The sequence below is a fragment of the Streptomyces sp. GL_148 genome, assembly GCF_057834205.1.
The window spans coordinates 4,304,591-4,359,522 of sequence record NZ_CM174396.1 but is presented as its reverse complement, the minus strand read 5'-3'; the positions used below and the strand labels follow the sequence as shown (position 1 = coordinate 4,359,522).

Below are 54,932 nucleotides of genomic sequence, written 5' to 3'. Positions count from 1 at the left end.
CCGCCGGGCTGACCGCCGCCGTCGAGGACGTCGGCCTGCTCGGACTGGTGCTCCTGCTGGAGGAACAGGGCCGCACGACCGCGCAGGTCCCGTACGCCGTCACGTGCGTGTACGGGATCCTCGCCCTGACCCGGCACGGCAGCGACGAGCAGCGCGCCCGGCTGCTCCCCGCGCTCGGCTCCGGCGACGCGGTCGCCACCGGAGCCTTCCCGGACCGGGGCCGGATCACCGCTTCGCCGGACGGCCGGCTCACCGGCAGCGCCCCCGCCGTGCCCTGGCTGCGCGAGGCCACGCACGTCCTGGTCCCGGACGCGGCGGGAGCCCTGTGGCTCGTATGGACGGACGCGCCCGGGGTGCACGCGGAGCCGGTGGAGACCACCGCTCCCTGGTCGGCCGGAGCCCTGACGCTGGTCGCCGCCGAGGCGGAACGGGTCGGCGGGGAGGGTGCCTACGCGGACGTGCTGGCCGTCGCCCGTACCGCCTTCGCCGGCCTCCAGGCGGGGGTCTGCGCGGGCTCGCTCGCCCGCGCCGTGGAGTACACCTCCACCCGCGAGCAGTTCGGCCGGCCGCTCTCCACCAACCAGGGGGTCATGCTGCGCGCGGCCGACGCCTACATGGACACCGAGGCGATACGGGTCACCGCGTACGAGGCGGCCTGGCGCATGGACGAGGGGTTCCCGGCGGGCGAGCACGCGCTGACGGCGGCCTGGTGGGCCTCGGAAGCGGGCAAACGGGTCGTCCACGCGGGCCAGCACCTGCACGGCGGCATGGGCGCCGACCTCGACCACCCCGTGCACCGGCACTTCCTGTGGGGACGCCAGCTCGACGCGTACCTGGGCTGCGGCAGCGAACTGCTGGCCGAGCTCGGCGCGGTCCTGTCCGAAGACACGCCCGAATGCACGCCCGAATCCACGCCCGAGGGGGACGAGGCATGAACATCGGCGACACACTGCCGCCGCTGGAGATACCGGTCAGCCGCACCCTGATCGTCGCGGGCGCGATCGCCTCCCGCGACTACCAGGACGTGCACCACGACGCGGTGCTCGCGCGGGAGAAGGGCTCCCCGGACATCTTCATGAACATCCTGACGACCAACGGCCTGGTCGGCCGGTACATCACCGACCACCTCGGCCCGCGCGCGGTCCTGCGCAAGGTCGCGATCCGCCTCGGTGCCCCGAACTACCCCGGCGACACCATGACGCTGACCGGCACCGTCACCGCCCTCGACGGGGACACCGCCGAGATCCGCGTGGTCGGCGCCAACGGCATCGGCCACCACGTCACGGGCACCGTCACCGTCACGCTGGACGGCGTGCCGTCCGGCCCGGGTCCCGCGCAGGACACCCTCGGCACCCCGGAGGGCACGGCATGAGCGTCCGCACCCGTGACCAGCTCGGCGGCCGCGCCGCCATCGCCGGCATCGGCGCGACCGAGTTCTCCAAGGACTCCGGCCGCAGTGAGCTCAAGCTGGCCGTCGAAGCCGTGCACGCGGCCCTCGACGACGCCGGGCTCACCCCCGCCGACGTGGACGGCATGGTCACCTTCACGATGGACACGAGCCCCGAGATCACGGTCGCCCAGGCGGCCGGCATCGGGGACCTCTCCTTCTTCTCCCGCATCCACTACGGCGGCGGCGCCGCCTGCGCCACCGTCCAGCAGGCCGCCCTCGCCGTCGCCACCGGGGTCGCGGAGGTGGTGGTCTGCTACCGCGCCTTCAACGAACGCTCCGGCCGCCGCTTCGGCTCCGGCGTCCAGCAGCGCGAACCCTCGGCGGAGGGCGCGGCGCTCGGCTGGTCGCTGCCCTGGGGGCTGCTCACCCCGGCCTCCTGGGTGGCCATGACGGCCCAGCGCTACCTGCACGCCTACAACCTGACCCCGGAGGCCTTCGGCCACGTCGCGGTCACCGACCGCCGGCACGCCGCGAACAATCCGGCCGCCTACTTCTACGGCAAGCCCATCACCCTCGCCGACCACGCCGCCTCGCGCTGGATCGTCGAGCCGCTGCGGCTGCTCGACTGCTGCCAGGAGACGGACGGCGGCCAGGCCATCGTCGTCACCACCCCGGAGCGGGCCCGCGACCTGCGGCAGAAGCCCGCCGTGATCACGGCGGCGGCGCAGGGTGCGGGCCGCCGACAGGAGGCCATGTCCTCCTTCTACCGGGACGGCCTCACGGGGCTGCCGGAAATGGACGTGGTCGCCCGCCAGCTGTGGCGGACCAGTGGGCTGCGACCCTCGGACATCGACGTCGGCATCCTCTACGACCACTTCACGCCCTTCGTGCTGATGCAGCTGGAGGAGTTCGGCTTCTGCGCGCCGGGGGAGGCGGTCGATTTCGTGGCCGCGGACGCGCTGCCGCTCAACACCCACGGAGGCCAGCTCGGAGAGGCGTACCTGCACGGCATGAACGGCATCGCCGAGGCGGTCCGCCAGCTGCGCGGAACCTCCGTCAACCAGGTGCCCGGCGCCGTCCACGCCCTGGTCACCGCCGGTACCGGGGTCCCGACCTCCGGGCTGATCCTGGGCGCGGACGGCTGACCCCACCCGCCGCGGACGACTGACCCCACCCGCCGCGGACGACTGACCGGCCGGCCGTGGACGGCTACTGAGCCTGCCGGCCCCCTCGGGCGGAAGCCCCGCCTCCTCCACCTTCAGGAGGTGGGGCGGGCCCCACCCCTACAACCTGAGGGGGATCCCGCTTCGGCACCTGCGGCCGATCCGGTGGGGCCGCGCCGCTCCTAGCGTGGAGGCATGACCACGCCTGTGTGCACGCTCGCCTCGAATCCGACGCCGTACCCGTCGTTCTCGGCGTACGTCCGGACCCGCGGCACGGTCCTGATGCGCACCGCGCGCTCGCTCACCGCCAACCCCTGCGACGCCGAGGACCTCCTCCAGACGGCGCTGGCCAAGACCTACGTCGCGTGGGACCGCATCGAGGACCACCGCGCCCTGGACGGGTACGTCCGCCGGGCCCTCGTCAACACCCGCACCAGCCAGTGGCGCAAGCGCAAGGTCGACGAGTTCGTCTGCGACGAGCTCCCCGAAGCCGACGAGCCGCCGGCCGCCGACCCCGCCGAGGCACAGGCGCTGCGCGACGCGATGTGGCGCGCGGTGACCCGGCTGCCCGACCGGCAGCGGGCGATGGTGGTCCTGCGCTACTACGAGGACCTGAGCGAGGCCCAGACCGCCGAGCTGCTCGGCGTCTCCGTGGGCACCGTCAAGAGCGCCGTCTCCCGGGCGCTGGTCAAGCTCCGCGAGGACCCGGAACTGACACCCGTCCGCTGAGTCCGGCCCCGCCCGGCCGATGTTTCACGTGAAACAACGCCCGCGTTTCTACTCTTGGGTAGTGACATGCCGACCGGTACGTGCGCAGAATCGCAGCATCCGTAGCCGCCGCAGCGCCGCAGCGCTCACCGGGAGGACGCTTTGCTGAGCACCATGCAGGACGTACCACTCCTCGTCACCCGCATACTGCAGCACGGGATGACGATCCACGGGAAGTCCCAGGTCACGACCTGGACCGGGGAGGCCGAGCCGCACCGTCGCAGCTTCGCCGAGATCGGGACCCGTGCCACGCGCCTGGCCAACGCCCTGCGCGACGAGCTGGGCGTCCAGCAGGACGACCGCGTCGCGACCCTGATGTGGAACAACGCCGAGCACGTCGAGGCGTACTTCGCGATCCCCTCCATGGGTGCCGTCCTGCACACGCTGAACCTGCGGCTCCCTCCCGAGCAGCTGGTCTTCATCGTCAACCACGCGGCCGACAAGGTCGTCCTGGTCAACGGCACCCTGCTGCCGTTGCTCGTCCCGCTGCTGCCGCACCTGCCGACCATCGAGCACGTCGTGGTCGCGGGCATCGGCGACCGCTCCGCGCTGGAGGGCCTCGGCGTGCGCGTGCACGAGTACGAGGAGCTCCTGGCGGGCCGCCCGGACACCTACGACTGGCCCGAGCTGGACGAGCGCCAGGCCGCGGCCATGTGCTACACCTCCGGCACCACCGGGGACCCGAAGGGCGTCGTCTACTCCCACCGGTCCATCTACCTGCACTCCATGCAGGTGAACATGGCCGAGTCGATGGGCCTGACCGACAAGGACACCTCCCTCGTCGTCGTCCCGCAGTTCCACGTCAATGCCTGGGGCCTGCCGCACGCCACCTTCATGACCGGCATCAACATGCTGATGCCGGACCGCTTCCTGCAGCCCGCCCCGCTCGCCGACATGATCGAGCGGGAGAAGCCCACGCACGCCGCGGCCGTCCCCACCCTCTGGCAGGGGCTGCTCGCCGAGGTCACCGCCAACCCGCGCGACCTGACCTCGATGAAGCAGGTCACCATCGGCGGCGCGGCCTGTCCGCCGGCCCTGATGGAGGCCTACGACAAGCTCGGCGTGCGCCTCTTCCACGCCTGGGGGATGACCGAGACCTCTCCGCTGGGCACCATGGCCCACCCGCCTGCCGGTCTGACCGCCGACGAGGAGTGGCCGTACCGCATCACGCAGGGCCGCTTCCCGGCGGGCGTCGAGGCCCGCCTGGTCGGCCCCGGCGGCGGCCTCCTGCCCTGGGACGGCGAGTCGGCGGGCGAGCTCGAGGTCCGCGGCAGCTGGATCGCGAGCTCCTACTACGGCGGCGTGGGCGGCGAGCCGACCCGCCCCGAGGACAAGTTCAGCGCGGACGGCTGGCTCAAGACCGGAGACGTCGGCGTGATCAGCCCCGACGGCTACCTCACCCTCACCGACCGCGCCAAGGACGTCATCAAGTCCGGCGGGGAGTGGATCTCCAGCGTGGAGCTGGAGAACGCGTTGATGGCCCACCCCGAGGTCGCCGAGGCGGCGGTCGTCGCCGTCCCGGACGACAAGTGGGACGAGCGCCCGCTGGCCACCGTCGTCCTGAAGGAGGGGGCCACCGTGGACTACGCGGGCCTGCGCGCCTTCCTCGGCCGGTCGATCGCCAAGTGGCAGCTGCCGGAGCGCTGGGCGTTCGTCGAGGCGGTGCCGAAGACGAGCGTCGGCAAGTTCGACAAGAAGGTGATCCGCAAGCAGTACGCGGACGGCGTCCTCGACGTCACCAAGCTCGACTGATACCCGTGGGGCCGGCGGTCCCTACTGCCCGCGCGTGAGCCAGGGCCGCAGCAGCTTGCTGATCGCGGGCATGGCCACGTAGGTCATCAGGGTGCTGAAGACGACGGCGAACGCGGCCGTCCGCAGCACGAAGTGCAGATTCACCAGGTACGGCCCGAGCAGCGCGTTGCCCGCGAGCGAGATCGGGAAGATGGCCAGCCCCGAGCTGATCGCCATCTTCCACCGCGGCGGCGCGGGCCGGGCCGTACCCGGCTTCGCGAACCAGGTCTCCATGCCGTGCAGTTCGCGCCGGGCTATCTCGGTGTGGTGGTGCCCGAGGCAGTTCGAGAACCAGGCGGCGCGCTCGGCGGAGTCCTGCCACCGCTGGAAGGCCGCCTGGTTGCGGAACCGGTGCACCAGGAACCAGGGCCCGCCCTCGACGGCCGGGCGGAACAGCCCGTACCCCAGGTGGTCGGGGAAGGCCGCGGCCGTCTCCAGGATCCCGTGGGCCCAGGCCTCGAAGTTCTCCTCGTGGCCCGGATCGACCTGTCGCGCGATGAGCAGGCTGACCTCCCCGTTGTCGGCGGGGACGGTCTGCTCGCTCGTGTCGATGATGGCCATGCGGCCAGAATGACTAGTTGGTGCCGATCTTGGCCAGCAGGTCCACGATGCGACCCTGCACGTCGGCAGAGGTGGACCGCTCGGCGAGGAACAGCACGCTCTCGCCCGAGGCCAGCCGCGGCAGTTCGGACGGCTCGATCCCGGTGGCCGTGTAGACGACCAGCGGGGTGTGGTTCAACTGCCCGTTGGCGCGCAGCCAGTCCACGATCCCGGCCCGGCGGCGGCGCACCTGCATCAGGTCCATCACCACCAGGTTCGGCCGCATCCGGGTCGCCAGCTCCACGGCGTCCGTATCGGCGTCGGCCCGCGCGACCTGCATGCCGCGCCGCTCCAGGGCGGTGGTCAGCGCGGTGGCGATCTCGTCGTGCTCCTCGATCAGCAGCACCCGGGAAGGGTGTTGCTCGCTGTCGCGCGGCGCGAGCGCCTTCAGGAGCACGGCCGGATCGGCGCCGTACGCGGCCTCGCGCGTGGCGTGCCCCAGCCCGGCCGTGACCAGTACGGGCACCTCGGCGGCCACCGCGGCCTGGCGCAGCGACTGCAGGGCGGTCCGGGTGATCGGTCCCGTCAGCGGGTCCACGAACAGCGCGGCGGGGAACGCGGCGATCTGCGCGTCGACCTCCTCACGGGAGTGCACGATCACCGGGCGGTAGCCGCGGTCGCTGAGTGCGGCCTGCGTCTGCGCGTCCGGAGCCGGCCAGACCAGGAGCCGGCGCGGGTTGTCCAGCGGCTCGGGCGGCAGCTCGTCGTCCACGGGACGGGGCACGGTCCGGTTGACCACCTCGACGGCGCCACCGGGCCCGTCCAGCGGCTCGGGGCCCTCGGCCGAGCCCGCCTCGGGGGCTCCTATGGCGAAGGCCCGGCCCTCGGGCGCGGGCTCCGCGAGCCGGCGCCGCCGGCCGGAGCCGTTCGTGTCGGTGGACCCGCCGCCCTGGCCGAGGCTGCCCAGCGCGCGGACGCTGATCGGCGCCCCGGCGGCCTCCGCGGGGGTGTCCTGCGGCTGCCGGGCTCCGGGTACGGCGATCTGCCCGCTGCCGTCCGAGTCCTCGGGGGCGGTACGGGCCGCCGGAACCGGCCAGGCCGGAGTGGCGGGCAGCGCACGCCGCCGCCCGGTGGGATGCGTCTCGGGGCCTACGGGGCCCTGCGCGCCCGCGTCCGGCCGCCCGGCGGCGGCTTCGGCGCCCTCGGAGTCGGTGCCGGGCGCGCTGAGCACCCGGCGCCCGCGCCGCCCGCCCGCGGCGTCGGCGTCGGCGTCGGAGGGGGCCTGCGGCGGCTGCGGCGGCGTCGGCCCGGCGGGCAGCGCGAAGCCGCCCTCCGGGGCGATGGGCCGTACGGGAGCGGGACCGGGACCGGGAGCGGGGGAGGACACAGGCGCCGGCATCGGAGTGGGCATCGGAGCAGGCATCGGCGCGGGCGTCGGCCCGAGCCCGGTCGCCGGCACCGGGCCGCCCGGTTGCGCCGGTCCCGCCGCGCCCAGGGCACGCCGCCGCCCGGCGGGGTGCTCCGTCAGCGGAACGGGGAGCCCCGGGAACGGCGGCACCGGTACGGGAGCCACCGGCACGGGCGGGAGCGCGGGCATGGCGGTCCCCTGCGGGGGCACGGGCCGCCCGGGGCCGCCCGGGCGGTCGTTGCCGCCACCGGAGTCGCCGCTGCCGTCGCTGCCGTCGCCGTTCTGGCCGCGGCGCCGCCCCGTGCCGCTACTGCCACCGAGGCCCGCCGGGTTCACGGGGGACTGGGCCAGTTCCGCGGGAGCGCCGTCGCCGGGCCGGGCAACCGCCCCGGCCTCGCCGCCCCGGCGCCGACCGGAGGGCAGCGCGAGCGCGCTCCCGCCGTCGGAGTCCTGGCCCGCCTTCGCCACGCCGGTGCCGGAACGGCTGCCGGAGCCGCCTTCGGCTCCCGTGCCGGCGGCAGCGTCGTCGTCGAGGAACGCGTCCACACCGCGCCGGGCCCGCCGGCCGCCGGAGACCTGCCCCGGGCCGCCCTCGGTCCCGGGAGCGGCCGGCGGAGCCTCCACCGGCTCGGGCAGGGTGACCGTCCCGGCTCCGGCGCCCAGCGGCAGTTCCAGTACGTACGCCCCGCCGGGAGCGCCCGGTACCTCCACCGTCTGCAGCACACCGCCGTGCGCTTCCACGATGCCCCGCACGATCGGCTCGTGCACCGGGTTGCCGCCCTCGTACGGGCCGCGCACCTCGATCCGTACGACCTCTCCGCGCTGCGCGGCGGCCACCACGATCGTCGAGTCCATGTACCCGCTGCCCTGGCGGGTCTTGCCGGTGGCGTCCACCCCGGCGACGTCCGCGACCAGGTGCGCGAGGGCGGTCGCGATCCGCTCCGCGTCCACCTCGGCCTCGATGGTCGGGGCGTGCACGGCGAACTGCGCGCGCCCGGGGCCGATGAGCTCGACCGCGCCGTCGACACCGGCCGCGACGACCCCGTCGATCAGCACCTTCTTCTTGTCGAGCTTCTCGCCACCCGCGTCCAGGCGCTGGAAGGCGAGCACGTTGTCGACCAGCGTGGTCATCCGGGAGTAGCCGGCGGCCAGATGGTGCAGGAGCTGGTTGGCCTCGGGCCAGAGCTGTCCCGCGTCGTCTGCGGCCAGCGTGGCCAGCTCCCCGCGCAGCTCCTCCAGCGGCCCGCGCAGGGAGTCTTCGAGGACGGACAGCAGCTGGGCGTGGCGCGCGGCCAGCGCGTCGTAGGAGCGCCGGTCGGTGAAGGTCATGACGGCGCCGACGAGCTGCTCCCCGTCGCGTACGGGAGAGGTGGTCAGGTCCACGGCGACGGGCTGCCCGGTCTTGTTCCACAGCACCTGGCCGCGGACCCGGTGCTTGCGTCCGCTGCGCAGGGTGTCGGCGAGCGGGGACTCCTCGAAGGGGAACGGCGAACCGTCGGCGCGCGAGTGCTGGACCAGCCCGTGCAGTTCGCGGTTGCCGAGGTCGGTGGCGCGGTAGCCGAGGATCTGGGCGGCGGCCGGATTGACCAGCACGACCCTGCCGTCGGTGTCCGTGCCGACGACGCCCTCGGCGGCGGCGCGCAGGATCATCTCGGTCTGGCGCTGGGAGCGGGCCAGCTCGGCCTCGGTGTCCACCGTCTGCGAGAGGTCCCGTACGACGAGCATCAGCAGCTCGTCGCCGGTGTACGAGGGCTGCGGCTCGCGGTAGGCGTCACTGCCGTCGAGATGGGCTGCGGTGACCTCGACGGGGAACTCGCTGCCGTCGGTGCGGCGGGCGACCATCCGTTTCGGGCGGGCGCGGCCACCCTCGTCCTCGCCGGGCCGGCGCATGGAGCCGGGGATCAGCTTGGAGTCGAACTCGGGCAGGAGGTCGAGCACGCCCCGGCCGACGAGCCCGGTACCGGGGCTCTCCATGACCTCGAGGGCGATCGAATTCGCGTTGACGACCGTGCCGTTGGCGTTGACGAGCAACAGCGCGTCCGGAAGAGCGTCGAGTATTGCTGCGAGGCGAGCAGCGCCTCGGGATGGCCTGCTGCTCACGACGAGCTTCCTCCCTGACCACAACTACCGGCATGTCACGGGAGGAGTCTAAGCGCACGGGCTCCCGGTGAGGGGGCGGATGCCCGGCGCATATCGCCCGACCCGGGCATCCTCCCAGGTCAGGAACGCCCACGTGGAAGCACAGGTTCCAAGTCGTTCCACCGGCGGATCTCGCATCCGTTCGTCCGGCGGAACCGGGACTCCACCCTGTGGCCATGCCACGTTCCGGTGATCCGGGCCGTGGCGCGGCCGCCGTCCTGCATGGTGCAGAGCTGATTCTCGGGCTCGGGAGCGAAGGGATCCTTCCCCTCGCGCGTGAGGGCTTCGAGGCGGGCGCAGGCGTCCTCGGCCCGCGGGTGGTTCCCGCCGGGCGGATCGCACTCCAGCCGGTACTCGCCGTCGGCCAGCGGGTTGCCCGTGTCGGCCACGAGGATGGTGAGCCGGTCGGGTGAGGCCAGCAGCCGGCTCAGGGGCGGCAGCGGGGGCAAGGGGCCCGCCGTTCCTGCGGCCAGAGCGGAGGCGACGGCGAAAGCGGCGAGACGCAGCATGGGGAACTCCAGGTCGTCCGTACGTCGTACGACAGACCAACGACGAGCCGGCGCCGACGTTCCGCACACGGGGGTGCTTAAGGCTTTGCTCTGCGGGCCGCCCTCCTTGTACCGTGGGAGCGGATTGGTGACCGGCCCCTGGCCTGTGTCATCATCTGCACGCACCTTCGTACGCGGGGGTGTGCTGGAGGCGTCGCCTAGTCCGGTCTATGGCGCCGCACTGCTAATGCGGTTTGGGGCTTACCCCCCATCGAGGGTTCAAATCCCTCCGCCTCCGCACTTCACGAAGCCCCGGTCCTTGCGGACCGGGGCTTCGGTGCGTTCGGGGTCCGGGAGGTGGCGGGATCTGCCCGCACGGACGCGCACCGGGGACGCCCCGGCACCCAACCGGATGATCTTCTTCCAGGCCATTTCTGCAGGTCAGAGCGGGTGGGGCTAATGGATTTCGCGTCCCGGCGAGGTCCATGTATTGTTGTTCTCGCAAGGCCAACGGGGCGCAAAACCCCGGCCAGCCAAGCACTCGTAGCTTAACGGATAGAGCATCTGACTACGGATCAGAAGGTTGCAGGTTCGAATCCTGCCGAGTGCACAGCCCAAGAGGCCCCCCGGTTCACCGGGGGGCCTCTTGTGTTGTCGTTCTCCTTTTCTCTTCCTCCTCGGCTCCCTCCCCGTCGCCTCCTTCCTCCTCCTCAGTGATGAGGCCTGGCTCCGGGGGGTTACCGGGTGAGGTGGCTCTGCCGGGTGACGCGGGGTGACGCGCGGCCCGGATACGGTTTCTTGGAGATCGACTCAACGGGGGATCTCGCCGGGGAATCTCACCGGGAGATCTCGCCGGGAAAACAGGGGGAACTCACATGGGACTGTTCGGGAACGCGCACGCCGTGGATCCGGCGTCGGCACACCGCGAGTACGCGCGGCTGCTGGGGCAGGGGGAGCAGGTGCACGCCGCGTATCTGCTGATCCGCGACACGATCCTGTTCACCGACCGGCGGCTCGTGCTCATCGACAAGCAGGGGCTCACGGGGAAGAAGGTGGAGTACCACTCGATTCCGTACCGGAGCATCACGCACTTCTCCGTGGAGACCGCCGGCCACTTCGACCTGGACGCGGAGCTGAAGATATGGCTCTCCGGGAGCTCGGCGCCGATAGCGAAGACCTTTACGAAGGGCGTCGACATCTATGAGGTCCAGGCGATCCTGACGCAGTTCGTCGCCCGCTAGCCGGGCCGGGGAGGAGAGGGAGGGGCCGGGCCGAACCCTGTTCGGTCACGGGGGGTGATTCCAGGATCGGGTAGCGTCTCCGCGAGGGTGTGCGGGGACGCAGGAGGAAGTTCGGTGGACGACATCGACCGGGCGCTGATCCAGCGCCTCCAGGAGGACGCGGGCCAGCCGTACGCGGCGCTGGCGGCGTCCGTCGGGCTCGCCGCGGCCATCGGCGGTGTCAGCGGGACCCAGGTCACCGTCGTCCCGGAGATCTTCTTCGAGCGGCCGCTCCCCCTGTGACCTGGTGGTGCACCGGCCTCCGGTGGAATGACGGCCGGCCCGCCATGGGCTGGTACGGGCGGGGACCGGGACGGGGAGAGCGCACCAGCCTCCTCGCGTACGGGCAGCCGCTCGCCTTCGCCGCCAGGGGAGAGCGGCACTGCCTCGGCATCCGAAGGGCCGGACGGCGGACGCCCTGCCCGACGGAGCGGACCGTTCCCGGCCGGACGGGGAACGCCCAGTGCCCCGAGTGCGCCGGCCTGGACCGTTCCTTCTCGGTGGCGGCCGACACCAACGCCGGTGATCCGCGTACCTACCGGGTGTACCTCGCCTGGTTCGGGACCGGGCTGGTCAAGGTCGGCATCACCGCCGAGGAGCGCGGGTCCGTCCGGCTGCTGGAGCAAGGGGCGGTGGCCTGGGCCTGGCTGGGGCGCGGGCCGCTGATGGCGACCCGCCGGACCGAGGAGCTGCTGCGTTCCGCGCTCGGAGTGCCAGACCGGATCGGTTATGCCCGTAAGCGGTCCGTGCGGGGAGAGCTGCCGCCGGTGCCCGAGCGGGCGGCGGAGGTCGCGGCCCTGCACGCACGGGCGGCCGCGCTGGAGGGGTGGCCGGAGTCGCTGGAGAGGCTGGAGTGCGAGGTGACCGACCACGCCGGGGCGTTCGGGCTCGCCGCGCTGCCCGGCCCTGCCCGGGTGATCACCGAGATGGTGCCCGGCGGGACCGTCGCGGGCCGGCTCGTCGGGGCCGCGGGGCCCGATCTCCACTTCGCCGACGGGCTGGTCGTGGACACCCGGCTGCTCGCGGGCTGGGAACTGGTGGCGCCCGGGGAGGGCGATGTCACCGATGTGCCCGTGGCAGGGATCCCCAGCACCGGGCGGGACACCGCCGCCGCGCAGGACGGGCTGTTCTGACCCGACCGACCGACCGACCGACCGACCTGACCGACCTGACTGCCCCGACCGACCGACCGACTGCCCGCCCGACCCGGTGAGGAGTGGGGCAAGGTCAAAACTTGGATCCCTTTGGCCGTCCGGGCCGCTTTCCGGTGGACATACCACGTACCGGCCGCAGAGGGTGGTGGGCATGACCATTCAGCCCGTGCAGGCTTTCGAACCGCCCTATGTCATCAGTGTGTTCACCAGCGTCCGGACCCCCGAGGACAGCGGCTACCCCGAGACGCTCGAGCGGATGACCGAGCTCGTCAGCGGGAACCCGGGTTTCCTCGGCTACGAGTCCGCGCGGACGCCCGGCGGGCTCGGGATCACCGTCGCCTACTTCCGCGACCACGAGTCCCTTGGCCTCTGGCGCCAGGAGATGGAGCACCAGGCGGCGATGAAGCAGGGTCGCGCCGACTGGTACGAGAGCTACACGCTGCACATCGCCACGGTCGAGCGGAGCCACGGCTTTGTCCGCGAAGACGGCTGAGGCCGTCCGGGTGTTCCGGGAGCGGCTCGGGGTGCCCGGGCTGGTCGACGTACACACCCACTTCATGCCCGAGCCGGTCCTGGACAAGGTGTGGGACTACTTCGACGCGGTCGGCCCGCTGACCGGCGTCGAATGGCCCATCACCTACCGGCACGAGGAGGAGCAGCGGGTCGCGCTGCTCCGGGAGTTCGGCGTTCGGGCCTTCACCGCCATGCTCTACCCGCACAAGCCGGCCATGGCCGCCTGGCTCAACTCCTGGTCCGCCGATTTCGCCGCCCGCACCCCCGACTGCCTGCACACCGCGACCTTCTTCCCGGAGGACGGGGTGCGGGAGTACGTCGGCCAGGCCGTCGCGGCGGGGGCCCGGGTCTTCAAGGCCCACCTCCAGGTGGGCGGGTACGACCCCACCGACGACCGGCTCGACCCGGTCTGGGGTCTCCTCGCCGAGGCCGGGATCCCGACGGTCGTGCACTGCGGTTCGGGGCCCGTCCCGGGGAAGCACACCGGACCGGAGCCGATCGCCCGGCTACTGGCCCGCCACCCCCGGCTGCCGCTGATCGTCGCGCACATGGGGATGCCGGAGTACGCGGACTTCCTCGACCTCGCCGACCGGTACCCCGAGGTCCGCCTCGACACCACCATGGCCTTCACCGACTTCTCGGAGCAGTTCAGCGGCTTCCCGCCGCAGGACCGCGGCCGGCTCGCCGACCTCGGCGACCGGATCCTGCTGGGCACCGACTTCCCGAACATCCCCTACCCCTACGAGCACCAGCTCGATGCCCTCGAACGGCTCGGCCTCGGCGACGCCTGGCTGCGCGCCGTCTGCCACGACAACGGAGCCCGGCTCTTCCACCTGGCCTGAGGGGCGGGAGGGGTTTCTCAGGGAATTCACAGGTTCAGGCAAGAGCGCTCTCACCGGCGGCGGCCAGCGTGTACGCATGACTGCGACGACCACTTCCCACGCGTCCACGTCCACCGCCAGCCACACGGCCCTCGTCCGGCCCGATGGCAGCCCCTGCCGGGTCCTCGTCGTGGACGACGAGGCCGCCCTCTCCGAGCTGCTCTCGATGGCCCTGCGCTACGAGGGCTGCGAGGTCCGCAGCGCGGGCGACGGTGCGGGCGCGGTGCGCGCGGCGCGGGAGTTCCGGCCCGACGTCGTCCTGCTCGACATCATGCTCCCCGACATGGACGGGCTGGCCGTCCTGGGCCGCCTTCGGCGGGAGCTCCCGCACGTCCCGGTGCTGTTCCTGACAGCGAAGGACTCGGTCGAGGACCGCATCGCGGGTCTGACGGCGGGCGGCGACGACTACGTCACCAAGCCCTTCAGCCTGGAGGAGGTCGTCGCCCGGCTGCGCGGCCTGGTCCGGCGCTCCGGTGCGGCGCAGGCCGCGCGCGGCGGGTCGGTGCTGGAGGTCGGTGACCTGCGGCTCGACGAGGACAGCCACGAGGTGACTCGGGGCGGTCAGGACGTCCACCTGACCGCGACCGAGTTCGAGCTGCTGCGCTACCTGATGCGCAACCCGCGCCGGGTGCTGAGCAAGGCGCAGATCCTGGACCGCGTGTGGTCGTACGACTTCGGCGGCCAGGCCAACGTGGTCGAGCTGTACATCTCCTACCTGCGGCGCAAGCTGGAGAGCGGAACCGGCCTCCCGCCGATGATCCACACCCGCCGCGGCGCCGGCTACCTGATCAAGCCGGCCGACTAGTGGCGGCCGCGCGGTCCCGCCGTCCCCGCCGGCCGGGCCGCCCCGCGCGTCCCTCCGGCCCCCGCCGCCCCCGCCGGAGCCGGCGGCCCTGGTCGCTGCGGACCCGGCTCGTCGTCTCGGCGGTGGCCCTCATCGCCGTCGTCGGCGCGGCCATCAGCACCGTCACCACCGTCGCGCTGCGCTCGTACCTGGTCGACAAGGTCGACCAACAGTTGCGCGTCTCCGTCGAGATGGCGAGCCGCCCGGGCGCGGGCAAGCCGAACCGGGGGAACAACGCCCTCGGCATCGTCCTGGCCCCCGGATCCCCGCTGGGCGCCGTCGGGGTCCGCCTGGACACCGCGGGCAAGACCGTCGAGAGCGTCCGCAGCCAGCGCAGCGCCGCCGTCGGCGGATCCGGGCCCGGCGGCCACCCGCCGCTCACCGCGGAGCAGGCCTCCGCCCTCGCCGAGGCCGCCCGCAAGGCCTCCCTCAAGACGGCCGGCGGCCCTCCCGGCGACCCGGTCGAACTGCACCTGCCCGGCCTCGGTGGCTACCGGGTCCTGACCGCGCCCGACGGCGGCGTCGGCAGCGACGGCAGTGTCGGCGCCCTCGGCAGCGACGGCGGCGTCGGCAGCATCGTGGTCGGCTTCCCGCTCGCCGAGGTCGACTCCACCGTGCACACCCTGATCGCCGTGGAAGTCTTCGTCACCCTCGCCGGGCTGATCGCGGCCTCCCTCGCCGGACAGGTCCTGGTCGGTGTCGCCCTGCGCCCGCTGCGACGGGTCGCCGCCACCGCCACCCGGGTCTCCGAACTCACCCTGCACAGCGGCGAGCCCGCCCTCCACGAGCGGGTCCCCGACGCCGAGGCCGACCCCCGTACCGAGGTCGGGCAGGTCGGCGCCGCCCTGAACCGGATGCTGGGCCACGTCTCCTCGGCCCTGACCGCACGCCAGCAGAGCGAGACCCGGGTCCGCCAGTTCGTCGCCGACGCCAGCCACGAGCTGCGCACCCCGCTGGCCTCGATCCGCGGCTACGCCGAACTGACCCGCCGGGGCCGCGAGGAGCCGGGCCCCGACACCCGGCACGCCCTCGGGCGGATCGAGTCCGAAGCCACCCGGATGACCGGTCTGGTGGAGGACCTGCTGCTGCTGGCCCGGCTCGACGCGGGCCGCCCGCTGTCCACCTGCGACACCGATCTGGCCCCGCTGGTCGTGGACGCCGTCAGTGACGCCAGGGCCGCCGGCCAGGACCACCACTGGCGCCTGGAACTCCCCGAGGAGCCGGCGCCCGTCCACGCCGACCCGGCCCGGATCCAGCAAGTGCTGGTGAACCTGCTGGCCAACGCCCGGACCCACACCCCGCCCGGCACCACCGTCACGGCGCATGTTTCACGTGAAACATCCGCCGTCCGGCTCCGGATCGAGGACGACGGCCCCGGCATCCCGCCCGAACTGCTGCCCCACGTCTTCGAGCGCTTCGCCCGGGGCGACGCCTCCCGCTCCCGCTCGGCGGGCTCCACCGGCCTCGGCCTGGCCATCGTGGCCGCCGTGGTCTCGGCCCACGGCGGCCACGTCGACGTCCGCAGCACCCCCGGCCACACCTCCTTCGAGGTCCTACTCCCCCTGGCCGACCCCGTTGCTCCCACTCCGGCGCAGCCGAACTCACAGACGGGCCACAGGGTCAGCACACAGCGGTGACAGCCCGGCCGGGGAGGGTCGGGGCATGCCTACCGACACCTCTCCCGGGGCGCTCCCGGTACGGGCGCCCCTCGCGCCGGTACCGGGCGAGCCCGTCCTCGACGTGGTGATCCCGGTCTTCAACGAGGAGACGGACCTCGGCCCCTGCGTGCGCAGGCTGCACGAGCACCTCACCCGGACCTTCCCGTACCCGTTCCGCATCACCATCGCCGACAACGCGAGCACCGACCGCACCCCCGAGGTCGCGGCCGCCCTCGCCGCCTCCGTGGCCGGGGTACGCAGCACTCGGCTGGAGCAGAAGGGCCGCGGCCGGGCCCTGCGCACGGTGTGGGGGGAGTCGGACGCGCCCGTCCTGGCCTACATGGACGTGGACCTCTCCACCGACCTCAACGCCCTGCTGCCGCTGGTCGCCCCGCTGATCTCCGGCCATTCCGACCTCGCCATCGGCACCCGCCTGGCCCGCTCCTCGCGGGTGGTCAGGGGAGCGAAGCGGGAGTTCATCTCCCGCGCCTACAACCTGCTCCTGCGCTCCTCGCTCTCCGCCCGCTTCAGCGACGCCCAGTGCGGCTTCAAGGCGATCCGCCGGGAGGTCGCGACCCGGCTGCTGCCGCTCGTGGAGGACTCCGGCTGGTTCTTCGACACCGAGCTGCTGGTCCTCGCCGAGCGGGCCGGGCTGCGGATCCACGAGGTCCCGGTGGACTGGGTCGACGACCCCGATTCCACCGTCCACATCGCCCGCACCGCCGCCGAGGACCTCAAGGGCGTCTGGCGGGTCGGCAGGGCGCTGGCCGTCGGCGCGCTCCCGCTGGACCGCCTCGCCCGCCCCTTCGGAGACGACCCGCGCGACCGCACCGCCCTGCCCGGGGTACCGCGCGGGCTGGCCCGCCAGTTGCTGGGATTCTGCGTGGTCGGAGCCCTGTCCACGCTCCTCTACCTGCTCCTCTACTCCGCGGCCCGGACCGCCGCCGGCCCCCAGCTCGCCAACGCCGCCGCGCTGCTGCTCTCCGCCGTCGCCAACACCGCCGCCAACCGCCGGCTCACCTTCGGCGTCCGTGGCCGGGCCCGCGCCGTGCGCCACCAGGCCCAGGGGCTCGTGGTGTTCGCCATCGGACTGGCCCTGACCAGCGGCTCGCTCGCCGCCCTCGGGGCCGCCACCGCCACGCCGGGGCACAGCACCGAGCTGGCCGTCCTGGTCACCGCCAACCTCGCCGCCACCGTGCTGCGGTTCCTGCTCTTCCGCGCCTGGGTCTTCCCCGAACGGCGCGCCACTTCCGCGAAGGACCACTCCTGATGACCACGGCAGCGCTACCGCTCCACCCGCCCTCCCCCGCCGCCCCGTCCCACAGGGCTGCCCGGACGCACGCCGCCCGGCCCGGCTGGGAACGCCCCGCCTTCCTCGGGCTGCTCCTCGCCACCGCCGTCCTGCTGCTGTGGGACCTGGGGGCCTCCGGCTACGCCAACTCCTTCTACTCCGCCGCCGTCCAGGCGGGCAGCGAGAGCTGGAAGGCCTTCTTCTTCGGCTCCTCCGACGCTGGGAACTCCATCACCGTGGACAAGCCGCCGGCCGCGCTGTGGCCGATGATGCTGTCCGTCCGGCTCTTCGGGCTCGGTGCGTGGCAGATCCTGGTCCCGCAGGCCCTCATGGGCGTCGGCACGACCGCCGTGCTCTACGCCGCCGTACGCCGCCAGTTCGGCCCGGTGGCGGCCCTGATCAGCGGAGCGGTCTTCGCGCTCACGCCCGTGGCCGCGCTGATGTTCCGCTTCAACAACCCCGACGCGCTGCTGACCCTGCTGATGACCGTCACCGTGTACTGCGTGCTCCGGGCCCTCGACGGGGCGCACACCACGTGGCTCGTCTGGGCCGGGGTCGCGGTCGGCTTCGCCTTCCTGACCAAGACCCTGCAGGCCTTCGTTATCCTTCCGCCCCTCGCCCTGCTGTACGCGGTCTGCGCGCCGACCCGGCTGCGCAGGCGCCTGGGCCAACTGCTGCTCTCCACGCTCGCGATGGTGGTGGCCGGCGGCTGGTGGGTGGCGGTCGTCGAACTGTGGCCCGCCTCCTCCCGCCCGTACATCGGGGGCTCGCAGACCAACTCCTTCCTGGAGCTGACCCTCGGCTACAACGGCCTCGGCCGGATCAACGGCGAGGAGACCGGCAGCGTCGGCGGCGGGGCCCGCACGGCCGCCGAGGGCATGACCGGCGGCCCCGGTGGCGGCCCCGGTGGGGGCGGCGGGATGAGCTGGGGAGAGACCGGCATCGACCGGCTGTTCTCCTCCAACATCGGCGGTCAGATCGGCTGGCTGCTGCCCGCCGCGCTGATCCTGCTCGTCGCGGGCCTCGTGGTCACCTGGCGGGCCCGCCGGGCCACCGACTCCCTGGAGGGCATGGCCCGCGCGGCGTTCCTGGCCTGGGGCGGGGCGCTGCTGATCACCGCGGTGGTCTTCAGCTTCATGCAGGGCATCTTCCACGAGTACTACACCGTCGCGCTGGCGCCCTACATCGCCGCCCTGGTCGGCATGGGCATCGCCGTCCTGTGGGAGGAGCGGGGCAGCCGGGCCGCCTCCCTCACGCTCTCCGGGACCCTCGCTCTCACGTCGTACTGGGCCTTCGTGTTGCTCGGCCGCTCCGCGGAGTACGTGCCGTGGTTGCGCTGGTTGGTCCTCGCTGCCGGACTCGGCACGGCCCTGCTGCTGCCGTTCGCCGCGCGGCTGGGCCGCCGCAGCGCACTCGGTGTGGTGGCAGTCGGCCTGGGCGTGGCCCTGGCCGGACCCCTGGCGTACTGCCTGAGCACGGTGACCACCCCGCACACGGGCTCGATCGTCACGGCGGGCCCCGCGGTCGCGGGCGGCCGTGGCGGCCCCGGCGGCGGGATGCGCGGCTTCGAGATGGCGGGCGGCGGCGGCACGCCCGCAGGCGGAGCCGCCCCGCAGGGCATGCCCCCGGGCGGAACCGCCGCGGGCGGCCAGGCACCCGGCGGCCAGGCACCCGGCGGCCAGGCCCAGGGCGGCCAGGCTCCCGACGGCAACCAGCCCGCCGACGGCGGCCGGAACACCCGGACCGGCGGCGGCCCCGGCGGCGGCATGGGCGGCCTGCTCGGCGGGACGAAGACCAGCGCCGAGGCCACGGCCGCGCTGCGCGCCGACGCGGACCGGTATACGTGGGCGGCGGCCGCCATCGGCTCGCAGAACGCGGCGAGTTACCAGCTCGCTTCGCAGCAGCCGGTGATGTCCATCGGCGGCTTCAACGGCAGCGACCCCTCTCCGACCCTGGAGCAGTTCAAGGAGTACGTGAGCGCCGGGAAGATCCACTACTTCATCGGCCAGAGCGGCACGGCAGCCGATGGTGCCGCGGCCACCGGCGAAACCGGGGGCGCCGAGACCGGCACCGCGACCCGTGGCGGGGGCGGCCCCGGCGGGGGCGTGAGCAGTTCCATCGAGACCTGGGTCAAGGCCAACTTCAAGGCCACCACCATCGGCGGAGCCACCTTCTACGACCTCACGTCCACCCCCTAGCATCAAGGGGGCGGACCGGGCATTCCGGGCTGGTCCCGTGCGTGCGAGGAGGATGCCTCCATGGTCACCCCGGCCGATCCCGGCACGGTCCGGACCAGCGTCTGGCTGGCCGTCCGGCCGGCCGCACCCGCCCGGCGGCGCAGCGAGGCCCCCGCCGGCCTCGACCGGGAGCGGATCACGGCGGCGGCCGTACGGCTGTTGGACGCCGAGGGGCTGGCCCGGTTCTCCATGAGGCGGCTCGCCGCCGGGCTCGGGGTCACCGCGATGTCCCTGTACTGGTACGTGGACACCAAGCACGATCTGCTCGAGCTCGCCCTGGACAGCGCCCTGGGCGAGCTCGGCGAACAGCAGGAGCCGGCCGGGCCGCCCGCGGAGGGCTGGCCCGGCCGGCTCCGTTCGCTGGCCCGGGGCTACCGCAGGCTGCTCGTGGACCACCCGTGGGTGGCCCCGCTCACCGCCGCGTACCCGAACATCGGCCCGCACGCCCGGGCCTTCGACGCCGCCCTGCACCGGCTGCTGGACGCCACGGGCCTGCCGGACGCCACCCGCACCGGGGCCCGGTTGGCCGTCTCCCAGTTCCTGCACGGCTGTGGGGGAACGGTCCGGCGGCCGCCCGACGGGGAGTTCTGCCTCGCGCTCGACGTCCTCATCGCCGGCATCCAGGCCCACACCGCCCCCGGCGCCCCCGCCGCCCCTGCCGAGCCCGCAGCCCCGTAGACCGCCCGGCTACTCCGCCGGGGCGGCGGCCGGCTCGTGGGCCGACGGCTTCGACTTCAGGGCGACCTCCTTGATGAACACCACCAGCACCAGCGCGAGCAGCGCGGTGGGGGCGGCGTAGAGGAAGACGTCGCCGACGCCGTGCCCGTACGCGGACTCGATGACCGTGCGGAAGGGCTCGGGCAGCTCGTCGAGATCGGGGATCGCGCCCCCGCCGGTGCCGCCGTGGCCCATGGCCGCCGCCTTCGGTCCGAGCGCGGCCAGGCCGTCCTGGACGTAGTGGGTGACCCGGTTGGCCATGACCGCGCCGAGGGCGGAGACACCCATCGCGCCGCCGAGCGAGCGGAAGAAGGTGACGACCGAGCTGGCGGCGCCGAGGTCCTCGCTGGCCACCTGGTTCTGGGAGGTGAGGACCAGGTTCTGCATCGTCATGCCGAGGCCGAGGCCGGTCAGCGCCATGAAGATCGCGATGTGCCAGTACGGGGTGTCGTACCGCAGGGTGCCCAGCAGGCCGAGTCCGGCCGTCAGGAGCACTCCGCCGGAGACGAGCCAGGCCTTCCACTTGCCGGTCTTGGTGATCACCTGCCCGGAAACGGTGGAGGAGACGAAGAGCCCGCCGATCATCGGAATCGTGAGGATTCCGGACATCGTGGGGGACTCGCCGCGGGCCAACTGGAAGAACTGGCTGAAAAACACGGTGCCCGAGAACATCGCGATGCCGACGAAGAACGAGGCCGCCGAGGCGAGGCTGATGGTCTTGTTGCGGAACAGGCGCAGCGGAATGATCGGGTCGCTCGCCCTGGACTCGACGAGGACGAAGAGCAGGCCGAGGGCGAGCGCGCCGCCGGTCATCGTCCAGGTCTGCCAGGAGATCCAGTCGTACGAGCTGCCGGCCTGGGTCACCCAGATCAGCAGGAGCGAGACGGCGCCGCTGATCAGGAAGGCGCCGAGCCAGTCGACCTTGACGTCGCGGCGGACGACGGGCAGGTGCAGGGTGCGCTGGAGCACGATCAGGGCGATGACGGCGAACGGGATGCCGACGTAGAAGCACCAGCGCCAGCCGAGCCAGCTCGTGTCGGTGATGACCCCGCCGAGCAGCGGGCCGCCGACGGTGGCGACGGCGAAGACCGCGCCGAGGTAGCCGCTGTACCGGCCGCGCTCGCGCGGGGAGATCATCGCGGCCATCACGATCTGGGCGAGGGCGGAGAGCCCGCCGACACCGATGCCCTGGACGACGCGGCAGGCGATGAGCATGCCGGTGTTCTGGGACATGCCCGCGACCATCGAGCCGAGGACGTAGATCACCAGGGATATCTGGACCAGCAGCTTCTTGCTGAAGAGGTCGGAGAGCTTGCCCCACAGCGGGGTCGACGCCGTCATCGAGAGCAGGGCCGCCGTGACCACCCAGGTGTACGAGGACTGGGTGCCGCCGAGGTCGCCGATGATCTGGGGCAGGGCGTTGGAGACGATCGTGGAGGACAGGATCGCCACGAACATGCCGAGCATCAGCCCGGAGAGCGCCTTCATGATCTGCGGGTGGGTCATGGGCGCGCTGTCGGACGTGGTCTCCGGCCGGCCGCCTCCCCGCACACCGGTGGGTGTGGTCGTAGCCATGTGTTTCCTTCGGTCTAGCTGTCTGGAAGCGTGAAGCCCGATCGGAGCCGGGCCAGCAGGATGTTGAGGTGGTCGACGTCCGCGTCGGACCAGTCGGCCAGGGCCTTCTCCAGCGCGCTGGTGTGGCGGGCGGCGAGCTCGGCGAGGAGGGCGCGGCCGGCCGGGGTCGGGCGCAGGATCCGGCAGCGGGCGTCGCCCGGGTCGGTGTCGCGGGTGATCCAGCCGCGGTCGGCGGTGTGCGCGACGTGCCGGCTGGTCACGGAGATGTCGACGGCCAGGTACTCGGAGAGGCGGCTGAGCCGCATCTCGCCGTGGCGGTCGAGCACCGTGAGCACGGCCGCCGAACCGGGAGGGCAGTCGGAGGGCAGGAGACGGGCGAGGTCGCGCTTGACGGCGCCGATGCCGGTGAGCTGACGGGCCAGTTCGGCGTAACGCGTGGCAGACGTGGCAGGCGTGGCAGCTGTGGTCGCCACGGGCGTTGCGGTCACCGGGACCCCCCTCCGAATGTCGTTGCTTCGGGCAACCATAAGAGCAGATGGTTGTTACAGGCAAATGAATCGGAGGGCTGGGCGGTAAAGGAATCGGAAAACCGGCTAGGGTCCTGCGCATGGCTGCGAATCACGACTCGAACCACAACTCACCGGCTCCCGAGGGTGACTACGACCCCGCGGGCAGCACCCAGATGTTCCGGGCGTTCGTCGACGAGCCGGTACCGGCTCCCGCCGTCCCGGGCTCGCGCATGCAGAACCGGGCCGCGCGCAAGTCGGGGCCGGGCGCGGGCCTGTGGATCGGCGTGGCCGTCGCCGCGGTGGTCCTGATCGCCGTGGTGGCCTGGCTCGCGCTCTGAGGCCCGGCCGCCGGCTCAGCTCCAGGTGGCCGTGACCTTCTGGGTCTCCACGCGCATGCCGAGGGTGACGCGCCAGGATTCGACGCAGATCCGGTAGGTCTGCGTCTTCGTCGTGCCGCCCGCGATCGGGGCGGGCAGCGGCTGGGTCGAGTTGATGGTGGCCCAGTCGACGCCCAGGGCGCCGATGATGTGCGTCGCGAAGCTGACCGTGCCCGACCGTGCCGCCGTGCTGCCGGTGTTGGTGAAGGCCACCGTGACCTGCTCGCACCAGCGTTCCGCCGTGGCGCTACGGGTGGGCGCGCCGATGCTCAGCTTCGCCGGCGTGGCCGGAGGCGGCGCGGGCGCGGACGGTATCGGCTTCGGGGGCGGGCTGGACGGCGTCCCGGGCTTGCCCCCCGGGGCGGTGGGGGGCGTCGTGCCGGGTGCGGTGCCGGGCGGGCTCCCGGAGCCGCCGGGGGGCGTGGCTGCGCCCCCGCCCGATGCGGAGCCGCCGGGGGGCCGGGACCCCGGGGCGCCGGGCTGCGTACCGCCAGGGGTCTCACCGGGGGTCTCGCCCGGGACCCCGCCCGGAGTGCCGGTCGGGACACCGGCCGGCGGGATGTCCGCCGAGGTGCTGCCCGACGTACCGCCGGCGGTCGCGGAGGATCCGGGCGACGCCCCGGGGAGCGACTGGAACTCGACCCGGGCCTTGGGCGCGACGTTCTCCCCGACGCCCCGCTCCGGGCCCGGAGCGGCCGCGCCCACGGCCACGTAACCCTCGCGTGCCGGGCTGCCGCAGCCGGTCAGGGCGGCGGCGGCAGCCGTGGCGCACAGGACGAGCAGGGCGGCTGGCCGGGATACCTTTCGCATCCCGGCAGTTTTCCTGACGCGCCGTCAATTGGGAAGCGGGTGCGATGGATTGCCCGAGCGCACCCGCACCCGGTGACCGTGGCGGCTACTCGCCGATCAGGCCGACGCGGAGCTGCGCGAGCGTGCGCGTGAGCAGCCGGGAGACGTGCATCTGGGAGATGCCGACCTCCTCGCCGATCTGCGACTGAGTCATGTTCGCGAAGAACCGCAGCATGATGATCTGCCGTTCCCGGGGCGGGAGCTTGGCCAGCAGCGGCTTGAGCGACTCGCGGTACTCGACGCCCTCCAGCGCGGTGTCCTCGTACCCGAGCCGGTCCGCGAGCGAGCCCTCGCCGCCCTCGTCCTCGGGAGAGGGCGAGTCGAGCGAGGAGGCGGTGTACGCGTTGCCCACGGCGAGGCCGTCGACGACGTCCTCCTCCGAGACTCCGAGCACGGCCGCGAGCTCCGGCACGGTCGGCGAGCGGTCGAGCTTCTGGGCGAGTTCGTCGCTGGCCTTGGTGAGGGCGAGGCGCAGCTCCTGGAGCCGGCGCGGGACGCGCACGGACCAGGAGGTGTCCCGGAAGAACCGTTTGATCTCACCGACGACCGTCGGCATGGCGAAGGTCGGGAACTCCACCCCGCGTTCGCAGTCGAACCGGTCGATGGCCTTGATCAGCCCGATCGTGCCGACCTGAACGATGTCCTCCATCGGCTCGTTGCGGCTGCGGAAGCGGGCCGCGGCGTAGCGCACGAGGGGGAGGTTCAGCTCGATCAGGGTGTCGCGCACGTACGTCCGCTCGGGACTGTCCGCGTCGAGGCCGGCGAGCCGCTTGAAGAGGGAGCGGGAGAGGGTGCGGGTGTCGATCCGGGTGTCGATGGCTTCCGAGCGGTGGGACACTGCCGGCACTTCACGCTGCTTGACGAGCGTGAGCACCTGTGAGCTGCCCTGGTCTACGGACATGCCACCCCCTTGAGGTCGCGGACGGTCGCGCTTCATCTGCGCGCCCGTCGGAGGAACGCAGCCTCCACCTGAATACCGGAGGCGGGGCTGCGGCAAACGCGGTTCCAGCAGAATGTCACATGTCGGCAACACGCTGTAGCGCCATGTCGACAAGTATCTCCAGCGACAGAACACGATAGGCCTGCTCTAGGGCGGGAATCTGCCGGTGTGTCAGGAAACGCGGAGAATGATCTCCACTCGATCCGGTTAGGCCTCGATCCTGTTTGCGGATCTCAGCCGGGCGAAGCTCCGGGCGAGGAGTCGGGAGACGTGCATCTGGGAGACGCCGAGCTCGGCGCTGATCTGCGACTGGGTCAGATTGTTGTAGTACCGCAGGAGGAGGATCCGCTGCTCGCGCTCGGGCAGTTGTACGAGGAGGTGGCGGACCAGGTCGCGGTGTTCCACGCCGGCCAGCTCGGGGTCCTCGTAGCCGAGGCGGTCGAGCAGGCCGGGGAGCCCGTCGCCCTCCTGGGCGGCCTCCAGGGAGGTCGCGTGGTAGCTGCGGCCGGCCTCGATGCAGGAGAGCACCTCGTCCTCGCTGATGCGCAGCCGCTCGGCGATCTCGGGGGTGGTCGGGGTCCGGCCGTGCAGGGTGGTGAGGTCCTCGGTGGCGGCGTTGACCTGGACCCACAGCTCGTGGAGGCGGCGCGGGACGTGGACGGTGCGGACGTTGTCGCGGAAGTACCGCTTGATCTCGCCCACGACGGTCGGCATCGCGAAGGTCGGGAACTGCACCCCGCGCTCGGGGTCGAACCGGTCGATCGCGTTGATCAGCCCGATCGTGCCGACCTGGATCACGTCCTCCATCGGCTCGTTGCGGCTGCGGAAGCGGGCTGCCGCGTACCGGACGAGCGGGATGTTGGCCTCGATGAGGGCCCCGCGGACCCGGGAGTGCTCGCTCGTGCCCGGCTGCAGGTCCTTCAGCTGCCCGAACAGGACCTGGGTGAGGGCCCGGGTGTCGGCGCCCCGGCTCTGCGGCCTGGGGGCGACCGGGGGCTCCTCGGGGGCCTCCTGCTGGGGCGGTACGTGGGACTCCTGCGGGGAGGCCTGCGGGGAGCCGGGGGGCGGGCCCTGGTGCGGGGTCTGGTGTGGGGTCTGCGGGGAGGCGAGGTGGGCCTGCAGGGCGGCCGGGTGGGGGCCCTGGTGCAGGGCCTGTGGGGTCTGCGGGGCGGCCGGGTGCGGGCCCTGGTGCAGGGCCTGCGGGGAGGCCTGGTGCGGAGCCTGGGCGGAGTCCCGGTGCGGTTCCTGTGGGTGCTCCTGCTGCGGGTCCTGCTGGGGCGGCACCTCGGGCGCAGTACTGGCCGGCACGGTCACGCCACCCCTTCACTTCACGTCATCAACTCATCCGTCAAAAGCGGTCATAGCATCACAAGACATGTGCGCTGTGTGCAAGCACCGTATATCGCCGTGTTGGGAGCAAATTGGGCATAACAGGGCATCTTGCCCCGTGTGCGGGAACGCAAAAGCCCCCCACCCGTCGGAGTGGGGGGCCGGGAAGTCCGGAAGCCGCTTCAGCGTACGGGTTCAGCGCACCAGTTCGGTCATGAACTCGCCGATCGCCGTTGCGGCATCCGAGATTCCTTGGAAGCCTATTTGCACCATATCGGCGGCTTTTACGGGCTGAGTGATGATGACGAAGAGGACGAAGACGACGAGGGCGCCCGAGATCAGCTTCTTGGTTTCCACGTGCGCTGTCGGCCTCCCCAACCGGTCCTGCAAGGTCGGGAGAGTCTAGCCCGTCGTGTTCGAACACTCACCCGGCCTTTAAGGACCAATGGCCCGGCGGCATAGGCCCTTTGCCGGTGTGCCTACGGCCTCGGCAGGCGCAGTATTGAACACGAGCCCACCGGTTCTGGCAGGAAATCGGTGAGCGAGGGACAGGACCTCACTGCGGGGTCCGAGCCGCAAGCTTCCCCCCTGACTGCGGCTTGGACTGGCAGGTTCCGTCCTCATCGGGGGAAGTGGCTTGTCCCCCCGATGCCACTTCCCCCGTCCCAACCGTTGAAGGTCCCGACTCAGGTCGGGGCCTTCTTCGCGTTGTCCGCCGAATGGCCGTGGGATCCGGGTCCGGTCCGCCTACTCCAGCCCGCCGGCCAGGTCGGCGATCGGCTGGACCGGGGCGATCACGGGCGCGAGCTGGTTCGGCAGCTCCATCAGCTGGTTGAGCTGGTTCAGGCCGCCGCTGACCTGCCCGCCGATCTCCTGCACGGAGGACGGGCTCGCCCCCTCCGGCATGCCCTGCGGCGCCGGCAGGTCCGGGAGGGTGAGCGGGGCGACGGGGGCGGCGGAGGCGGCGGGAGCCGCGAGGCCCGCGGCGGCCCCCGCGAGGGCGATGGCGGCGAGGATGCGCTGGGTCTTGGTCATGCCGTGACAACGGCCGAGGGCGCGGGCGGTCACGCGGATGTCCCTCGGACGCCCGTAGCGCCTTGCACGGCGGGAAACGCCGAGAGCCCCGACCCTTGCGGGGCGGGGCTCTCGGTGAAGAGCGGTAGCGGTGGGATTTGAACCCACGGATAGCTTGCACCATCACACGCTTTCGAGGCGTGCTCCTTCGGCCGCTCGGACACGCTACCGAGAGAGAGCTTAGCCCAAGGAGACCCGTGCTCTGAAATCCATTCGCCCGGAGCCCTCAGAGCTCGCGGAAGAAGTCCGTCAGCTGCCGCGCGCACTCCCCCGCGAGCACGCCCGCGATGACCTCGGGCCGGTGGTTGAGCCGGCGGTCCCGTACGAGGTCCCAGAGCGACCCGGCCGCGCCCGCCTTCTCGTCGGACGCCCCGTAGACGACCCGGGCCACCCGTGACTGCACGAGCGCGCCCGCGCACATCACGCACGGCTCCAGGGTCACCACGAGGGTGCACCCCGGGAGCCGCCATTCCCCGAGGGCGGCGGCGGCCCGGCGCAGCGCCAGTACCTCGGCGTGCGCCGTCGGGTCGCCGGTCGCCTCCCGCTCGTTGTGCCCGGTGGCGAGGAGCTTCCCGTCCGGGCCGAGCACCACGGCGCCGACCGGCACGTCGCCGGCCGGCACCGCCCGGGCGGCCTCCCGGAGCGCCAGGCGCATGGAGTCCGCCCACGGGTCCCGTACGGGATCGGGTGCGTACGGGGTGGGCTGCGGGGTGTGGTGGTGCGCGGGGATCACTAGCGGACGGCCTCCAGGACCTCGGTGGCGCCGAGTGAATCGGCGATCTCCGAGAGCGCGTCCCCGTCCAGGGTCATCAGTTGTTTGTGGCTGACCCCGAGGTCGTCGAGCAGCCTGGGGTCGCCGAGCGGGCCGGCGGGTGCCGGTGCGGATCCGGCCCGTACGTCGTGGCTGTCGTCCGCGTCCGTGTCGTCCGTGTCGTCAACGTGTTCGTTGTCTACCCCGTCTCTGTCGGCGGGTCCGCCGTCCGGATAGGAGGCGATGACCTCGTCCTCGCCGTCCTCGGTGCCGTCGAGGTCCAGCTCGTCGAGTTCGTCGTCCTCCTCGTCCTTGCCGAGCAGCTCGTCGGTCAGCATCGAGCCGTAGGAGCTGCGGGAGGCGGCGGAGGCGTTGGACACGTAGTAGCGCGGGTCCTCCTCGCCGTCCACCCGGACGACCCCGAACCAGGTGTCCTCCTGTTCGATGAGGGCTACCACCGTGTCGTCGTCGACAGAGGCGGAGCGGGCGAGATCGATCAGATCACTCAGAGACTCGACATCGTCGAGTTCCATGTCGCTCGCTTCCCACCCGTCTTCGGTGCGCGCGAGCAGTGCGGCGAAATACACCGTGACTCTCCCACTGGTCATAGGCGTGCCGGTTGGAGTTCCCCCCGGCCGGAGGTGGGTGGGGGTGGAACGGCCCCCTGCTCGCCGTTTCGTACCCCGCCCAGTCGGCATCGTGGCAGAAACGGAGCCATTGCGAGAGGTCTTCCGCGCCGTGGCGCTGGCCGCGCGTGTTGTACGGGGCCTCGTGACGGGGGCGGAACGGCGCCCGGGCGGCGGCCCGGCGGCGGGCGTACGGGTGCCCGGCGGGACCTCGCCGGGGCCCGCGGCGGGGCCTCACCAGCGGAAGGTGCGCATGCGCATCTGCTGGCGCATGCGGGCGGCGCGGGCACGTCTGGGCTGGACCCGGTCGCGCAGTTCCCGGGCCTCGTGCAGGTCACGGAGGAACTGCGCGCGCCGGGCTCTGCGCTGCGCCGTCGTCTCCAGTGGCTCGTGATCGTCGTCGGGCATGGGTCACCGCCCCTGGCTGGTCCGGTCCGGTCCGTCCCCCCGAACCCCCACCTTCCCTCGGACCGGCCGTTTGATGCCACCTTCCGTCACGACTCGGAAGGAACTCAGTCGGATTCCGACAATCCCGGCTATGCGGACTCCTCCGGTGACTCCGGCAGGGTCGGGACGATCGCCACCGGACCGTGCGCGTGCTGCAGCACGGCGTTCGCGACCGAACCGATCATCAGCGACCGGATGTGGTGGCGCGGGTGGTGGCGGCCCACGACGACCAGCGCCGCCGAGTTCGAGGTGGCGACGAGGCGCCCGGCCGCGTCCCCGGGCACCGCCGCCTGCTCGACGGGCACGGTCGGGTACTTCGCCCGGAACGGTGCGAGCCGCTCCGTCTGGGAGCGGAGCATCTCCCGCTCGGCCGGCACCGCGTCCTCGTCCTCCGCCGCCAGCGCCTCCGGCGGGATCACCGCGAACGGGCTGTCGACCACCATCGTCGGCGACGGCGGGATGCTGTATGCCGACACCACCTGCAGGGTGGTGGCCCGCGCGGCGGCCTCCGCGAACGCGAAGTCCAGTACGTTGTCGGGCGTCTCCGCGGCGTGCAGTCCCAGCACCACGCGCCCGGCCGAGGCCTGGGCGGCCACGCCCACTCCGCGCGCCTCGTGCGCGACCACCACCACGGGGCAGGCGGCGCTGGTGGCCACGGCGCGGCTGTTCGAGCCGAGCAGCAGCGCGGCGAAGCCGCCGCGGCCCCGGGAGCCCATCACCAGCATCCGGGCCCCTTCCCCGATGTCCCGCAGGGCCTCCGGGACGGAGCCTTCCAGGGACTCGTAGCGGACTTCGGAGGGGAGCGGGCCCCCCGCGGCCAGGTGGGCCCGTATCCGCCCGCTGACGGGATCCTCGGTTTCTTCGGGCTCGGCGCGGTCGTGGAGGGAGGAGCGGCGTGCCGCGTACAGCTGGGCGCTGTCGGACAGCACGTGGGCGACGATGAGCCCGGTGCCGTGGCGCACTGCCGCAGCCCTTGCCCACTCCAGGGCCTTGAGGCTGTGTTCGGATCCGTCGACTGCGGCGATCACCATTGCGTGGGTCATCAGTCCAGCGTGCTGGGGGTCCGGGCGGGGCGCATCTCCAGGTGTTTCCGGGCGTGGCCGCCGCTTCGGGCGCGAAGGGGTGGACGCAGCGCGTAGCCTTTTGCGTGTGGGTCGCGCGTTTGCGGCCGTTTTCGCAGGTAGCGGCGTCGCAGGTCGCAGCTTTCGCTGCGGCAGCCGAGTCTTGGAGGATGTTGTGCGTTTGCAGGTCGTGGATCACCCGTTGGTGGCGCACAAACTCACCACCCTGCGCGACAAGCGCACCGACTCCCCCACCTTCCGGCGCCTCGCCGACGAGCTGGTGACCCTGCTCGCGTACGAGGCCACCCGGGACGTGCGCACCGAGCAGGCCGACATCGTCACCCCGGTCGGTCCGACCACCGGCGTGAAGCTCTCCCACCCGCGGCCGCTGGTCGTACCGATCCTGCGCGCCGGTCTCGGCATGCTCGACGGCATGGTGCGGCTGCTGCCGACCGCCGAGGTCGGCTTCCTCGGCATGGTCCGCAACGAGGAGACCCTCGAGGCCTCCACGTACGCGACGCGCATGCCGGAGGACCTCTCGGGCCGCCAGGTGTACGTGGTGGACCCGATGCTCGCCACCGGCGGGACGCTCGTCGCGGCGATCAAGGAGCTCATCAAGCGCGGGGCGGACGATGTGACCGCGGTGGTGCTGCTGGCCGCGCCCGAGGGCGTCGAGATCATGGAGCGCGAGCTGGCGGGCACGCCGGTGACGGTGGTGACGGCCGCGGTGGACGAGCGGCTCAACGAGCACGGCTACATCGTGCCGGGGCTGGGCGACGCGGGCGACCGCATGTACGGCTCGGCGGAGTAGCGCCACGGTCCGCTGAAGAAGCCCGGCCTCCCCTTCGGGAGGCCGGGCTTCTTCGTGCGGGCTTCTTCATGCGGTCAGCAGGCGGTCAGCAGGCGGTCAGCACTTCGTGGCGGGTGCGGGCTGGGGGTTGGCCAGGGCGGCCAGGGCCTTGTCCGCGTCGGCCTTCGGCGTGAGCTCCTTGAAGGCGTCGCCCAGGATCAGGTCGATGTCCGCGGTCTCGCGGGTGTCGGTCTGCTGGGTGGCGCCGGCGAGGTTGGTGCCGAGGACGGAGAAGGCGGCCTTGTCCGTCTGCGGCGAGCCGACCAGTATCCCGGCGCCCGGCACCTTCTTGTCGAAGTCGGCGGGGGCGTTGCCGACCTTGCCGATGACGAAGCCGCGGCTCTTGAGCTCATCGCCCACGGCCTTGGCGAGGCCCGCGCGCGGGGTCGCGTTGTAGACGTTGACCGTGATCCCGCCGGGCGGCGGGAGCACGACCTGCGGCGCGGCGGCGGCCGGTGCAGCGGAGGCCGGTGCGGCGGAGGCCGTGGAGCCCGCCTTGGGGGCGGGGGTGGCGCAGCCCTTGGCGGCGGCGGTCTTGCGTTTGTCCGCGTCGCCGCCGAACACATCGATGAGCTGCACGGCCCCGTAAGCGATCAGGGCGAGCCCGATGATCGATCCGAGCACCAGGAGGACGATCCGGCGGCGGCGTCGAGGCCGGGACATGCGGGGGTAAGCCGCTCCCGTGACCTTGTACTTTCCGCCCATGCCAGGGGGAGTGAGCATGCTCATGTGCGCAGCGTAATGCCGTCCGGTGCCGATGCCCACTGAATCATCTGTTGATAGGGCAAGGCTGACCCGAAAGGCGCAACCGGGACCTATCCGACACCCGGGAAGGGCGGGTCAGCCCAGTTCGAGGACGCGCGCGTGCAGGACCTGGCGCTGCTGGAGCGCGGCGCGGACGGCACGGTGCAGACCGTCCTCCAGGTACAGGTCGCCCTGCCACTTCACGACGTGGGCGAAGAGGTCCCCGTAGAAGGTCGAATCCTCGGCGAGCAGCGTTTCGAGGTCGAGCTGGCCCTTGGTGGTCACAAGCTGGTCGAGCCGGACCGGGCGCGGGGCGACATCCGCCCACTGCCGGGTGGTTTCCCTGCCGTGGTCGGGGTACGGCCGCCTGTTTCCGATGCGCTTGAAGATCACACGGAAAGCCTACCGGGCAGGGGCCTGCGGGCGCAGCCTTGCGATGACGGTGCAAAGGTGGCAAACAGCGCTATTTCGGGAGTGATATATGAGCCAGAGCACCGCCCCCGCTTCCCCTGCCGGCCAGATCGCCGCGGGGTACGCCTTCACCGGACCCGCGCTCGATCTGGGTGCTCTGCTCTGGGACGGGGCCTGCCTGCCGGAGCACCAGATCCGCATCCCGCTGTCGATGCTCAACCGGCACGGCCTGGTCGCCGGCGCCACCGGAACCGGCAAGACCAAGACGCTGCAGCTCATCGCCGAGCAGCTCTCGGCCAACGGCGTTCCGGTCTTCCTGGCGGACATCAAGGGCGATGTCTCGGGGATCTCCGCGCCCGGCACGGCCAACGAGAAGATCGAGGAACGCGCCAAGGACGTGGCCCAGGAATGGGAGGCCACCGGATGCCCCAGCGAGTTCTACTCGCTGGGCGGCATCGGCCCCGGAATCCCGCTCCGGTCCACCGTGACGAGTTTCGGGCCGGTCCTGATGTCCAAGGTGCTCCAGCTCAACCAGACGCAGGAGCAGTCGCTGGGGCTGATCTTCCACTACGCCGACACCAAGGGCCTGGAGCTGATCGACCTCAAGGACCTGCGGGCGGTGGTCGCGTTCCTCGTCTCGGACAAGGGAAAGCCCGAGCTCAAGGGCATCGGCGGACTCTCCACGGTGACCGCCGGAGTGATTCTGCGGGCGCTCACCGCCTTCGAGCAGCAGGGAGCCGCGGAATTCTTCGGCGAGCCCGAATTCGACACCAGCGAATTCCTCCGGACGGCGGCGGACGGGCGCGGACTGGTCTCCGTGCTGGAGCTCCCGGCGGTCCAGGACAAACCGCAGCTCTTCTCCACTTTCCTGATGTGGCTGCTGGCGGACCTGTACTCGGATCTTCCGGAGGTCGGCGATCTGGAGAAGCCCAAGCTGGTCTTCTTCTTCGACGAGGCACACCTGCTGTTCAACGGGGCCTCCAAAGCCTTCCTCGAAGCCATTACGCAGACGGTCCGGCTGATCCGCTCCAAGGGCGTCGGCGTCTTCTTCGTCACCCAGACCCCGAAGGACGTGCCGGCCGATGTGCTGGCGCAGCTCGGCAACCGGGTGCAGCACGCGCTGCGCGCCTTCACCCCGGACGACGCGAAGGCGCTGAAGGCGACGGTGAAGACCTTCCCGAACTCCGGCTACGACCTGGAGGAGCTGCTGACCCGGCTCGGGACGGGCGAGGCGGTGATCACGGTGCTCAGCGAGAACGGCGCACCGACGCCGGTGGCGGCGACCCGGCTGCGGGCCCCCCGGTCGCTGATGGCGCCGATCGACGCGGCCGCACTGGACCGGGCGGTGAAGTCCTCGCTGCTCTACTCGCGGTACGCGGAGCCGGTCGACCGGGAATCGGCGTACGAGAAGATCAGCGCCGAGCAGGCGGCGGCGGAGGCACAAGCCGAGGCGGCGGCGGCCGAGGCGGAGGCGCAGAAGCAGGCGAAGGCGGCTCCGAAGCCGGACCCCTCGCTGGCGGAGCAGGTGGTGGGCAGCGGGCTCTTCCGCTCCCTGGCCAGGTCGATCGGTACGCAGCTGGGCCGCGAGATCTCCCGGTCCCTCTTCGGAACGGCCAAGCGGCGCCGCTGAACCTCACGGGGCGGGAGGAGGATTTTCGTACCGGGCGCCCCGCACGGCCTGCGAGACTCGAAGCATGCGGACCGAACTCACGGACACGACCTCCAGCAAGGTCAACCGGGCCCTGCTCGACGCGCGGCGGGCCGTCGGGAGCCCCACGATGGGGCTCGTGCTCAACCTCCTCGTCGCCACGGACGAGGAGAACGCCTACGACGCCCTCCGCGCGGCCTCCGAGGCCTCGCGCGAGCACCCCTGCCGGATCATCGTGGTGATCAAGCGCAGCGCGCGCGGCTCGCACCGGCTGCGGCCCAACCGGCTCGACGCCGAGCTGCGGGTCGGCTCCGACGCCGGGTCCGGGGAGATCGTGCTGCTCCGGCTGCACGGGACGCTCACCGAGCACGCGGGATCCGTGGTGCTCCCGCTGCTGGTGCCGGACGCGCCCGTGGTGGCCTGGTGGCCCGCCGAGGCCCCGGCCGCGCCGGCCCGCGATCCGCTCGGCGCCCTCGCGCAGCGCAGGATCACCGACGCCGAGGCGGCCGCCGACCCGGTCGCCGCGCTCGACGTCCGGGGCGGCGCCTACGAGCCCGGGGACACCGATCTCGCCTGGACCCGGCTCACCCCGTGGCGCTCGCTGCTGGCCGCCGCCCTGGACCAGAAGCCGCTCCCGGTGACGGGCGCGGCCGTGGAGAGCGAGCCCGGCAACGCGAGCTCCGAGCTGCTGGCCCGCTGGCTGGAGGACCGGCTCGGCGTGCCCGTGGAGCGGGTGGCGACAGAGGGCCCGGTCATCACCCGGGTCCGGCTGACGACCACGGCCGGGGAGATCCGCGTGGACCGCCCGGACGGGGTCCTGGCGACCCTGCTCCTGCCGGGCAGCCCCGACCGCAAGGTGGCGCTGAAGATCCGCAGCAGCGCCGAGCTCATCGCGGAGGAACTGCGACGGCTCGACGCCGACGAGACCTACGCTTCGGCGCTGCGCTTCAGGCGGCCGGCCCAGGCGTCGCTCTCCGCGTAGTGGTTGTCGTAGACCGGCTGGCTGTCGATGATGTCCTGCACCGTGGCCTCGCCGGCCCGGACCCGGCCGAGCAGCCGGTAGTAGTCGAAGCGGCCCATGCCGGGGGTGAAGCCGACGAAGACCTCGGCGGTGGAGTCCGCGGCCGGGGCGAAGGCGTGCTTCACACCGGGCGGCACGGCGAGGAAGTCGCCCTTGGTCAGGGTGTGTATCTCGTCGCCGAGCAGGACGTCGAGCGTGCCGTCCGTGACGTGGAAGAACTCGGTCGCCTTGGTGTGGAAGTGCACCGGGGCACCCGCCGCGCCGGCCTCGAAGGTGGCCGTGTTGCAGGTGAGCTCGGCCGTGTCCGTGAGCAGGGTGATCAGGCTGCCGGGGCCATCGGAGATGATCTCGGCAGTGGCGGCGCGCGTCAGGTTCTCAGTCATGATCACGAGCTTAGGGGCGGGGTCTGACAAAGGGCCGGCCACCCGCCCGAAGCGTCAATTCCGCTTACTGGAACCGCTGGTGGCCGCTTTCTCGGCCTTCGCGGCGGCCTTCGCCTCCTGCTTGTGCGCCCGCACCTTGGCCAGCGACTCCGGGCCGGTGATGTCGGCCGCCGACCGGTAGACGTTCGCCGGCCCGTACCCGCCGGCCGCCTCGCGCCAGCCGCGCGGCCGCACCCCGAACCGCTTGCCGAGCAGCGCCAGGAAGATCTGCGCCTTCTGCTCCCCGAAGCCGGGCAGTGCCCGCAGCCGCGCCAGCAGCTCGGCGCCGGTCCCCACGTCGGTCCACACCCTCGACGCGTCCCCTTCGTAGTGCTCCACCAGGTACGCGCACAACTGCTGCACCCGCTTCGCCATCGAGCCCGGGTAGCGGTGCACGGCCGGCTTCTCGGAGAGCAGCGCGGCGAAGGCCTCCGGGTCGTAGGCGGCGATCGCGTGCGCGTCCAGGTCGTCGGAGCCGAGGCGCCGGGCGATCGTGTAGGGCCCCGAGAACGCCCATTCCATGGGTACCTGCTGGTCCAGCAGCATCCCGACCAGCGCGGCGAGCGGGCTGCGGCCCAGCAGCTCGTCGGCCTCCGGCTGCTGGGCGAGCCGGATGGTGACCCCGCTGTCCGTGTCTTTGTCCATGGCTCCAGGGTCCCGCGCGGCGGCTCTCCCCGCGCGGTTGTCAGACCCCGCGCCTAGCGTGAGACCGAGATGGGTCACGTCGTACACGACACAGGAGTCGATCGATCATGGCTGAGTTCCCCGAAGGCGCACCCTGCTGGGTGGACGCGATGTTCACCGATGTGGAGGGCGCCAAGTCGTTCTACGCCGACGTACTGGGCTGGACCTTCGGCGAGGCAAGCACCGAGTACGGCAACTACACGCAGGCCTACTCCGACGGCAAGGCCGTCGCGGCCGTCGTCCCGCCGATGCCGGGCGGGGACACGCACTCGCAGTGGTGTCTGTACTTCGCCTCGCCCGACGCGGCGGCCACGGCCGAGAAGATCAAGGCAGCCGGCGGCGAGCTGCTGATGGAGCCGATGCAGGTCGGCACCTTCGGGACGATGGCGATCGCGAAGGAGCCGAGCGGCGCGGTCTTCGGCGTCTGGCAGCCCGGCGACCACAAGGGCTTCGAGAAGATCGGCGAGACGGGTTCGTACGCGTGGGCGGAGGTCTTCACACGGGAACCGGCCAAGGCGGACGGGTTCCTGCCGAAGGTCTTCCCGTACGAAGCCCAGCAGATGGAGGCCGGGGACGACCCGGAGATGGCCGACATGGACTTCAAGGTCTTCAGCCTGGGCGGCAAGGAGAACCCGGTGCTCGGCCGGATGAAGATGGGCGACGATTTCCCGCCGCACATGCCGCCCTACATCCAGATCTACTTCGGCGTCCCGAACTGCGACGAGGCGGTCGCGAAGACCAAGGCGCTCGGCGGCAAGCTGCACTTCGGCCCGATGGACAGCCCCTTCGGTCGCTTCGCGGCGGTGACGGACCCGCAGGGCGCGGCCTTCGCGGTGATCGACATGTCGACGACGGTCGGCGAGATGCCGAAGTTCGACTGACGGACGGGGCGGGGGCGGGGCCGGTCTGGGCCGGGCACCGGGAGGCTGCCCCGGAGCCCGGCCCGCTTCCGGCTGGGCACCCTCGTCCTCCTGCGTCCTACGCGGCGAAGCCGAGGGCGAAGGCGGCGACGACCGGGGCCATGTAGATCACCGGGAAGGGGACGTGGGCGTAGGCCCGGGCCCGGACCACGGTGATCACGGCGCCGGTGTAGTAGAGGACCAGGCCGATGCCGGCGGCGACGGCGACGGCCGGGACGAAGAGGCCGGCCAGCAGTCCCAGCGCCCCGGCGGCCTTGGCCGCGCCGAGCGGGGTCCACCAGGCCGCGGGGACCTTGTACTGCTCCATGGCCTCCACGACCCAGGGGGCGCGGCGCAGGAGCGAGTACCCCGAGAAGCCCGACATGGCGGCGGCGAGTACGGCGACGACGGTGGCGGCGATGTCCATGAAGGGCTCCTCGGCAGGCGGTGCGGGCGGTTTTTTTTGTTCCTCACCGCACTGACCCGCGCCACCGCACCGGTGTGACAGGAACCCCGAAGATTTTTTTGTCGGCGCATCGGCCAGCCGCCCGGGTGGTTCCGGGCGGCGGATGCGACGGGTCGAACGCAAGTCGACGCAGGGCCGCCTAACGTCGATCTTGAACCGAGCTGTCTACGTAAGAGGTCGAACCACCCATGAGCCTGAGCATCCGCAACCAGATCGCCGGCACCGTCACCTCCGTCACCTCGGGCGAGGCCATGACGACGGTCAAGGTCCGCCTGGAAGGTGGCCAGGACATCACCGCCGCGATCACCACCGATGCCGTCAAGGACCTCGGCCTCGCCGCGGGCTCCTCCGTGAAGGCGCTGGTCAAGGCCACCGAGGTCGCCCTGGCCACCGGCGCCGTCGACGGCATCTCCATCCGCAACCAGATCGCCGGCACCGTCGCGGACATCGCCACCGGCGGCGCCATGGCGTCCGTCAAGGTGGACGTGAACGGCGGCGGCCTGACCGCCGCCATCACCAAGGACGCCGTAGAGGCGCTCGGCCTGGCCGCCGGGTCCTCGGTCGTCGCGCTGATCAAGTCGACCGAGATCTCCCTCGCGACGGCCTGACCCGACGGAACGGCTATAAAGGCCGCGAAGGGGGCAAAGGCGGCGGTTGGCGTAGCGTCTTAAGAGCGACCAGGAAGTGGCCGCGGCATATGAACGAAGGGTGCCGTCGATGTCCGTCCCGTCCGCCCAGCCCACGCCGCCGACCCCGCCCGTTCCTCCCGCCCTCCCCGTCCTCGTCGGGTTCGACGGGTCGTCGCGGAGTCTCGCCGCCGCCCGGTGGGCCGCCCGCGAGGCCATGGCGGCCGGGGCGCCGCTCCGGCTGCTCCACGTCGGCCAGGCCTGGCCGACCATCCAGCCGATCTCGGTGGAGTTCCAGCCCGTGCTCGGCGCGAGCGAGCATGCGGCGAGGACCGTACTGTCGGCCCTCGCAGAGGAACTCCGCGTCACCCACCAGGGCCTGACCGTCGAGGCGGCCACCGCCGAGGGCGGACCCGGCAACGAGATCCCGCGGGCGGCCGCCGAGTCGAACGCCGGGCTGATCGTGCTCGGCGCGAGCGGCGAGGACCGCCACGTGGTCCCGCTGCTCGGCTCCACCGCGCTGCACGTCGCGGGGCGAGCCGAGGTCCCCGTCGTCCTGGTACGGGAGCCCGCCGAGCGTGCGCCGCACGGACACGGGGTCGTCGTCGGGGTCGACCCGGAGGGCGACTACGCCGCGGTACTGGACTTCGCCTACGCCTGGGCATCCGCCCACGGGCTCCCGCTGCGCGCGGTGCACGCGGGCCCGGCAGGCCCGGAGCCGCTCGAAGCGGTGGTGGCCGCGGCCGGCGCGCGCTACCCGCGGGTGCCGGCCGAGTGCGTGACCCGCCCCGGCGAACCGGCGCAGCTCCTGCTCGACGAGTCCGCCGAAGCCGACCTCCTCGTCGTGGGCCGCCGCCATCACCGCCCCCTCCACGGCATGGGCCCCACGGACCACGCGGTGGCCCACCACGCCCACAGCCCGGTGGCCCTGATCCCCCACGGCTAGGCGGTTTCCTTCGGATCTCGCCCCGGAGCCCGTCACCGCCGCAGCAGCACGATCACCGACCCCCACATCGTCAGCAGTACGTTGCCCAAGGCGTACGGGACCGTCGTCCCCAGGGCCGGGATCTGGCTGCGGGCGCGTTCCGTCAGGGCGCCGAGGGCGGCCGTCGTGGTCTGGGCTCCGGCCAGGGCGCCGAGCAGGATCGGGAGGGGGAGTCGCTGCACGAAGTGCCCGTAGGCGAATCCGGCCAGCAGCGGCACGCTCGTCACGGCGGCGCCCCAGAGCAGCAGCGGCCAGCCGGCTTCGCGCAGGCCCGGGACGAAGCTCGGGCCGGCGTTGAGGCCGACGACCGTGACGAACACGCACAGGCCGAGCGTGCCCATCAGCCACTGCGCGGCCGACGGCAGGTTCCCGTAGGTGGGGTACTTGCTCCGGATCCAGCCGAAGATCAGCCCCATCAGCAGCGCTCCGGTGGAGGTGGACAGCGACAGCGGCGCGCCGGCCGCGTGCAGCGCCGGGATGCCGAGGCAGCCGCCGAGGAAGAGCCCGAGCGCGATCCACACCATGTCCGTCGCGAAGCTGGTCGGCACCGGCTTGCCCAGCTCCACCGCGGCGGCCTCCACCCGGCTGCGCGGTCCGGTGAGGACCAGGGTGTCGCCCCGCTCCACGGTGCTGTCGAGGCGGACCCGCAGGTCGGCGCCGGCCCGCCAGTGCTCGTCGACGAAGACGCCCGGCATGAACTCCTCGTGGCGCAGGGTGCGGATGGTGCGGCCGCTGAGGTTCCGGTCGGTGATGACCACGTGCAGGGACTCGGTGCGGTAGGCGAGCAGCTCGAAGTCGTCCGTCTCCATCCCGATGTGCGTGCGCGCGTCGTACGCGACGAGGTCGCCGCGGACCGCGCTCACGGCCAGGACGTCCCCGATCTCGACGCGGGTGCCGGCGGTGTGCTCCAGGATCTCCCCGTCGCGGCGCAGCCGGGTGATGTAGAGCCGCCGCCCCGCGGTCTTCTGCTCCGCCTCGAAGTCCCCGATCGTGCGCCCGGCGAAGGCCGCCACGTCGACGGCGTACGCGCGCAGCACGTGCTTGTAGTAGCCCTCCCCGGCGTCGGGATCGTCTTCGGCGGCCTCCAGGTCGGCGGCGAGCACGGCGCTCTCGGCCGCGAGGTCCCGGCGCAGGAGGCGGGGCAGGACGCCTGCCAGGAGCAGCGCGGGCAGGACCGTACCGAGGGGGTACGTGACCGCGTAGGCGACGGCGATCAGGTGCGACTGGTCCCGGGCCTCGGCCGCACTGACGCCGGGCAGGTGGGAGATGGCGTCGGAGCCGACGCCGATGACGGCGGACTGGGTGAGGCCGCCGCCGAGCAGACCGGCGGAGAGGCCGGGCCCGTAACCGGCGAGGGTGGCGAAGGCCCAGGCGGAGGCGAGTCCGGTGACGCAGACGATGACGGCGAGGAGGACCTGGGGGAGGCCGTCCTTGCGCAGGGCGCGGAAGAACTGCGGGCCGACGTCGTAGCCGAGGGCGAAGAGGAACATGAGGAAGAAGACGGACTTGATCGGACCGTCGATCTCGACCTTGGCCTGGGAGCCGATGACCAGGCCGGCGACGAGGCATCCGGTGACGGCGCCGAGGGCGATGGATTTGTACCGGACGCGGCCGAGCAGGAAGCCGACGGCGATGGTCAGGAAGATCAGCAGCTCGGGATAGGGCTGGAAGATCTCCTTCCTGAGCCAGTCCATCCACGCCACGCGCACTCGCCCGCTTCCCGCCCGCCGGTGCCGCCCGCGCGGCGGCCTCGGCCGGCTCGGCCGTCTCGGAAAACGGTATGTGCCGGTGTGCGCACCCGCACGTCGACTGCCTGACCTGCCTGACCTGCCCGACCTGCTCGACCTGACTGGCCTGCCTACCCGTCCAGGTGGAGCAGCAGGTTCAGCTCTTCCACGTCGAAGCGGGCGAAGGCCGAGGCGCACCGCTCGGCCGGCGCCTGCCGGAGGGCACCGTACGGCGGGGCGTCGGACGGCCCGACGGTCTCGGCGCGGCGGGCGGCGAGCGTGGCCCGGGCCCGTTGCACCGCGCTGTTGGCCGCGGCGACGGTGCAGCCGTGGAGCTCGGCCACCTCCGCGGCCGAGAGGCCGACGACCTCGAACAGGATCAGCGCCGCCCGCTGCCGGGGCGGCAGGTGCCGCAGCGCGGCGGCGAAGGCGAGGCGTACCGACTCCTCACCCACGACGAGGTCCGCCGGGTCGTCGGGGCAGGTCTGCTGCCCGATCCACGGGGCGGCCTCGCACAGGCCCACGGGCCGGGCCCGCCCCTGACCGGCGGCCAGCGCGTCCAGGCAGACGTTGGTGGCGATGCGGTAGAGCCACGCACGCAGCGACGACCGTTCGGCGAGGCGGTCGAAGCCCCGCCAGGCCCGGATCATCGTCTCCTGCACGGCGTCCTCCGCCTCGGACACCGACCCGAGCATCCGCCGGCAGTAGCCGGTCAGCTCGCCCCGGTGCTCCTCCAGCCGGTCCGCCGGCTCGCTGCGCCGGGCCCGCCCGGCCGGTCGCGGGGTCAGCGGGCGACCCGCTCGGCGAGGTACTGCTCCCAGGTGCGCCGGCCGAGCGCGTGGCCCGGGGCGGTCAGGTGGCCGGCGCGCCAGGCGGCCCCGATCTTGCCGGGGACGCGGACGGGAAGGACGGCGCGGTGCTTGCCGGTGGCGCGCAGCCAGTCCTTGGCGAGGCCGGCGGCCGGGTACACGGTCGGGCCGGCGAAGTCGGGGACCCGGCCGGCCGGGTCCCCGAGGGCCAGCTCGACCAGCCGGTCCGCGACCTCGCCCGCGTCGGCCGGCTGGCAGTCGGTGCCGGACGGTACGAGGACCACCGGGAGCTTGGACAGGGCCCCGAAGGCGAGGTCGAGGAGCGCGGGGAACTGGGTGGCCCGCAGGTTGGTCCAGCCGATCCCCGAGGCGGCGAGCACCTGCTCGCCCTCCAGCTTGACCCGGAAGTACGGGTAGGGGATCCGGTCGACGCCGACGATCGAGATGTTGACGACGTGCTCGACGCCGGCCCGCCTCCCGGCTTCCAGCAGGTGGCGCAAGCCCGGGACGTCGTTCTTGAAGTGCCGGATGTCGCTCGCGCAGTGGATGACCGTGACGACGCCCGCCAGTGCCTCGTCGAGTCCGGCGCCGGTGGTCAGGTCGCCGGTGTACCAGTCCACGCCGGCGTCGTCCGGCAGCGCGGTGCTGCGCGTGAGCGCGCGGACCGGGCGGCCGGTGCGGCGGACGCGCTCCAGCACTTCGCGGCCGAGCATGCCCGTCGCTCCGGTCACCATGATCGTGTCGTTCTTCATCGGTCTCAGCCTTCCGAAGCCGCTGTCGCTGCCACTGCTGTCGTGTCGCCGGCGCGGGCGCCGTTGCCGTTGCCGTATCCGTCACTGATGAAGAACCGACGGGTCAGGCGTTCTGTGACAGCTCTCGGAGCTGAGTTGCCAGGAAGGCGAGTTTGTCCGGGTTCAGGACGAGCCGGATGCCGGTGATCCCGCCCTCGCCGAGCTCCAGCGCGCCGAACGCGGTCAGCTCGCCGTCCGCCCAGCTGACCACCACCGGAACGCCGTTGGCCTCGGTGAAGCCGATCTGCGCGCCGTTGACCCACCGGGAGAAGAGGCCGACGAGGAAACGGGCCGCCTTGTCCCGCCCGGCCACCGGCCGGCTCGACGCACTCGCCTTGCCGCCGCCGTCCGACCAGACGACGACCTGGTCGGAGAGGAGCTGCTCCAGCTGGGCCATGGCGCCCTCGGACGCGGCGGCCAGGAACCGGGCGAGCAGCTCGTCGTCCTGCTCCCGCGAGGTGGTGAACCGCGGCCGGCCGTCGGCCAGGTGCTGCTTGGCCCGCCGGTAGAGCTGGCGCGCGTTCGCCTCGGAGCAGTCGAGCACGCCCGCGATGTCCCGGTGGCTGTAGTCGAAGGCGTCGCGCAGCACCACGGCGGCCCGCTCGGGGGCCGACAGTTGCTCCATCATCGTCAGCACGGCGAACGACACCGAGTCCCGCTGCTCCGCCGTCTCCATCGGCCCCAGCGCCCCGGCGCCGGTCCCCACCGGCTCGGGGATCCAGGGGCCGAAGTACTCCTCGCGCTGCACCCGGGCGGAGGTGAGCCGGTTCAGGCACAGGTTCGTCACCACCTTGGCCAGCCACGGGCCCGGCGCGGCCACTTGGCCGGGCTGGACCCCGTGCCAGCGCAGGTACGCGTCCTGCACGGCGTCCTCGGCCTCGGCCGCCGAGCCGAGCATCCGGTACGCCAGCGAGAACAGCCGCGACCGGTGGGTCTCGAACTCCTGTGCCGTGTCCATGGCCCCACGCTAATGCGGGGCAACTCCGCAGTCCCGCGGCGGGCGTCCGTCAGCGGCCGTGCCGGGCCGCGAGCAGTTCGAGGACCTGCCCCGCGGTCCAGTTGCCGCTCGCACCGGGGCAGTCGGACAGGTAGTCGGCGATCTCCCGCTCCCGCCACGGTCCCGACTCCAGCAGGCCGCCCGCCAGGTACCGCAGGTACGCGGCGGAGGGCATGAGCGGCTCGACGTCCCGGAGGGACCACGGGGCGGTGAACGTCAGTACGGGGATGCCCTCGACCGTCCCCGGACAGATCAAGGTCTCGTACCGGCCGCTGCCCGACTCGTCGCGGCCGTCGCGCAGCACCTTGGCGAGGTCGAGGTCCGTCCCCGGTTCGCGGTACATCTCCTGCGCGGCGATGTCCGACACCTGGCCCACGCTCACGAGGTGCGCGCGCCCCAGCAGGCGACCGGGCGCCGACGGGTCGTAGAAGCCCCTGCCCCCCGTCCACACCGGGGACTCGGTGGCGAAGTAGAGGCATCCGTCGAGCTGGACGGCGATCGACCGCTCCGGCGCCCGGCGGTCCCGGCAGCCGGGATACGAGCGCGTCGCACCCGGCGGCGTTCCGCCGGCGATGTAGGCGGCCAGCCGGTCCATGTGCATGTTGGAGCCGTACGAGGCGTACCAGACCCGCCCGTCGACCCTCGGGGTCTCGACGCCGAGCGGAACGGCGGTGTGGACGACCATGCGGTTCCTCGCCTGCCCCGCCGCAAACGGCGGGGCTCTTCGACCCGGATGGGGTGCCTTCCCCAGCCCTGCTTACCCGTCAGACCTCTGCCGGGAATCCAACCGCATGCTCGGGGCAACCGCTGAGGGTGCGAAGTTCCGCGAGGCCGGGATATGACCCAGGTCACCACGGCCTGGTCGATTACTCCGCCCTTCCCTTCCCGTCATACCGATGACACCAACGCTGCGCTCCGGGGCACAGGGCCCGTGAGCGGGCCCCGAAGCCGAGGGAAGGCACTCCATGACACAGACCGTCAGCGCCCCGATCACTGCTCGCCCTGCGGTCCTGCCGGGTCTGAAGGCGCGGTGGCTGTTGGCCGGCGGGGCTGCGGCCGGTTCAGTGGGGTGTTCAAGGCCGACCCCGGGGCCGGGTTCCCGGTCGGCGCCCCCGAGGGGCGGGTGACCTCGATGTCCGCCCACGGCGCCGTCCACATGGTTGCCGGGTCGCTCGGCTACCTCGCGCTGTGCGCCGCGTTCCTGGTCCTGGCCCGCTCCTTCGCCGCCCGGTCGGACCGCGCCGAGGCCGTGGCCTGCCGCCTCGTCCCGGTCGGTGTCCTCGCGGGCTTCGCCGGCTCCTCGGTCACCGTCCTCGCCTTCACCGCGGGAGCCGGCCTGGGCCTCGCCGGGCTCACCGCAGTGACCGCACGCCTCGCCACCAGGTGATCCCCATCCGGATCCCTATGCGTCCACGCGGGCGGGCAGCCCGAACAGCGGGAACAGCCGCTCGGTGTCGCGGAAGAAGCTGATGCCGGTGACCGGTCGGCTCGGACGTCGACGACTTGGAGCGCCCAGGGATCGAACCCCGTCCCGTCGGCGCTGGGCCGGTACTGGCCGAAGGCGGGGGAGCCGTTCGCCACGGTGGGGATCAGCCGGGAGCCCCGGCAGCCGACGGCGGGCCCGGTCAGCCAGGCCTGGATGTCGCCGGCGACTTCCACGGCCGAGAAGCCGAGGACCTCGTGCAGGATCAGGGTCGCCCGCTGCCGGGGCGGCAAGTGCTGGAGCGCGGCGACGAAGGCGAGGCGCACCGACTCGTCGCCGACGGCGAGGTCCGCGGGGTCGCCGGGGCGGGGCTCGATCCAGAGCCCGGCCTCCAGCGGTGCACCCGGTGAGGTGGCGCCACTGGTGGGGCCGCACAGATCCATGGGGAGCGCCCGTCGCTTCCCGGCGGCCAGCGCGTCCAGGCAGACGTTGGTGGCGATGCGGTAGACCCACGAACGCAGCGACGACCGTCCCTCGAACCGGTCGAAGTTCCGCCAGGCCCGGATCATCGTCTCCTGGACGGCGTCTTCCGCCTCGAACACCGACCCCAGCATCCGGTAGCAGTAGCCGGTCAGCTCGTCCCGGTGATCTTCGAGCCGGTCAACCGTGGCCTCTCGGCCGACTCCGGACGTGTACGCGTCTTCCATCCCCGCCCCCGATGCAGCGACTGTCGTAGGTCTCCGGGAACGCGAAGAGCCCCACCGCAAGCGGTGGGGCTCTTCAACGTATTGCCCGGTGAGAGCAATGGCGGAGGATACGAGATTCGAACTCGTGAGGGGTTGCCCCCAACACGCTTTCCAAGCGTGCGCCCTAGGCCACTAGGCGAATCCTCCGCGGCAAACAATACAAGACGTTGAGGGGTGCTCGCGAACGTGATCGTCGGGCGGGCTCGGACCGGGGTCCGGGTCAGGGTTCGGGCTGGGGTCCGGGTCGGGGGTGCGGGGAGGTCCGGCCGGGGTCCGGCTCGATTCCGGGGCCCTCCATCCGCTAGGGTGGGGCCAGCCCCTCACGTGGCGCTATCTCACCCAACTCCCCCAGGGCCGGAAGGCAGCAAGGGTAAGTGGGCTCTGGCGGGTGCGTGGGGGGCGCTTTGCGTTCCGGGACGGCTCTGCGGGCCGCTGTTGTCGGTGGGCCCGGATAACCTCGTAGACGTGTCGTCCCTTGCGCTGTACCGCCGCTACCGCCCCGAGTCGTTCGCCGAGGTCATCGGTCAGGAGCATGTCACTGACCCGCTGATGCAGGCGCTGCGCAACAACCGGGTCAATCACGCGTACCTGTTCAGTGGGCCGCGAGGCTGTGGCAAGACCACCAGCGCGCGCATCCTGGCCCGCTGCCTGAACTGTGAGCAAGGCCCCACGCCGACCCCCTGCGGGGAGTGCCAGTCCTGCAAGGACCTCGCGCGCAACGGGCCGGGGTCCATCGACGTCATCGAGATCGACGCGGCCTCGCACGGTGGTGTGGACGACGCCCGTGACCTGCGCGAGAAGGCCTTCTTCGGGCCCGCCTCCAGCCGGTACAAGATCTACATCATCGATGAGGCGCACATGGTCACCCCGGCGGGCTTCAACGCCCTGCTGAAGGTGGTCGAGGAGCCGCCGGAGCACCTCAAGTTCATCTTCGCCACGACCGAGCCCGAGAAGGTCATCGGCACCATCCGGTCCCGGACGCACCACTACCCCTTCCGGCTCGTGCCCCCCGGCACCCTGCGGGACTACCTCGGCGAGGTCTGCGGCCGCGAGGGCGCCCACGTCGAGGAGGGCGTGCTGCCGCTCGTCGTGCGCGCCGGAGCCGGATCCGTCCGTGACTCCATGTCCGTCATGGACCAGCTGCTGGCCGGCGCCACCGAGCAGGGTGTGACGTATGCCATGGCCACCTCCCTGCTCGGGTACACCGACGCGTCGCTGCTCGACTCCGTCGTGGACGCCTTCGCCGCCGGGGACGGGGCCGCCGCGTTCGAGATCGTCGACCGGGTGGTGGAGGGCGGCAACGACCCGCGCCGCTTCGTCGGCGACCTGCTGGAGCGGCTGCGCGACCTGGTGATCCTGGCCGCCGTGCCCGACGCCCGGGAGAAGGGGCTCATCGACGCCCCCGCCGACGTGGTCGAGCGGATGCAGGCCCAGGCCTCCGTCTTCGGGGCCGCCGAGCTGTCCCGCGCCGCCGATCTGGTCAACACGGGGCTCACGGAGATGCGCGGAGCCACCTCGCCCCGGCTGCAGCTGGAGCTGATCTGCGCCCGCGTGCTGCTGCCCGCCGCCTTCGACGACGAGCGTTCCGTGCAGGCGCGCCTCGACCGGCTGGAGCGCGGCGGCGCGGCCTCCGCCGCCGCTGCCTTCGCCCCGGCCCCCGCCATGGGCTACGTGCCCGGGCCGGAGGCCCACGCCATGGCCCCCGCGGCCGTACGGCCCCCCGCGCCGCCGGCTCCGGCGCAGCAGGCTCCCGTGCACCAGGCCCCGGCCCCCGTGCACCAGGCCCCCGCCCCGGCCCCGGTGGCTCCGCCCGAGCCGGTGGCCCCCGCGGCCCCCGCTCCGGCCCCGGCCGCCGCCCCCGGCGCCTGGCCCGGAGCCGCGCAGCCCGGCGGCGGCGCCCCCGGTGCCTGGCCCGGCGCGGCCACCCCCGGCGCCCCCGCGGCTCCCGCTCCGGCCTCGGCGGCGCCCGCCGCGGGTGCGTGGCCCGGCGCCGCCACACCCGGTGCCCCGGTGGCTCCCCCGGCGGCCCCCGCCCCGGCCGCCCAGGCCTCCGCCCCGGCGGCGCCCGCCGCCCCGTCACCCGGCATGGCCGCCGGCGCCGGGCAGATCCAGGCGATGTGGCCGGCCGTCCTGGAGGCCGTCAAGAACCGCCGCCGCTTCACCTGGATCCTGCTCAGCCAGAACGCCCAGGTCGCCGGCTTCGACGGCACGACCCTGCAGCTCGGCTTCCCCAACGCCGGAGCCCGCGACAACTTCGCGAGCAGCGGCAGCGAGGACGTCCTCAAGGCGGTGCTCGCCGAGCAGTTCCAGGTCACCTGGAAGATCGAGGCCGTGGTCGGCGGCGGAGCCCAGCCCATGCCCCCCGTCTCCGCGTCCTCCTACGGGGCTGCGCCCGCGCCCGCCTACAACCAGCCGCCGGCCCAGCAGGCCCCGCAGCAGCAGCCGCAGCAGTCGTACCAGCAGCAGCCGCAACAGCCGCAGCCGCCGCAGCAGTCGTACCAGCAGCAGCAGTCCCAGCAGCACCAGCCGCCCACCCACCAGGCGCCCCCGCCCGTCGCCCCCGAGGACGACGTCGCGGAGGCCGACGACCCGGACCTCGTCGACACCGCACTGAGCGGACACGACCTGATCGTGCGCGAGCTCGGAGCCACCGTTGTAGAGGAATATACGAACGACTAGGGGGTCCGACTTGGGTGCCCACACGAAGGGCACCCGGGAACGCGGGCTAGTCTTCATGGCGTGAAGGTCCTCGTCATCGGCGGCGGCGCCCGCGAACATGCCCTGTGCCGCTCTCTGTCCCTCGATTCCGACGTCAACGCGCTGTACTGCGCTCCCGGCAACGCCGGCATCGCCGAGGTGGCCGAGCTCCGCCCCGTCGACCCGCTCGACGGCGAAGCCGTCGCCCGCCTCGCCACCGAGCTCCACGCCGACCTCGTCGTCGTCGGCCCGGAGGCCCCGCTCGTCGCCGGGGTCGCCGACGCCGTGCGCGCGGTGGGCATCCCCGTCTTCGGCCCGTCCGGCGAAGCCGCGCAGCTGGAGGGTTCCAAGGCCTTCGCCAAGGACGTGATGGCCGCCGCCGGCGTCCCGACGGCCCGCAGTTACGTGTGCACCACGCCGGAAGAGGTGGACGAAGCCCTCGACGCCTTCGGCGCCCCGTACGTGGTCAAGGACGACGGCCTCGCCGCCGGCAAGGGCGTCGTGGTCACCGACGACCGTGCCGCCGCCCGCGACCACGCGCTGGCCTGCGACCGGGTGGTCATCGAGGAGTTCCTCGACGGCCCCGAGGTCTCCCTCTTCGCCATCACCGACGGCGTCACCGTGCTGCCGCTCCAGCCCGCGCAGGACTTCAAGCGCGCGCTCGACGGCGACGCGGGTCCCAACACCGGCGGCATGGGCGCGTACTCCCCCCTGCCCTGGGCCGACCCGAAGCTCGTCGACGAGGTCATGGCCTCGGTCCTGCAGCCCACCGTGGACGAGCTGCGCCACCGCGGCACCCCCTTCTCCGGGCTGCTCTACGCGGGCCTCGCGATCACCTCGCGCGGGACGCGGGTCATCGAGTTCAACGCCCGCTTCGGCGACCCCGAGACCCAGGTGGTCCTGGCCCGGCTGCGCACCCCGCTCGCGAGCGTGCTGCTGAACTCCGCCAACGGCACCCTGGACTCCCTGCCCCCGCTCAGCTGGCGCGAGGACGCGGCCGTCACCGTGGTCATCGCCTCCCACAACTACCCGGAGACCCCGCGCACCGGGGACCCCATCACGGGCCTGGCCGAGGTGGCCGAGCTGGACGCCCCGTACGCGTACGTCCTGCACGCCGGGACCCGCAGCGAGGGCGACGCGGTCGTCAGCGCGGGCGGACGCGTGCTGTCGGTGACGGCGACCGGTTCCGATCTGGCGGAGGCCCGGGACAGGGCGTATAAGGCGGTCGCGCGGATCGGGCTCGACGGCTCGCAGTACCGCACGGACATCGCGGCGAAAGCCTCAGAACAGCGCTGAACACCGCTGAACACCGCTGATCAGCGGGATTCGACGGAAGCGGGCCCGGTGCGCATTCGGTGCGGCCGGGCCCGCGCGCATGCTCGCGTGCGAGTGCATCCAGCCGCGTTCGAACGCACCCAGCTTTACCCAAAGCCATTCCATCGGGTGATCGTCACTCGGTCTGCCTGACGGCCGCCTCCGCCCCAACTATGGTGCGGCGCAAGCATTCCGGCTCTCATTCCGGCACATGGCCCACCGGCATTGCGATGTCAGTGGCTGGTGTCACAGTGGGGGAGTGAGCAACGCCGCCGCATGGCAGAGGGGGTGAGGTCCGGCCGTGTCCGGAACCGGTTCGACCGCTGAAGTGGGTACGCCGTCCGCGCGTTCCCGTGCCTTGGCCGTGCTGCGTGTGCGCAGCAGGGCACTGGCCGTCGGGCTGCTGCCCGCCGCGCTGGCCGTGGTGCTGGTGAGCGCCCGTACGACGGGCCGGCTCGCCGGCGACCCCTGGCCGGCCGTGACCCTCGCCGTGTGCGCCGTCGCCGCCTTCGTCCTGCTCGTCGGCGGGATCTTCGCCGCCGTCGTGCTGCGGGCGAGCCCCGCCATGACCCCGACCGTGCCGCTGTCGGAGTCCGCCGCCCCCGATCTCTACCGGCTCGTGCGGGACCTGGCGGACCGGATGGACGTTCCGGCGCCCTCCGCGATAGCCCTGACCCCCGACTGCGACAGCTGGCTGGAGGACCGTACGCACGCGGCGCACCGCCGCGCCCGCGGCCGCACGCTCATATCAGGTGGGGCCGCCGGAGCCGGCGGCCCGGAGTCCGAGCCCGGCGCCGCCCCGGTGCTGGTGATCGGCTCGCCGTTCCTGTGGTGGATGAGGGTCGCCGAGCTGCGCGCCGTCCTCGCGCCCGTCGTCGCCGGTACGGGTCCCTCCGCGCACCCGGACATAGCCGACGCACGCGGATTCGTACGGGGCCTCGACGCCGCCGTGGACGTGGGCGGCCGGCGCTTCCTCGGCTGGATCGCCGCCCCCGCCCGGCTGCTGCTGCGGCTGTGCAGGGTGGACGCCGCCGAGATGGAGCGCGGGGTCGCCGCCGCCGCCTCGGACCGTGCACAGGGTGTGGACTACGCGCTGCGCATCGTCGCCCAGGAGCAGGTCGGGCTGGCGTACGCCGGCTGGGACCGGCTGCTGACCCGCGTCGCGCTGCCCGCCTGGCGGATGGGCCGCTGGCCCGCGCACCTGGATGCGGGCGTCGTCTCCGCGCTGACCGAGCTGTCCCGCCGCGACCGGCTGGCCGACGGGTTCACCTCACGCCTGGGCGAGCGCCCTGCGTGCGATCTGCTGGACCAGCCGGGTGTGGTGGACGAGGCCGCCTCGCTGCTGGCGGCGCGGCTGTTCCACGGCGGACCGGCCGAGGCCGGTCCGGACTGGTCGCCGGTGGACTGGGCGGCCTATCCGGAGGAGGTCGTCGACCGGAAGTGGCGCACGGAGGCGGCCCGCCTGCTGGCCGCACTGGACGTGCTGTCGCCTTCCTCGGTGCCCGCCGCGTCCACGGTGGAGCGGGTGCTGACCTACCTCGCGGGCGCCGATGCCGACGCCCTGGCGGGCCGGCTGAGCGGTGACCTGGCACGGGAGGCCGTGCCCGCCCCGGCCGCCGCCGCGGGCCGCGGGGCCGACGCCCTGCCGCTGTTCCCGCTGGAGGCTCCGCGCAGCGGGCGGGACCTGCTGGCGGACCACGTCGTGGCGCTGGTGTGCTGCGCCGCCGTCGACTCCGCCGGGGGCGAGCCCGGTCTGGACTGGCTGGACGGGCCCGTCCTGCTGGTGGCCGGGGTGCGGCGGGCCGACCTCGCCGGACCGGTGCTGTCGCTCGTGGAGGACCGGGACCCCGGCCCGCTCCGGGACTGGCTGGCGGAGGTCGGCGTACGCCCGGAGAAGCCGGTCCGCCTGGTCTAGGGCCCCGGCCCCCGGTGGCTCGGCCCCCCGGGTCCCGGCCCCCGGGCCCCTCAGGCCCCCCGTGCCCCAGGACTGGGCGCGGGCGGGGTCTCCGTTGAACTTTTCGCGACGAACGGTGACGGAGTGCGTGCGTTATGTGATGTGCTGGGGATCGGTCGCGGCATTCGGGGGAGCGAGGGAGGGGAGCAGCGGTATGGGTGCGGAGCAGATCCGGCGTTGGGAGTCAGGTGCGCTCGCGCACGCGGTGACCGATCCCTTCGGCCAGGGCCCCCTGCCGTGGTTCCGGGGGAGCGAGCTCTACTACGACGACAACGGCCAGGTCGTGCCCTGGTACGTGGACCCGGCCGTCGCCGCCGGACCCGGGCAGCAGATCCCGCGCGCCCGTGGCGCGGGCGGCCCCCGCACCGCCGACGACGTGCACCGGCAGATCAAGGGGTTCGCCTCCACCGGAGCCGTCGCGCCCGGTGAGGCCATCGACTTCCACATCACCGTGGATCCGCCCCAGCAGTTCTCCGTGGACGTCTACCGCATCGGGCACTACGGCGGCGACGGCGCCTCCAAGATCACCACCAGTCCCCGGCTCTCCGGCATCGTCCAGCCCGCGCCCCTGACCGCGGACCGCACCGTCTCCTGCCACCACTGGTGGCTCTCCTGGCGGCTCCAGGTCCCCTCGTACTGGAGCATCGGCGCCTATGTGGCGGTCCTGACGACCGCCGACGGGTACCGCTCGCACATCCCCTTCACGGTGCGCGACGACCACCCGGCCGATCTGCTGCTCCTGCTGCCCGACATCACCTGGCAGGCCTACAACCTCTACCCGGAGGACGGCAGAACGGGCGCGAGCCTCTACCACGCCTGGGACGAGGAGGGCCGGCTGCTCGGCGAGCGCGACGCCGCCATCACCGTCTCCTTCGACCGCCCCTACGCCGGCGCGGGCCTGCCCCTGCACGTGGGCCACGCCTACGACTTCATCCGCTGGGCCGAGCGCTACGGCTACGACCTCGCCTACGCCGATGCCCGGGACCTGCACGCCGGCCGCGTCGACCCCACCCGCTACCGCGGCCTGGTCTTCCCGGGCCACGACGAGTACTGGTCCGGCCCCATGCGCCGCACCGTGGAGCGCGCCCGCGACCACGGCACCTCGCTCGTCTTCCTCTCCGCCAACACCATGTACTGGCAGGTCGAGCTCTCCCCCTCGCCCTCCGGGGTCGACGACCGGCTCCTCACCTGCCGAAAACGCCGCGGCCCCGGCCGCCCCAGCCTCTGGCGCGAGGTGGACCGCCCGGAGCAGCAACTGCTCGGCATCCAGTACGCGGGACGGGTGCCCGAGCCCGCGCCCCTCATCGTGCGCAATGCCACGCACTGGCTCTGGGACTCCACCGGAGCCGCCGAGAACGACGAACTGCCCGGCCTGGTCGCGGGCGAGGCCGACCGGTACTTCCCGCGCACGCAGCTCCCCGAGCACCAGAGCCGGATCCTGCTCGCGCACTCCCCGTACGAGGACGGCGAGGGCCACCGCCGCCACCAGGAGACCTCCCTCTACCGGGCGCCCAGCGGCGCGCTCGTCTTCGCGTCCGGAACCTTCGCCTGGTCCCCGGCCCTCGACCGCCCCGGGCACGTGGACGAGCGGGTCCAGCGGGCCACGGCCAATCTCCTCGACCGCATCTGCAAGAGGGACTGACCCGGACCCGTTGTCCGTGTTCGCGATCCGGTACGGGAGAATGAGCCGCGCGCTCGTACAGAACCACAGGGAGACTCCGTGCCCGGATTCGTCGAAAAGCCCGAGCCGGTCGAGGTGCCCGGCCTCGTCCACCTCCACACCGGCAAGGTCCGCGACCTCTACCGCGACGAGGACGGCCATCTCGTCATGGTCGCCAGCGACCGCATCTCCGCCGCCGACTGGGTGCTGCCCACCGAGATCCCGGACAAGGGCCGGATCCTGACCCAGCTCTCGCTGTGGTGGTTCGACCAGCTCGCGGACCTCGTCCCGAACCACGTCATCAGCACCGAGCTGCCCGCCGGCGCCCCCGCCGACTGGGCCGGCCGCGCCCTGGTCTGCCGGAACCTCGACATGGTCCCCGTGGAGTGCGTGGCCCGCGGCTACCTGACCGGCTCGGGCCTCGCCGAGTACGAGAAGACCCGTACGGTCTGCGGACTGGGCCTGCCCGAGGGCCTGGTCGACGGCTCCGAGCTGCCCGGCCCGATCTTCACCCCGGCCGCCAAGGCCGAGGTCGGCGAGCACGACGAGAACGTCTCCTACGAGGAGGTCGCGCGCACCCAGGGCGCCGAGACGGCCGCCCTGCTGCGCCAGACCACCCTCGCCGTCTACGGCCGGGCCCGGGACATCGCCCGCGGCCGCGGGATCATCCTGGCGGACACCAAGTTCGAGTTCGGCTTCGACAAGGACGGCAACCTGGTCGCCGCCGACGAGGTGCTGACCCCGGACTCCTCCCGCTTCTGGCCGGCCGACCTGTGGGAGCCGGGCCACAGCCAGCCGTCCTTCGACAAGCAGTACGTCCGCGACTGGCTGTCCTCCCCGGCCTCCGGCTGGGACTCCAAGGGCGAACTCCCGCCGCCCGCCCTCCCGCAGGAGGTCGTGGAGCAGACCCGCTCCCGCTACGTCGAGGCCTACGAGCGCCTCACCGGCCAGACCTGGGCCTGAGCCCACACACGGCGAAGAACGGCGAAGGGGCCCCGGAAACGGGGCCCCGAAGCCAAGCCGGAACCGAGCCGGAAACGGCCCGGAAACGAAAGAAGCCCCGGTCCGAGGACCGGGGCTTCTTCACTGCTGAGCGGACAACGCGACTCGAACGCGCGACATCCACCTTGGCAAGGTGGTGCTCTACCAACTGAGCTATGTCCGCAGGTGCGCCGTAGCGCGAGAACTACTATACCCAACCCCGGGACCGCGCGAGACGCACTGCCGTGTGCCGGTTCTCGGCGCCCAGCTTCGTCGCCGCCGAGGACAGGTAGTTCCGTACCGTCCCCGGGGACAGCGAGGCCCGCTCCGCGATCTCCGCGATCGGCGCCCCGTCCCCCGCCAGTTCCAGCACCTCGGCCTCGCGGGCGGTCAGCGGGGAGTCGCCCGCGCTGATCGCGTCGGCCGCCAACTCCGGGTCCACGTAACGGCCTCCGGCGTGCACGGTCCGGATCAGTTCGGCCAGCCGCTGCGCCGAAACGGTCTTCGGCGCGAAGGCCCGTACGCCCGCGGCGAGGGCCCGTTTCAGGTGCCCGGGCCGCCCGTGGCTGGTCACGATCATGGTCTTGCAGTCGGGGAGTTCGGCCCGCAGGGATGTGGCCACGCTCACACCGTCGGCCCCCGGCATCTGCAGGTCCAGCACCGCCACGTCCGGCCGGTGGGCCCGCGCCATCGCGAGCGCCTCGGGCCCCGAGGCGGCCTCGGCGACGACCAGCAGATCGTCCTCCAGTCCCAGCAGAGCGGCGAGCGCACCCCGGATCAGGTGCTCGTCGTCGGCCAGCAGTACGCGTACGGGGCTCATGCCCGCGCCTCCACTTCTCGGATCGGCCCGGCCGCCGGGCCGGGAATCTGCGCCCGCAGCCGGAACCGGCCACCGTCCACCGGGCCGGCCTCCAGCGTGCCGTCCAGCACCGCGAGCCGTTCCCGCAGGCCCGCGAGCCCCGAGCCCGGCGGCCCTGCCGGGGCCTTGGGGGCCCCGTCGTTCTCCACCACCAGCGTGAGCGCGCCCGAGGGGCCCGCCGTCAGCCGGATCACGCAGCTGCGGGCGTCGCCGTGCCGCAACACGTTCGTCGTCGCCTCGCGCACCACCCAGCCGAGCGCCGACTGGGCCTCGGCGGGCAGCGCGCGGCCCTGTTCGTACTCGACCAGGCAGTCCATCCCGGCCGCGTGCAGCACCCCCCGCGCACCCTCCAGCTCCACCGCGAGGTTCGCCTCCCGGTAGCCGCGGACCACGTCGCGGACCTCTCTCTGGGACTCCC

52 protein-coding genes, 5 tRNA genes, 1 other RNA gene and 3 pseudogenes (2 of these 61 running past the window's edge) are annotated in these 54,932 nt (G+C 72.7%); 31 read left to right on the top strand and 30 right to left on the bottom strand.

Annotated features, from left to right (window positions below; all coding sequences use genetic code 11):
• The 5 genes from AC3IYI_RS20090 to AC3IYI_RS20070 all read left to right on the top strand — a co-directional run.
• Positions 1 to 935, top strand: partial view of an acyl-CoA dehydrogenase family protein gene (locus tag AC3IYI_RS20090; RefSeq protein ID WP_489405079.1) — the 3' portion only. 136 nt of this gene lie to the left of the window's left edge; only the last 935 of its 1,071 coding nucleotides appear in the window; the start codon falls outside the window, past its left edge; the stop codon is at positions 933 to 935.
• Complete coding sequence (locus AC3IYI_RS20085; protein ID WP_489405078.1) at positions 932 to 1,372, top strand: MaoC family dehydratase; 441 nt, start codon at positions 932 to 934, stop codon at positions 1,370 to 1,372. Before AC3IYI_RS20090 ends, AC3IYI_RS20085 begins: the two co-directional genes overlap by 4 nt.
• Positions 1,369 to 2,535: a lipid-transfer protein gene (locus AC3IYI_RS20080; protein WP_489405077.1), complete on the top strand. Its 1,167-nt coding sequence runs from the start codon at positions 1,369 to 1,371 to the stop codon at positions 2,533 to 2,535. Before AC3IYI_RS20085 ends, AC3IYI_RS20080 begins: the two co-directional genes overlap by 4 nt.
• 213 nt (positions 2,536 to 2,748) lie before the next feature.
• Positions 2,749 to 3,282 (top strand): SigE family RNA polymerase sigma factor, encoded by a 534-nt coding sequence (locus AC3IYI_RS20075; RefSeq protein ID WP_250738541.1) that lies wholly within the window; start codon positions 2,749 to 2,751, stop codon positions 3,280 to 3,282.
• A 141-nt stretch (positions 3,283 to 3,423) separates the two neighbouring features.
• On the top strand, positions 3,424 to 5,073 hold the full coding sequence (locus AC3IYI_RS20070) for a long-chain fatty acid--CoA ligase (RefSeq protein WP_489405076.1): 1,650 nt from the start codon (positions 3,424 to 3,426) through the stop codon (positions 5,071 to 5,073).
• Positions 5,074 to 5,094: 21 nt separating this feature from the next.
• Here the strand turns inward: AC3IYI_RS20070 and AC3IYI_RS20065 are convergent, their stop codons facing one another.
• The 3 genes from AC3IYI_RS20065 to AC3IYI_RS20055 all read right to left on the bottom strand — a co-directional run bounded on the left by AC3IYI_RS20065 (position 5,095) and on the right by AC3IYI_RS20055 (position 9,708).
• Positions 5,095 to 5,673 carry an antibiotic biosynthesis monooxygenase gene (locus tag AC3IYI_RS20065; protein WP_266956816.1) on the bottom strand — a complete coding sequence of 193 codons (579 nt, stop codon included), beginning with the start codon at positions 5,671 to 5,673 and terminating at the stop codon, positions 5,095 to 5,097.
• A 13-nt stretch (positions 5,674 to 5,686) separates the two neighbouring features.
• A complete protein-coding gene (locus tag AC3IYI_RS20060) occupies positions 5,687 to 9,160 on the bottom strand; it encodes a response regulator (RefSeq protein WP_489411447.1) in 3,474 nt (1,157 codons plus the stop codon).
• Between the two features lie 119 nt (positions 9,161 to 9,279).
• Positions 9,280 to 9,708 carry an SSI family serine proteinase inhibitor gene (locus tag AC3IYI_RS20055; protein ID WP_489411446.1) on the bottom strand — a complete coding sequence of 143 codons (429 nt, stop codon included), beginning with the start codon at positions 9,706 to 9,708 and terminating at the stop codon, positions 9,280 to 9,282.
• A 186-nt stretch (positions 9,709 to 9,894) separates the two neighbouring features.
• On the opposite strand from AC3IYI_RS20055, the gene AC3IYI_RS20050 reads away from it, so the two are divergent.
• The 12 genes from AC3IYI_RS20050 to AC3IYI_RS19995 all read left to right on the top strand — a co-directional run bounded on the left by AC3IYI_RS20050 (position 9,895) and on the right by AC3IYI_RS19995 (position 20,223).
• Positions 9,895 to 9,985, top strand: a tRNA-Ser gene (locus tag AC3IYI_RS20050).
• Between the two features lie 239 nt (positions 9,986 to 10,224).
• Positions 10,225 to 10,297, top strand: a tRNA-Arg gene (locus AC3IYI_RS20045).
• A 265-nt stretch (positions 10,298 to 10,562) separates the two neighbouring features.
• Positions 10,563 to 10,928, top strand: coding sequence for a PH domain-containing protein (locus tag AC3IYI_RS20040; protein ID WP_254381969.1), 366 nt, complete (start codon positions 10,563 to 10,565; stop codon positions 10,926 to 10,928).
• Positions 10,929 to 11,042: 114 nt separating this feature from the next.
• Positions 11,043 to 11,210: an Lrp/AsnC family transcriptional regulator gene (locus AC3IYI_RS20035; protein ID WP_489411445.1), complete on the top strand. Its 168-nt coding sequence runs from the start codon at positions 11,043 to 11,045 to the stop codon at positions 11,208 to 11,210.
• Between the two features lie 44 nt (positions 11,211 to 11,254).
• Complete coding sequence (locus AC3IYI_RS20030) at positions 11,255 to 12,100, top strand: DUF2797 domain-containing protein (protein WP_489411444.1); 846 nt, start codon at positions 11,255 to 11,257, stop codon at positions 12,098 to 12,100.
• A 172-nt stretch (positions 12,101 to 12,272) separates the two neighbouring features.
• Entirely contained in the window at positions 12,273 to 12,614 is a 342-nt protein-coding gene (locus AC3IYI_RS20025) for an antibiotic biosynthesis monooxygenase family protein (RefSeq protein ID WP_489411443.1), read from the top strand.
• The gene (locus tag AC3IYI_RS20020; RefSeq protein ID WP_489411442.1) at positions 12,595 to 13,476 is read left to right on the top strand and encodes an amidohydrolase family protein; all 882 of its coding nucleotides are present in this window, start codon (positions 12,595 to 12,597) and stop codon (positions 13,474 to 13,476) included. Before AC3IYI_RS20025 ends, AC3IYI_RS20020 begins: the two co-directional genes overlap by 20 nt.
• 76 nt (positions 13,477 to 13,552) lie before the next feature.
• Complete coding sequence (locus AC3IYI_RS20015) at positions 13,553 to 14,320, top strand: response regulator transcription factor (RefSeq protein WP_489411441.1); 768 nt, start codon at positions 13,553 to 13,555, stop codon at positions 14,318 to 14,320.
• On the top strand, positions 14,320 to 15,996 hold the full coding sequence (locus AC3IYI_RS20010; protein ID WP_489411440.1) for a sensor histidine kinase: 1,677 nt from the start codon (positions 14,320 to 14,322) through the stop codon (positions 15,994 to 15,996). The genes AC3IYI_RS20015 and AC3IYI_RS20010 overlap by 1 nt, the downstream gene beginning before the upstream one ends.
• Positions 15,997 to 16,021: 25 nt before the next feature.
• Positions 16,022 to 17,287, top strand: coding sequence for a bifunctional glycosyltransferase family 2/GtrA family protein (locus AC3IYI_RS20005; RefSeq protein WP_489411439.1), 1,266 nt, complete (start codon positions 16,022 to 16,024; stop codon positions 17,285 to 17,287).
• Entirely contained in the window at positions 17,287 to 19,506 is a 2,220-nt protein-coding gene (locus AC3IYI_RS20000; protein WP_489411438.1) for a glycosyltransferase family 39 protein, read from the top strand. The genes AC3IYI_RS20005 and AC3IYI_RS20000 overlap by 1 nt, the downstream gene beginning before the upstream one ends.
• Before the next feature lie 60 nt (positions 19,507 to 19,566).
• Positions 19,567 to 20,223 carry a TetR/AcrR family transcriptional regulator gene (locus tag AC3IYI_RS19995; protein ID WP_489411437.1) on the top strand — a complete coding sequence of 219 codons (657 nt, stop codon included), beginning with the start codon at positions 19,567 to 19,569 and terminating at the stop codon, positions 20,221 to 20,223.
• Between the two features lie 15 nt (positions 20,224 to 20,238).
• Here the strand turns inward: AC3IYI_RS19995 and AC3IYI_RS19990 are convergent.
• Together AC3IYI_RS19990 and AC3IYI_RS19985 are read right to left on the bottom strand one after the other, a co-directional pair.
• Positions 20,239 to 21,768: pseudogene (locus AC3IYI_RS19990) on the bottom strand (MDR family MFS transporter); the annotation flags it as partial.
• Between the two features lie 83 nt (positions 21,769 to 21,851).
• The gene (locus AC3IYI_RS19985) at positions 21,852 to 22,325 is read right to left on the bottom strand and encodes a MarR family winged helix-turn-helix transcriptional regulator (RefSeq protein WP_489411436.1); all 474 of its coding nucleotides are present in this window, start codon (positions 22,323 to 22,325) and stop codon (positions 21,852 to 21,854) included.
• Between the two features lie 119 nt (positions 22,326 to 22,444).
• On the opposite strand from AC3IYI_RS19985, the gene AC3IYI_RS19980 reads away from it, so the two are divergent.
• Positions 22,445 to 22,684, top strand: a complete 240-nt coding sequence (locus AC3IYI_RS19980; protein ID WP_489411435.1) for a hypothetical protein — start codon at positions 22,445 to 22,447, stop codon at positions 22,682 to 22,684.
• Positions 22,685 to 22,699: 15 nt separating this feature from the next.
• Here AC3IYI_RS19980 and AC3IYI_RS19975 read toward each other — a convergent pair whose 3' ends face one another.
• The 10 genes from AC3IYI_RS19975 to AC3IYI_RS19930 form a co-directional block, all read right to left on the bottom strand.
• Positions 22,700 to 23,533: a hypothetical protein gene (locus AC3IYI_RS19975; protein WP_489411434.1), complete on the bottom strand. Its 834-nt coding sequence runs from the start codon at positions 23,531 to 23,533 to the stop codon at positions 22,700 to 22,702.
• Positions 23,534 to 23,618: 85 nt separating this feature from the next.
• The gene (locus AC3IYI_RS19970) at positions 23,619 to 24,473 is read right to left on the bottom strand and encodes an RNA polymerase sigma factor SigF (protein ID WP_243341827.1); all 855 of its coding nucleotides are present in this window, start codon (positions 24,471 to 24,473) and stop codon (positions 23,619 to 23,621) included.
• A 246-nt stretch (positions 24,474 to 24,719) separates the two neighbouring features.
• The gene (locus tag AC3IYI_RS19965; protein WP_489411595.1) at positions 24,720 to 25,634 is read right to left on the bottom strand and encodes an RNA polymerase sigma factor SigF; all 915 of its coding nucleotides are present in this window, start codon (positions 25,632 to 25,634) and stop codon (positions 24,720 to 24,722) included.
• 402 nt (positions 25,635 to 26,036) lie between these two features.
• Positions 26,037 to 26,198, bottom strand: a complete 162-nt coding sequence (locus AC3IYI_RS19960) for a hypothetical protein (RefSeq protein WP_489411433.1) — start codon at positions 26,196 to 26,198, stop codon at positions 26,037 to 26,039.
• A 390-nt stretch (positions 26,199 to 26,588) separates the two neighbouring features.
• The gene (locus AC3IYI_RS19955; RefSeq protein ID WP_403712156.1) at positions 26,589 to 26,909 is read right to left on the bottom strand and encodes a hypothetical protein; all 321 of its coding nucleotides are present in this window, start codon (positions 26,907 to 26,909) and stop codon (positions 26,589 to 26,591) included.
• Positions 26,910 to 26,998: 89 nt separating this feature from the next.
• A tRNA-Ser gene (locus tag AC3IYI_RS19950) sits at positions 26,999 to 27,085 on the bottom strand.
• Positions 27,086 to 27,141: 56 nt separating this feature from the next.
• On the bottom strand, positions 27,142 to 27,570 hold the full coding sequence (gene tadA, locus AC3IYI_RS19945) for a tRNA adenosine(34) deaminase TadA (protein WP_489411594.1): 429 nt from the start codon (positions 27,568 to 27,570) through the stop codon (positions 27,142 to 27,144).
• A 77-nt stretch (positions 27,571 to 27,647) separates the two neighbouring features.
• Positions 27,648 to 28,253: a tRNA adenosine deaminase-associated protein gene (locus tag AC3IYI_RS19940; protein WP_489411432.1), complete on the bottom strand. Its 606-nt coding sequence runs from the start codon at positions 28,251 to 28,253 to the stop codon at positions 27,648 to 27,650.
• Positions 28,254 to 28,526: 273 nt separating this feature from the next.
• The gene (locus tag AC3IYI_RS19935; protein ID WP_243341832.1) at positions 28,527 to 28,700 is read right to left on the bottom strand and encodes a hypothetical protein; all 174 of its coding nucleotides are present in this window, start codon (positions 28,698 to 28,700) and stop codon (positions 28,527 to 28,529) included.
• 128 nt (positions 28,701 to 28,828) lie between these two features.
• Entirely contained in the window at positions 28,829 to 29,782 is a 954-nt protein-coding gene (locus AC3IYI_RS19930; RefSeq protein WP_489411431.1) for a universal stress protein, read from the bottom strand.
• Between the two features lie 193 nt (positions 29,783 to 29,975).
• Between AC3IYI_RS19930 and upp the strand changes: the two genes are divergently transcribed.
• Positions 29,976 to 30,611 (top strand): uracil phosphoribosyltransferase, encoded by a 636-nt coding sequence (upp, locus tag AC3IYI_RS19925; protein WP_489411430.1) that lies wholly within the window; start codon positions 29,976 to 29,978, stop codon positions 30,609 to 30,611.
• 96 nt (positions 30,612 to 30,707) lie between these two features.
• Here upp and AC3IYI_RS19920 read toward each other — a convergent pair whose 3' ends face one another.
• Both AC3IYI_RS19920 and AC3IYI_RS19915 read right to left on the bottom strand, forming a co-directional pair.
• Positions 30,708 to 31,379: a LytR C-terminal domain-containing protein gene (locus AC3IYI_RS19920; RefSeq protein WP_489411429.1), complete on the bottom strand. Its 672-nt coding sequence runs from the start codon at positions 31,377 to 31,379 to the stop codon at positions 30,708 to 30,710.
• A gap of 111 nt (positions 31,380 to 31,490) precedes the next feature.
• Complete coding sequence (locus tag AC3IYI_RS19915) at positions 31,491 to 31,787, bottom strand: type II toxin-antitoxin system VapB family antitoxin (protein WP_112446725.1); 297 nt, start codon at positions 31,785 to 31,787, stop codon at positions 31,491 to 31,493.
• An 88-nt stretch (positions 31,788 to 31,875) separates the two neighbouring features.
• Here AC3IYI_RS19915 and AC3IYI_RS19910 point away from each other — a divergent pair, with 88 nt between their 5' ends.
• Positions 31,876 to 33,435: a helicase HerA-like domain-containing protein gene (locus tag AC3IYI_RS19910; RefSeq protein WP_489411428.1), complete on the top strand. Its 1,560-nt coding sequence runs from the start codon at positions 31,876 to 31,878 to the stop codon at positions 33,433 to 33,435.
• A 64-nt stretch (positions 33,436 to 33,499) separates the two neighbouring features.
• Positions 33,500 to 34,435 (top strand): glucose-6-phosphate dehydrogenase assembly protein OpcA, encoded by a 936-nt coding sequence (opcA, locus tag AC3IYI_RS19905; protein ID WP_489411427.1) that lies wholly within the window; start codon positions 33,500 to 33,502, stop codon positions 34,433 to 34,435.
• On the opposite strand, the gene AC3IYI_RS19900 is transcribed toward opcA, so the two are convergent.
• The gene (locus tag AC3IYI_RS19900) at positions 34,381 to 34,857 is read right to left on the bottom strand and encodes a cupin domain-containing protein (RefSeq protein ID WP_327253689.1); all 477 of its coding nucleotides are present in this window, start codon (positions 34,855 to 34,857) and stop codon (positions 34,381 to 34,383) included. The two genes, opcA and AC3IYI_RS19900, sit on opposite strands and share 55 nt — an antisense overlap.
• Positions 34,858 to 34,911: 54 nt before the next feature.
• Positions 34,912 to 35,541: an HhH-GPD-type base excision DNA repair protein gene (locus AC3IYI_RS19895; protein ID WP_489411426.1), complete on the bottom strand. Its 630-nt coding sequence runs from the start codon at positions 35,539 to 35,541 to the stop codon at positions 34,912 to 34,914.
• A gap of 107 nt (positions 35,542 to 35,648) precedes the next feature.
• On the opposite strand from AC3IYI_RS19895, the gene AC3IYI_RS19890 reads away from it, so the two are divergent.
• Positions 35,649 to 36,461 (top strand): VOC family protein, encoded by an 813-nt coding sequence (locus tag AC3IYI_RS19890; protein ID WP_489411425.1) that lies wholly within the window; start codon positions 35,649 to 35,651, stop codon positions 36,459 to 36,461.
• Positions 36,462 to 36,558: 97 nt separating this feature from the next.
• Here AC3IYI_RS19890 and AC3IYI_RS19885 read toward each other — a convergent pair whose 3' ends face one another.
• Positions 36,559 to 36,906, bottom strand: coding sequence for a DoxX family protein (locus AC3IYI_RS19885; RefSeq protein ID WP_489411424.1), 348 nt, complete (start codon positions 36,904 to 36,906; stop codon positions 36,559 to 36,561).
• Positions 36,907 to 37,133: 227 nt separating this feature from the next.
• Between AC3IYI_RS19885 and AC3IYI_RS19880 the strand changes: the two genes are divergently transcribed.
• Together AC3IYI_RS19880 and AC3IYI_RS19875 are read left to right on the top strand one after the other, a co-directional pair.
• Positions 37,134 to 37,553, top strand: coding sequence for a TOBE domain-containing protein (locus tag AC3IYI_RS19880; protein ID WP_489411423.1), 420 nt, complete (start codon positions 37,134 to 37,136; stop codon positions 37,551 to 37,553).
• A gap of 109 nt (positions 37,554 to 37,662) precedes the next feature.
• On the top strand, positions 37,663 to 38,517 hold the full coding sequence (locus AC3IYI_RS19875; RefSeq protein ID WP_489411422.1) for a universal stress protein: 855 nt from the start codon (positions 37,663 to 37,665) through the stop codon (positions 38,515 to 38,517).
• A 32-nt stretch (positions 38,518 to 38,549) separates the two neighbouring features.
• On the opposite strand, the gene AC3IYI_RS19870 is transcribed toward AC3IYI_RS19875, so the two are convergent.
• From AC3IYI_RS19870 to AC3IYI_RS19850, 5 genes and pseudogenes are all read right to left on the bottom strand, one after another.
• Entirely contained in the window at positions 38,550 to 40,250 is a 1,701-nt protein-coding gene (locus AC3IYI_RS19870; protein WP_489411421.1) for an aspartate:alanine exchanger family transporter, read from the bottom strand.
• 304 nt (positions 40,251 to 40,554) lie between these two features.
• Positions 40,555 to 40,978: pseudogene (locus AC3IYI_RS19865) on the bottom strand (sigma-70 family RNA polymerase sigma factor); the annotation flags it as partial.
• Positions 40,979 to 41,067: 89 nt separating this feature from the next.
• On the bottom strand, positions 41,068 to 41,844 hold the full coding sequence (locus AC3IYI_RS19860; RefSeq protein WP_489411420.1) for an SDR family oxidoreductase: 777 nt from the start codon (positions 41,842 to 41,844) through the stop codon (positions 41,068 to 41,070).
• Between the two features lie 103 nt (positions 41,845 to 41,947).
• A complete protein-coding gene (locus AC3IYI_RS19855; RefSeq protein WP_489411419.1) occupies positions 41,948 to 42,841 on the bottom strand; it encodes an RNA polymerase sigma-70 factor in 894 nt (297 codons plus the stop codon).
• 49 nt (positions 42,842 to 42,890) lie between these two features.
• Complete coding sequence (locus AC3IYI_RS19850; RefSeq protein ID WP_489411418.1) at positions 42,891 to 43,565, bottom strand: histone deacetylase; 675 nt, start codon at positions 43,563 to 43,565, stop codon at positions 42,891 to 42,893.
• A 153-nt stretch (positions 43,566 to 43,718) separates the two neighbouring features.
• Between AC3IYI_RS19850 and AC3IYI_RS19845 the strand changes: the two genes are divergently transcribed.
• Positions 43,719 to 44,267, top strand: coding sequence for a DUF998 domain-containing protein (locus AC3IYI_RS19845; RefSeq protein ID WP_489411417.1), 549 nt, complete (start codon positions 43,719 to 43,721; stop codon positions 44,265 to 44,267).
• Between the two features lie 15 nt (positions 44,268 to 44,282).
• Here AC3IYI_RS19845 and AC3IYI_RS19840 read toward each other — a convergent pair.
• Together AC3IYI_RS19840 and AC3IYI_RS19835 are read right to left on the bottom strand one after the other, a co-directional pair.
• A pseudogene (locus AC3IYI_RS19840) lies at positions 44,283 to 45,010 on the bottom strand (sigma-70 family RNA polymerase sigma factor).
• A gap of 98 nt (positions 45,011 to 45,108) precedes the next feature.
• Positions 45,109 to 45,196 (bottom strand) — tRNA-Ser (locus AC3IYI_RS19835).
• 164 nt (positions 45,197 to 45,360) lie between these two features.
• Here AC3IYI_RS19835 and ffs point away from each other — a divergent pair.
• The 6 genes from ffs (at position 45,361) to AC3IYI_RS19805 (ending at position 53,637) form a co-directional block, all read left to right on the top strand.
• Positions 45,361 to 45,459, top strand: an RNA gene (gene ffs / locus AC3IYI_RS19830) — signal recognition particle sRNA small type.
• A gap of 55 nt (positions 45,460 to 45,514) precedes the next feature.
• Complete coding sequence (locus AC3IYI_RS19825) at positions 45,515 to 47,728, top strand: DNA polymerase III subunit gamma and tau (RefSeq protein WP_489411416.1); 2,214 nt, start codon at positions 45,515 to 45,517, stop codon at positions 47,726 to 47,728.
• 60 nt (positions 47,729 to 47,788) lie between these two features.
• A complete protein-coding gene (gene purD, locus AC3IYI_RS19820) occupies positions 47,789 to 49,042 on the top strand; it encodes a phosphoribosylamine--glycine ligase (RefSeq protein ID WP_489411415.1) in 1,254 nt (417 codons plus the stop codon).
• Positions 49,043 to 49,361: 319 nt separating this feature from the next.
• Positions 49,362 to 50,975: a hypothetical protein gene (locus tag AC3IYI_RS19815; RefSeq protein WP_489411414.1), complete on the top strand. Its 1,614-nt coding sequence runs from the start codon at positions 49,362 to 49,364 to the stop codon at positions 50,973 to 50,975.
• 193 nt (positions 50,976 to 51,168) lie between these two features.
• Positions 51,169 to 52,656, top strand: a complete 1,488-nt coding sequence (locus AC3IYI_RS19810) for a N,N-dimethylformamidase beta subunit family domain-containing protein (RefSeq protein ID WP_489411413.1) — start codon at positions 51,169 to 51,171, stop codon at positions 52,654 to 52,656.
• 78 nt (positions 52,657 to 52,734) lie between these two features.
• Positions 52,735 to 53,637 (top strand): phosphoribosylaminoimidazolesuccinocarboxamide synthase, encoded by a 903-nt coding sequence (locus tag AC3IYI_RS19805; RefSeq protein WP_489411412.1) that lies wholly within the window; start codon positions 52,735 to 52,737, stop codon positions 53,635 to 53,637.
• A gap of 129 nt (positions 53,638 to 53,766) precedes the next feature.
• Here AC3IYI_RS19805 and AC3IYI_RS19800 read toward each other — a convergent pair.
• The 3 genes from AC3IYI_RS19800 to AC3IYI_RS19790 all read right to left on the bottom strand — a co-directional run.
• A tRNA-Gly gene (locus AC3IYI_RS19800) sits at positions 53,767 to 53,839 on the bottom strand.
• A gap of 24 nt (positions 53,840 to 53,863) precedes the next feature.
• Positions 53,864 to 54,475, bottom strand: a complete 612-nt coding sequence (locus AC3IYI_RS19795) for a response regulator transcription factor (RefSeq protein ID WP_243341173.1) — start codon at positions 54,473 to 54,475, stop codon at positions 53,864 to 53,866.
• Positions 54,472 to 54,932, bottom strand: the end of a protein-coding gene (locus tag AC3IYI_RS19790) for a sensor histidine kinase (RefSeq protein ID WP_489411411.1). It continues 784 nt past the right edge of the window; 461 of the gene's 1,245 nt are visible here — the last part of the coding sequence; its start codon lies off the right edge, out of view; it ends in the stop codon at positions 54,472 to 54,474. Before AC3IYI_RS19790 ends, AC3IYI_RS19795 begins: the two co-directional genes overlap by 4 nt.

Bases quoted from the DNA above. Each gene is read 5' to 3' on its own strand.
- AC3IYI_RS19930 (WP_489411431.1), bottom strand. From the start codon at position 29,782: ATGACCCACGCAATGGTGATCGCCGCAGTCGACGGATCCGAACACAGC.
- AC3IYI_RS19910 (WP_489411428.1), top strand. From the start codon at position 31,876: ATGAGCCAGAGCACCGCCCCCGCTTCCCCTGCCGGCCAGATCGCCGCG.
- AC3IYI_RS19850 (WP_489411418.1), bottom strand. From the start codon at position 43,565: ATGGTCGTCCACACCGCCGTTCCGCTCGGCGTCGAGACCCCGAGGGTC.
- AC3IYI_RS19995 (WP_489411437.1), top strand. From the start codon at position 19,567: ATGGTCACCCCGGCCGATCCCGGCACGGTCCGGACCAGCGTCTGGCTG.
- AC3IYI_RS20065 (WP_266956816.1), bottom strand. From the start codon at position 5,673: ATGGCCATCATCGACACGAGCGAGCAGACCGTCCCCGCCGACAACGGG.
- AC3IYI_RS19935 (WP_243341832.1), bottom strand. From the start codon at position 28,700: ATGCCCGACGACGATCACGAGCCACTGGAGACGACGGCGCAGCGCAGA.
- AC3IYI_RS19900 (WP_327253689.1), bottom strand. From the start codon at position 34,857: ATGACTGAGAACCTGACGCGCGCCGCCACTGCCGAGATCATCTCCGAT.
- AC3IYI_RS19810 (WP_489411413.1), top strand. From the start codon at position 51,169: ATGGGTGCGGAGCAGATCCGGCGTTGGGAGTCAGGTGCGCTCGCGCAC.
- AC3IYI_RS19855 (WP_489411419.1), bottom strand. From the start codon at position 42,841: ATGGACACGGCACAGGAGTTCGAGACCCACCGGTCGCGGCTGTTCTCG.
- AC3IYI_RS19920 (WP_489411429.1), bottom strand. From the start codon at position 31,379: ATGAGCATGCTCACTCCCCCTGGCATGGGCGGAAAGTACAAGGTCACG.
- AC3IYI_RS20015 (WP_489411441.1), top strand. From the start codon at position 13,553: ATGACTGCGACGACCACTTCCCACGCGTCCACGTCCACCGCCAGCCAC.
- AC3IYI_RS20080 (WP_489405077.1), top strand. From the start codon at position 1,369: ATGAGCGTCCGCACCCGTGACCAGCTCGGCGGCCGCGCCGCCATCGCC.
- AC3IYI_RS19885 (WP_489411424.1), bottom strand. From the start codon at position 36,906: ATGGACATCGCCGCCACCGTCGTCGCCGTACTCGCCGCCGCCATGTCG.
- AC3IYI_RS20085 (WP_489405078.1), top strand. From the start codon at position 932: ATGAACATCGGCGACACACTGCCGCCGCTGGAGATACCGGTCAGCCGC.
- AC3IYI_RS19895 (WP_489411426.1), bottom strand. From the start codon at position 35,541: ATGGACAAAGACACGGACAGCGGGGTCACCATCCGGCTCGCCCAGCAG.
- AC3IYI_RS20055 (WP_489411446.1), bottom strand. From the start codon at position 9,708: ATGCTGCGTCTCGCCGCTTTCGCCGTCGCCTCCGCTCTGGCCGCAGGA.
- AC3IYI_RS19845 (WP_489411417.1), top strand. From the start codon at position 43,719: ATGACCCAGGTCACCACGGCCTGGTCGATTACTCCGCCCTTCCCTTCC.
- AC3IYI_RS19795 (WP_243341173.1), bottom strand. From the start codon at position 54,475: ATGAGCCCCGTACGCGTACTGCTGGCCGACGACGAGCACCTGATCCGG.
- AC3IYI_RS20030 (WP_489411444.1), top strand. From the start codon at position 11,255: ATGGGCTGGTACGGGCGGGGACCGGGACGGGGAGAGCGCACCAGCCTC.
- AC3IYI_RS20000 (WP_489411438.1), top strand. From the start codon at position 17,287: ATGACCACGGCAGCGCTACCGCTCCACCCGCCCTCCCCCGCCGCCCCG.
- AC3IYI_RS19880 (WP_489411423.1), top strand. From the start codon at position 37,134: ATGAGCCTGAGCATCCGCAACCAGATCGCCGGCACCGTCACCTCCGTC.
- AC3IYI_RS20005 (WP_489411439.1), top strand. From the start codon at position 16,022: ATGCCTACCGACACCTCTCCCGGGGCGCTCCCGGTACGGGCGCCCCTC.
- AC3IYI_RS19875 (WP_489411422.1), top strand. From the start codon at position 37,663: ATGTCCGTCCCGTCCGCCCAGCCCACGCCGCCGACCCCGCCCGTTCCT.
- AC3IYI_RS20025 (WP_489411443.1), top strand. From the start codon at position 12,273: ATGACCATTCAGCCCGTGCAGGCTTTCGAACCGCCCTATGTCATCAGT.
- AC3IYI_RS20075 (WP_250738541.1), top strand. From the start codon at position 2,749: ATGACCACGCCTGTGTGCACGCTCGCCTCGAATCCGACGCCGTACCCG.
- AC3IYI_RS19870 (WP_489411421.1), bottom strand. From the start codon at position 40,250: ATGGACTGGCTCAGGAAGGAGATCTTCCAGCCCTATCCCGAGCTGCTG.
- AC3IYI_RS20040 (WP_254381969.1), top strand. From the start codon at position 10,563: ATGGGACTGTTCGGGAACGCGCACGCCGTGGATCCGGCGTCGGCACAC.
- tadA (WP_489411594.1), bottom strand. From the start codon at position 27,570: ATGCGCCTGGCGCTCCGGGAGGCCGCCCGGGCGGTGCCGGCCGGCGAC.
- AC3IYI_RS19975 (WP_489411434.1), bottom strand. From the start codon at position 23,533: ATGCGAAAGGTATCCCGGCCAGCCGCCCTGCTCGTCCTGTGCGCCACG.
- AC3IYI_RS19890 (WP_489411425.1), top strand. From the start codon at position 35,649: ATGGCTGAGTTCCCCGAAGGCGCACCCTGCTGGGTGGACGCGATGTTC.
- opcA (WP_489411427.1), top strand. From the start codon at position 33,500: ATGCGGACCGAACTCACGGACACGACCTCCAGCAAGGTCAACCGGGCC.
- AC3IYI_RS19980 (WP_489411435.1), top strand. From the start codon at position 22,445: ATGGCTGCGAATCACGACTCGAACCACAACTCACCGGCTCCCGAGGGT.
- AC3IYI_RS19970 (WP_243341827.1), bottom strand. From the start codon at position 24,473: ATGTCCGTAGACCAGGGCAGCTCACAGGTGCTCACGCTCGTCAAGCAG.
- AC3IYI_RS19860 (WP_489411420.1), bottom strand. From the start codon at position 41,844: ATGAAGAACGACACGATCATGGTGACCGGAGCGACGGGCATGCTCGGC.